Here is a 56,347-nt window from a genome sequence, read left to right on the forward strand (position 1 = left end):
TACACTTCTAGCTTCGTCGGCAGCGTCAGATGTGTATAAGAGACAGCCCTACGCCAACGGCAAACTGCACATTGGCCATGCACTCAACAAAGTGCTCAAAGACATGATTGTCAAGTCCAAGCAGCTCGCAGGATTTGACGCACAGTACATCCCCGGCTGGGACTGCCATGGCCTGCCAATTGAAAACGCGATTGAAAAACTGCACGGACGCAAGCTCAGCCGCGATGACATGCAAGCCAAAAGCCGCGCCTTTGCCAGCGAACAAATTGACCAGCAGCGCGAGGACTTCAAACGCTTGGGCGTGCTGGGCGACTGGGAGCGCCCCTACCGCACCATGGACCCGGCCAACGAAGCAGGCCAACTGCGCGCCTTCAAACGCGTGATCGAGCGTGGCTTTGTCTACCGTGGCTTGAAACCCGTGTACTGGTGCTTTGACTGCGGCTCGTCCTTGGCCGAGTTTGAAATTGAATACGCCGACAAGAAAAGCGACACCCTGGATGTGGCCTTCCAATGCGCCGAGCCGGACAAACTCGCCACAGCCTTTGACTTGCCCAAGCTCGACAAAGACGCGTTTGCCGTGATCTGGACCACCACCGCGTGGACCATTCCGGCCAACCAGGCTTTGAACCTCAACCCAGAATTGACCTACGCCTTGGTCGACACCGAACGTGGCTTGTTGATGTGCGCCGAGTCCTTGGTGGAGAAATGCCTGGAACGCTGGCAGCTCAGCGGCAGTGTCGTTGCCACCACCTTGGGCAAAACACTCGACCACATCACTTTTCACCACCCGCTGTCGCACGTGGACGCAGGCTACCAACGCACCGCCCCGGTGTACCTGGCCGACTACGCCACCGCCGACGACGGCACTGGCATCGTGCACAGTGCCCCGGCGTATGGCGTGGATGACTTCAACTCCTGCATGGCGCACGGCATGAAGTACACCGACATCTTGAACCCGGTGCAAGGCAACGGCGCGTATGCCGCTGACTTCCCCTTGTTCGGTGGCCTGCACATTTGGAAAGCGGTGCCGGTTATTTTGGAAACCTTGCACAACGCTGGGCGTTTGCTGGCCACGCAAACCATCACCCACAGCTACCCGCATTGCTGGCGCCACAAAACGCCGGTCATTTACCGCGCGGCGGCCCAGTGGTTCATCCGCATGGACGAAGGCCTGGGTGTCTTCACCACCGACAAAGCGCCCAAAACCCTGCGCCAACTCGCACTTGATGCGATCGAGCACACCCAGTTCTACCCCGAAAACGGCCAAGCGCGTTTGCGCGACATGATTGCCAACCGCCCCGACTGGTGCATCTCGCGCCAGCGCAGCTGGGGCGTGCCAGTCCCGTTTTTCTTGCACAAAGACAGTGGCGAATTGCACCCACGCACCATGGCGATCTTGGACCAAGCGGCCGACATCGTGGAGCAAGGCGGCATCGAAGCTTGGAGCCGCGTGACGGTGGAAGACATCTTGAACCAAGCCGGCGACGACGCGGCCCACTACACCAAGAGCACCGACATCTTGGAGGTGTGGTTCGACTCGGGCTCGACCTTCCAACACGTGCTGCGCGGCAGCCACAAAGACGCCTATGACCGTGCGCCTTTCCATGCGCAAGGCCCCGAAGCCGACTTGTACCTCGAAGGCCACGACCAACACCGGGGCTGGTTCCACAGCTCGCTGTTGCTGGGCTGCGCCTTGTATGACCGCGCGCCCTACAAAGGCCTGTTGACGCACGGCTTTGCCACCGACGGCCAAGGCCGCAAGATGAGCAAAAGCCTGGGCAACACGGTTGCGCCGCAAGAGGTGACCGACAAGATGGGCGCCGAGATCGTGCGTTTGTGGGTGGCCTCCACCGACTACTCGGGCGACCTCAACATCGACGACAAAATCTTGGCCCGCGTGGTCGACGCCTACCGCCGCATCCGCAACACCTTGCGCTTTTTGCTGGCCAACGTGAGCGACTTTGACCCAGCCACAGACACCGTGGCCTTTGACGATTTGTTGGAAATCGACCAGTACGCCCTGTCTCGCGCCGCGCAGTTGCAAGCCGACATCCGTGCGCACTTTGATGTGTACGAGTTCCACCCCGTAGTGTCCAAATTGCAGGTCTATTGCTCAGAAGACCTGGGGGCGTTTTACCTGGACGTGCTCAAAGACCGCCTCTACACCTCAGCGCCCAAATCGCTGGCACGCCGCAGTGCACAAACCGCCTTGCACCAGATCACCCACGCCATGCTGCGCTGGATGGCACCGTTCCTGAGCTTCACCGCCGAAGAAGCCTGGGGCTTGTTTGGCCACTCCGAGTCCATCTTTTTGGAAACCTTTGTGGATTTGGGCCAGGCCGACACAACCTTGCTGGCCAAGTGGGCGCGCATTGGCGAAATTCGCAATGCAGTCAACAAGGACATCGAGACCGTGCGTGCCGAAGGCAAATTGGGCTCGTCCCTGCAAGCCAACATTGCCTTGCAAGCCAACGCAGAGGATTACGCCCTCTTGAGCAGTCTGGGTGAAGACTTGAAATTTGTCTTCATCACCTCCGCCCTGGCCCTCACGCAAGGCGAGGCCCTGGCCACCCAAGTGAGTGTGAGCCCCGACGCCAAATGCGAGCGCTGCTGGCACTACCGCGACGACGTGGGCCACGACGCAGCCCATCCCACCTTGTGTGGCCGCTGCACCAGCAACCTCTATGGCGAGGGCGAAGTGCGCCACTGCGCCTAACGCCCCAACGGGAACACCCATGGCACGCCACACCTTCATCCGCAGCAACACCTCCCACTGGGTGTGGCTGTGCATCGCCGCCCTGTTGGTGCTGGCCGACCAGTTCACCAAGGTGTTGATCGTGGGCCGCTACGGATTGGGTGAGGGCTTTGCCGTGACCGATTTTTTCAACATCGTGCGGGTCCACAACGAAGGCGCTGCGTTTTCGTTTTTGGCCAGCGCAGGCGGTTGGCAGCGTTGGTTCTTCACGGCATTGGGCGTGGCGGCTGCGGGTGTGATGGTGTGGCTGCTCAAAAAGCACCCCGGCCAAACACTGTTTGGTCTGGCCCTGGCCTTCATCTTGGGCGGCGCGGTGGGCAATGTGATCGACCGCGTGCTCTATGGCTACGTGGTTGACTTTCTGGACTTTCACCACGCAGGCATCCACTTTCCGGCCTTCAACTTGGCCGACAGCGCCATCACCTTTGGGGCCGCCTGTTTGGTGCTGGACGAGGTGTTGCGCGTGCGGCGCGGACATTGAACCCAACCATCCAAGCCCACACGTCAAAAAGCCCTGCGGTCACCCGCAGGGCTTTTTGCTGAAGGCATCTACCGTGGATTCAAATCACAAGGTGATGATGGTGCACCCGGTGGTCTTGCGTGCTTCCAAGTCGCGGTGCGCTTGGGCAATGTCAGCGAGCTTGTAGGTTTGGTCGATGTGGATCTTGACCTTGCCGCTGGTGACGGCTTCAAACAAATCGTCGGCCATTTCTTGCGTGCTCTCGCGGGTCACGATGTGGCTGAACAGGGTTTGACGGGTCACATAAATCGAGCCCTTGCCGCCCAAGATGCCAGGGGCAAAGGGTGGCACAGGGCCCGAGGCGTTGCCAAAACTGGCCATCAGACCAAACGGTGCGATGCAATCGAGTGATTTGTCCCAGGTGTCTTTGCCCACCGAGTCGTAGACCACTTTGACACCTGTGCCGCCGGTGATTTCTTTCACGCGGGCCAAGAAGTCTTCGTTCGAATAGTTGATCACGAAGGCGGCACCGTTGTCTTTGGCCAACTGGCATTTGGCGTCGCTGCCTGCGGTGCCAATCAACTGGTAGCCCAAAGCACGTGCCCATTGGCAAGCGATCAAGCCCACGCCGCCAGCGGCTGCGTGGAACAAGATGAAGTCACCGGCTTTCAAACCGCCTTGGGGCAAGGTGCGCTTGAGCAGGTACTGGGCCGTCAAGCCCTTGAGCATCATGGCGGCACCGGTTTCAAACGAAATGGCGTCGGGCAATTTACACACGCACTTGGCAGGCATGACACGCTCTTCGCAGTAGCTGCCCGAGGGGTGGCTGGCATAGGCTGCGCGGTCACCCACTTTCAAGTGGGTCACACCCTCGCCCACGGCTTCCACAATGCCTGAGGCTTCCATGCCCAAACGCACGGGCATGGGCGCGGGGTACAGACCAATGCGCTGGTACACGTCGATGAAGTTCAAGCCAATGGCTTTGTGGCGGATGCGAATTTCGCCGGGGCCGGGTTCGCCCACGGTCACATCGACCAATTTCATTTCTTCGGGACCGCCGTTTTTTTCAATGATGACTGCTTGGGTCATGGAAAGTTCTCCTGAGGGGGTGACACATAATTTTGCGAAGTGCAACATCCTGCCATGAAACGGCGCAACGCCCGTGTCACCTCGGTTCTTGAGGCTGGGTTAGAGTGCCTGCCATGCCTGTGACTGCCCATACCCTCACGCCGCGCGCTGCGGCACTGCTTTTGGTCCCCCCGCTGATGTGGGCCAGCAATGCCATTGTGGGTCGCTTGATTCACGAAATGATTCCACCGATGACGCTCAACTTGGTGCGCTGGATCTTGGCGGGTTTGCTGTTGTTGCCCTTCACCTACCCGATGTTGCGCCGCAGCAGCCCTCTGTGGTCCCACTGGAAGCGCTATGCCCTGCTGTCTTTGTTGGGGGTGGGCTTTTACAACAGCTTGCAGTATTTGGCGCTGCAAACCTCCACCCCCATCAACGTGACCCTGGTGGCGTCCAGCAACCCCGTGTTCATGCTGGGGATTGGCGCCATCTTCTTCAAACAAAGCATCCGCAAGCGGCAAATGTTGGGTGCCTTGCTGTCCATCTGCGGCGTCTTGTTGGTGCTCTCACGGGGCGACGTGCAAGCTCTGCTGCAAGTGCAATGGGTGATCGGCGATGTGTTTGTGCTGATGGCCACGGCCTCATGGTCGGGCTACAGCTGGCTGTTGTCTCAAACCACCGAACCCGGCGAAGTGCGCAACGACTGGGCCAACTTTTTGATGGCACAAATCGCCTTGGGGATGGTGTGGTCTGGCCTGTTCACGGCCGGCGAATGGACCCTCACCGACCCTCACATCGTGTGGGGCTGGCCGCTGGCCGCGGCCTTGGTGTTTGTGGCGGTTGGGCCAGCCATTCTGGCTTACCGCTGTTGGGGGCTGGGCGTGCAACAAGCCGGCCCCAATATAGCGGGCTTCTTTGCCAACCTCACCCCCTTGTTTGCCGCCTTGCTGTCTGTGTTGGCACTGGGCGAGCTGCCCGCGTGGTACCACCTGGCCGCCTTTGGCTTGATCGTGTCAGGCATTTGGGTGTCCTCGCGCCAATAAAAAAGCGCGTCTTGTTGGCCAAGACGCGCTGTGTCAACGGCACATCGTTCTGATCAGAACGTGCCCGCGTAGGCCCCGCCATCGGTCAAGATGTTTTGGCCCGTGATGTAGCTGGCTTGCGCCGAGCACAAAAACGCACAGGTGTCGCCAAACTCGGAGGGGTGTCCAAAGCGTCCGCTGGGGATGGTTTTTTTGCGGGCATCGGCCACTTCCTCGATCGACTTGCCCGTTTTCTCAGCCGCCCCCTTCAAGGTGGTGCGGATGCGGTCGGTGTCGTAGGCGCCTGGCAACAAGTTGTTGAGGGTGACGTTGCGTGAGGCCAATTTGGATTGACGTGCCACCCCCGCCACAAACCCGGTCAGGCCCGAACGTGCGCCATTGGACAAGCCCAACACGTCGATGGGCGCCTTCACCGCGCCAGAAGTGATGTTGACAATGCGGCCAAAGCCACGCTCGGCCATGCCGTCCACCGTGGCTTTGATCAGCTCAATCGGGGTCAACATGTTGGCGTCCAGGGCTTTGAGCCAATCGTCACGTTCCCAATGGCGAAAGTCGCCTGGGGGTGGACCGCCCGCGTTGGTCACCACAATGTCAAAGTTTTTGCCAGGGCCACCAGGCACCGACCAAATGGCTTCGCGCCCTTGTGGGGTGGTGATGTCCATCGCCACGGTCAGAACGGTGGTGCCGAATTTACGCAACTCAACAGCAGCTGCATTCAGCGCCTCTGCGCCTCGCGCCACGACCACCACATTCACGCCTTCACGCGCCAGCGATTGGGCGCAGCCCAGCCCCAAGCCCTTGCTCGCGCCCCCCACCAATGCCCACTTACCTTTGAGACCTAAATCCATCACTTTGCTCCATATTTAGAAACGATAAACACACCACTCAACACCAGCAAGGTGCCTAAACCAATCCACAGGTTGAGTGGTTCATCCAACACCATCACGCCCAAGGCGACGGTGGCCATGGGGCCAATCATGCCAGTTTGTGCCGTCAGTGCGGGGCCAATGCGCTCAATGGCCATCATCACCATCAACACCGGGGCCACCGTGCACACACAGGCATTCAAGGCGGCCAACCACAACACGTCCACCGGCACATCGGCGGCAGACCACGGGCGCAACACCACAAACTGCAAGATGCAACACACACACGCCACGCTGGTGGCCCAACCCACCAAACGCATGGCACCCATGCGCTGCACCCACTGACCGCTGTAAATCAAATACATCGCATACGTGAGCGCGCTGGCAAACACCAGCGCAGCGCCCAACAAGACGTCCGGGCCGGCAAACGACACCTCGTGCACGAACACCAGCAGCACACCGCTGTAACTCACCGCCATGGCCAGCATGCGAATGGGTTGGATGGTTTTTTTGTAGAGCACCCAACTGATCAACATCACCAAGGTGGGGTTGAGGTACAAGATCAAACGCTCCAAGCTGGCCGTGACGTATTGCAGCCCCAGAAAGTCCAAGTAACTCGACAAGTAGTAGCCCACAAAGCCCAAGGCCGCGATACGCCCAGCATCGGTGAGGGTCAGGGGGTTGGCACGGGCGTGGTCTTGACGCTCAGACCACCACCCCAGCAACAAGAAAAACGGCAAGGCAAACAGCATGCGGTACATGATCAGCGTGGCTGCATCCACCCCATGGCGGTAGGACAGTTTGACGATGATGGCTTTGCCGCTGAACGCAATGGCACCGGCAGATGCCAGCAAGAGCCCCGGCAAGCTCGGTTTGAGGGAGTGTGGCATGCCATTGATTTTAAATTGTGAGGCTGGGTAGACGCTGTCACCTCTGAACTCAGAGCGGTTGCTACCATTGACCGATGTCCTCCCTCGAACTCACCCTGCTTTACCTCTGCGCCGCAGTCGTCAGCGTGGTGGGCTGCCGTTTGCTGCATTTGCCGGCCATGTTGGGGTATCTGTTGGCGGGCTTGTTGATTGGCCCCAATGCTTTGGCTTTGGCCAAAGACTCCAGCGCGGTGGCACATTTGGCCGAGTTTGGCGTGGTGTTTTTGATGTTCGTGATCGGCTTGGAGTTCAACCTGCCCAAGCTCAAGCAGATGCGCCACGTGGTGTTTGGCCTAGGTCTGGGCCAAGTGGTGCTGACCTTGCTGGGCACTTGGCTGTTGAACTTGGGCATCGCGTGGGGCATGGCCCAACTCGCCCTGCCCTGGCAAGTGGGCTGGCAAACAGCCTTGGCCGTGGGCAGTGCCTTGGCCATGTCGAGCACCGCCATCGTGGTCAAGCTCATGGCAGACCGTGTGGAGCTGGAATCGCCCCACGGCCAACGCGTGATGGGCGTGTTGCTGTTCCAAGACTTGGCGGTGGTGCCACTGCTGGTGCTGATTCCGGCCCTGGCCGACATGGGCGAGCACAACCTGTGGCAGGCGCTGTCGGTGGCCATGCTCAAAGCCAGTGTGCTGGTGGGTGTGCTGCTGTGGGGCGGACCACGGGTGATGCGCCAATGGCTGTATTTGGTGGCGCGGCGCAAAAGCGACGAGCTGTTCATGCTCAATTTGTTGTTGATCACGCTGGGCCTGGCCTGGTTGACGGAGTGGGCTGGTTTGTCGCTGGCCATGGGCGCTTTTTTGGCGGGCATGCTGATTGCCGAAACCGATTTCAAACACAAGGTGGAAGCGGACATACGCCCCTTCCACGACGTGCTCTTGGGTTTGTTTTTCATCACCATCGGCATGAAGCTCGACTGGGAGGTGGTGGTCGACAAATGGTCCTGGGTGCTGGCACTCAGCGTGCTGCCCGTTCTGTTCAAGGCCGCGCTGGTGTTTGTGCTGGCGCGCCTGCAGGGTGGGGCCGCAGGCGTGAGCCTGCGCACCGGCATTTATTTGGCCCAAGCCGGTGAGTTTGGTTTTGTGCTGCTGTCTCTGGGGCAAACCCATGGTTTGGTGCCTGTGGCCTGGGTCAGCCCCATCTTGGCCTCGATGGTGCTGTCCATGATTGCCACACCGTTGTTGATCATGAACGCCGAGCGCATCGTCACCCGCTGGGTCAGCACCGACTGGCTGGAGCAATCACTGGCCCTCACGGGCATGGCCCAGCGCACCTTGCAAACCGACCACCACGTCATCGTCTGTGGGTATGGCCGCAGCGGCCACAACCTGGTGGACTTGCTGCGGCTAGAAGGCGTTGCCTACGTGGCCTTGGACAGCGACCCCGACAAGGTTCAAAGCGGACGTGATCAAGGACACCACGTGGAGTTTGGTGACGCCACCCAACTGACCAGTTTGATGTCGGCGGGTTTGGCGCGTGCCGCTGCGGTGGTGGTGACCTACCCGGACACGGCCTCGGCCCTCAAGGTGCTGGCTTGGGTGAAAGAACACGCACCCCAAGTGCCCGTGGTGGTGCGCACCCACGACGACAAAGATTTGGAACAACTGCGCGCAGCAGGCGCTGCCGAGGTGGTGCCTGAAGTGATCGAAGGCAGCCTGATGTTGGCCAGCCAAACCTTGGCGCTGATTGGCACCCCCCTCAAACGGGTGTTCCGTTTGGTGCAAGCGCAGCGCATGAGCCGCTACGCCTTGATGCGTGACACCCCCACACCGCAGGACAATGCGGCACCTTGACTGACACCCAGGTGTCGGCCACAAGCCAACACCCTCTGACGAATTTTTTCATGATTCAATTTTTCAAACGGCGCCTGCACCTGGCCCACCGCCGCACCCACCGCGCAGCTGGCAAGCTGCCTGTGGCCTTGCAAGGCATGCTTTGGATGGTGCTGGGGGGCATGATGTTTTCCATGCTCAACGTCGTCTCGCGCAAGATGACGCTCGAGCTCGATGCGTTTGAAACGCAGTTTCTGCGCTATCTGTGTGGGCTCTTCGTTCTGTTGCCAGTCGTGTTGCGCGCGGGTGCAGCGACTTTCTGGCCCCGTGACATCAAGGGCCAGTTTTGGCGCGGCGCAGTTCACACGGCAGGTCTGATGCTGTGGTTCATTGCTTTGCCCCACATTCCCATGGCCGACATGACGGCCATCAGCTTCACCGGCCCCATCTTCATCATGATCGGTGCCGCTTGGTTCCTGGGTGAGCGCATGCACCGAGACCGCTGGCTGGCCGCCTTGTTTGGCTTTGCAGGCGTGGTGGTGGTGCTGTTGCCCCATCTCTCCAGTGACGGCGGGGTGTACCACCTCATCATGCTGTCATCGGCGCCCGTGTTTGCCGCCTCGTTCTTGATCACCAAAGCCTTGACCCGCTACGAAAGCCCTGGCGTCATCGTGCTGTGGCAAGCCATCACGGTGGCTATTTTCAGTTTGCCGATGGCGGTGCTGCATTGGCAAAACCCGAGCGCCTGGCAATGGGCCAACTTTTTAGCGGCCGGCGTCTTGGGCACCGTGGCCCACTACTGCATGACACGGGCCTTGCATGTGGCCGACATCTCAGCCACCCAATCGATGCGATTTTTAGATTTGCTCTGGTCCTCGCTCATGGGCTGGTGGGTCTTCACCGAAGTGCCCAGCGAAACCACCTGGATCGGCGCTTCGGTGATCTTGCTGTCCACCGTGTGGATTGCCCGGCGCGAAGGCCAGCGCAAGGCTGTGGCGGTGCCCGAGCCCTGACCCCTTCACGGCCCCATCACAAGGCCTTCACGGCGTGGGTCACTGGCCCCCACCCACACCGCGCGGCCGTCTCGCACCTGCCGCACCAACACGCCAGCGCCACTGGTGAGGTCGCGCGTTTGCACCTCGCCGCCGCGCGTGCGCAAAGCCTCCACACTGGCCGCACTGAAGCGTTGTGTCTCCAACACCATGGGACCGCCAAGATTGCCAAAGTTGGGCAAGTCCACCGCTTGCTGGGGCGTGAGCCCCCACTGCAAAACGCCCAGCAAGACCTTGGCGGTGAAGTGAATGATCATCTCGCCCCCCGGACTGCCCAGGCTCATCAGCAATTCACCGCTGTCAGGGTCAAACACCAGCAGCGGGGACATGGATGAGCGCGGACGTTTGCCCGGCTCCACCCGGTTGGCCACGGCCTGGCCTTGGGCGTTGCGCGGCACAAAGCTGAAGTCGGTGAGCTCGTTGTTGAGCAAAAAACCGTGCACCATTTGGCGCGCCCCAAACGCACTCTCGATGGTGGTGGTCATGGCCACCGCATGGCCTTGGCCATCGACGATGCTCAGGTGCGAGGTGCCGTACTCCGGCTGAGGCAGGCTGGGCGCAAACTGGCTCAGTTCCCCCCGCACCGGCGTGCCATGCGTCACCTGCGGCCTGCGCGTGGGGCCAATCAAGCGCGATCGCTCGCGCAAGTAATCCGGGTTGAGCAACCGCTGCCAATCGCCACCGGGCGCCGACACAAAAGCAGGATCGCCCACGTACTGGGCACGGTCGGCATAGACCAAGCGCGATGCCTCGCTGTAGACGTGCAACCAATCCGGCGTGGGCACGCCATCGCGCAAGGCATCCGGGCCCGAAGCGCTGTGCTGCAACAACCCCAACAGTTGGCCAATCGCCAAAGTGCCCGAACTCGGCGGTGGGAACCCACACACCCGGTAGCGACGCTGTGCCAGTGCCTGCACAAAGCACAAGGGCTCACGCACCACCGGCTGGTAGCGCGCCAAATCAACCAAACTCAAGTGACCCGGGTTGCTGGGGTGTTGCTGCACCTTGTCCACCATGGCTTGTGCCACCTCACCGCTGTAAAACGCCGAGACACCTTCTTGGGCAATCCGCGTGAGCAACTTGGCCAAAGGCGGGTTGCGCAGCCGATGGCCCACCGGGTGCGCTTGGCCATCGGCTTGGTAAAAATAAGCCCGTGCCGTTGGGTCGAGCCGCAAGTAGGGGTCGGCCTTGAGCTGCGCATGCAACCTGGGGCTGATGGCAAAGCCCTGGGTGGCCAATCGGATGGCCGGATCAAACAAGCGGGCCCATGGCAATTGGCCGTGTTGTTGGTGTGCCAAGGCCAGCATGCGCAGCACACCGGGTGTGCCCACCGCACGGCCACCCACCACCGCTTGGTAAAAGGGCAAAGCTTGACCTTGGGCGTTCAGAAACAAGTTCTCGCGGGCAGCAGCAGGCGCGGTCTCGCGGCCATCAAAGGCCTGCACTTGCGTGCCCTGGCTGTGCAGCAACAGCGCTCCCCCGCCCAAGCCGCTGGACTGGGGTTCAACCAAGGTCAGCACCATTTGCACGGCCACTGCAGCATCCACCGCCGAGCCACCCGCTTGCAAGATGTCGTAGCCCGCTTGGGTGGCCAAAGGATGGGCCGCTACCACGGCCCAGTGCGGGCTCACCACCTCGCTTTGGGAGCGCCAACCCGTGGCCATTTCGGGCTGCAAGGGCGCAGCGCTGGGCGGTTCAAGCGTGGTGGCGGAGCTGGTCAACGCCAGCGCTTGCCCCCAGGTGCATGCCGCCCACAGCCACCCCCCGATCCAGTGCCCAAGTTGGCGACGGATCATGGGCGGCCAGGCTTAAAAACCAGCGGCCAGCCCGTCGCGACGGGCGTCGCTGGCCACCACATAGCCTTCGACCTTGGGATCACCGGCGCGCCAAATGAACTGACCAGCACCAAAGTCTTGGTAGCTGTCGTTGATCACCTCCACGCGGTGACCGCGTGACTGCAGCCCTGACACCGTGTCGTGGTTCAGGTTGGACTCGACGTTGATCTCCAACCCCGCGTTGTAGCGCCAGCGCGGCGCATCACACGCCGCTTGCGGGTTTTGTCCGTAGTCGAGCATGCGCACCAAGGTTTGCATGTGGCCTTGCGGCTGCATGTTGGCCCCCATCACGCCATAGCTCATCACCGGTTGACCGTCTTTGCTCAAGAAGGCCGGGATGATGGTGTGGAAAGGCCGCTTGCCGGGCGCCACCACGTTGGCGGGGTTGAGGCCTTGTGCATTCAGGCTGAAGCCGTGGCCACGGTTTTGCAAGCTGATGCCAAAGTTGGGTTCCACGCAGCCGGAGCCAAAGCCCATGTAGTTGCTTTGGATGAAGCTGACCATCATGCCGTTTTCGTCGGCGGTGCTGAGGTAAATGGTGCCGCCTTTGACCGGGTTACCGGCACCAAAGTCTTGCGCTTTCTTCATGTCGATCAAGCGCGCACGGCTCTTCAAATACGCCGGATCCAGCATTTGGGCGGGCGTGACCTCCATCTGACCGGGTTCGGCCACATAGCGGTACACATCGGCAAACGCGAGCTTGATGGCTTCGATTTGCAAATGCTGTGAGTCCACCCCGTCCACCGCCAAACTGGCCACGTCAAAGTGCTCCAAGATGCCCAGCGCAATCAAAGCCGCAATGCCCTGGCCGTTGGGTGGGATCTCGTGCAAGGTGTAGCCACGGTAGTTTTGCGCAATGGGCGTGACCCATTCGGCTTTGTAGTCGGCAAAGTCACGCGCGGTGATGCTGCCGCCGTTGGCCGCGGCAAATTTTTCAATCGCCTGCGCAATCTCGCCGCCATAAAAAGCCGCACCCTTGCTTTGCGCAATGGCACGCAGGCCTTTGGCCGCTGCGGGAAACTTGAACAACTCGCCCACATGGGGCGCACGGCCCCAGGGCAAAAAGTTTTGGGCAAAGCCGGGCAAACCTTGCAGCTCGGGCGTGGCAGCGGCCCACTTTTGTTGCACCACCACGGGCAGCAAATAGCCACGTTCGGCAATCTCAATCGCAGGTTGCAGCAGGTCTTCGAAGGGAAGTTTGCCAAAGCGCTCGCTCATCGCCACCCAACTGGCCACGGCACCCGGCACCGTGACCGAGTCAAAGCCGCGTTTGGGCGGCGTTTGGGCGTCAAGGCCATATTTGCGCTGAAAGTACTCGGGCGTCCAGCTGTGTGGCGCGCGACCGGAGGCGTTCAAACCATGCAGTTCTTTGCCGTCCCACAGAATGCAAAACGCGTCCGAGCCCAAGCCGTTGCTCACGGGCTCGGTCAAGGTGATGGCCGCCGCTGCGGCAATGGCCGCGTCCACCGCATTGCCGCCTTGCCAGAGCATGCGCAAACCCGCCTGAGCGGCCAAGGGGTGCGAGGTAGACACCACGTTGCGGGCAAAGACCGGCAAGCGGGTGGAGGTGTAGGGGTTGTGGTAATTGAAGTTCATGGGTTCATTCCTATGCAAAACGGCACCCGAAGGTGCCGTTTCTAAACCAGGTGTCGAGCACCTGTGATCACTCTTCGACGAAGGCTTCTTCGCGCTTGGAGCGGATCGATGGCAGCAGCACAATGATGAGCAGCAACAGGGCTGCACCCAACAAGCCGCCCGACAGAGGACGGGTCACAAACACCGACCAGTCACCACGCGACAGCAACAGGGCACGGCGCAAGTTCTCTTCCATCATGGGGCCCAAGATGAAGCCCAGCAGCAAAGGCGCAGGCTCGCAACCCAACTTGACGAACAAGTAGCCGATGAAGCCAAAGGCCGCCACCAACCAGATGTCGAAGGTGTTGTTGTTGGTCGAGTACACACCGATGGCGCAGAACAGCACAATCGCCGGGAACAAGAAGCGGTAAGGCACCGACAACAGCTTGATCCACATGCCAATCAAGGGCAGGTTCAAGATCACCAGCATCAAGTTACCAATCCACATCGAGGCGATCAAACCCCAGAACAACTCAGGGTTGCTGGTCATCACCTGAGGACCTGGCTGGATGTTGTGGATCGTCATGGCGCCCACCATCAAAGCCATCACAGCGTTGGGTGGAATGCCCAAGGTCAGCAACGGAATGAAGGAAGTTTGTGCACCGGCGTTGTTGGCCGACTCAGGAGCGGCCACACCGCGGATGTTGCCTTGACCGAAAGGCACTTCACCCGGACGCAGCTTGGTTTTCTTTTCAATGGTGTAAGCCGCAAACGCAGCCAGCAAAGCACCGCCACCGGGCAACACGCCCAAAATAGAACCCAGCGCCGTGCCACGCAGCACCGCAGGAATCATGTTCTTGAAGTCTTCCTTGGTGGGGAACAGGCCCTCCACCTTGGCGGTGAACACCTCACGCTCGTCTTCGGGTTGCGACAGGTTCGAGATGATCTCGCCGTAACCAAACACGCCCATGGCCACAGCCACAAAGCCCACGCCGTCGGTCAATTCAGGAATGTCAAAGCTGAAACGCGCCACGCCAGAGTTCACGTCGGTGCCAATCAGGCCCATCAGCAAACCCAGCACGATCATGGCAATCGCTTTGAGCAAAGAACCCGAAGCCAACACCACAGCGCCTACCAAGCCCAAAATCATGAGCGAGTAATACTCGGCAGGACCGAACTTGAAGGCCAATTCGGTCAAAGGCGGCGCGAACGCAGCCAAGATCAAGGTGCCCACTGAACCGGCGAAGAACGAGCCCAAGCCAGCAGCAGCCAATGCAGGACCGGCACGGCCTTTGCGGGCCATTTGGTAACCGTCGATGGTGGTCACCACCGATGAGGACTCACCGGGCAAGTTGACCAAAATCGCGGTGGTGGAGCCACCGTATTGCGCACCGTAATAGATACCGGCCAACATGATCAGCGCCGACACAGGGGGCAGCGCGTAAGTGGCGGGCAACAACATGGCGATGGTCGCGACTGGGCCAATGCCAGGCAACACACCGATCAAGGTACCCAAGATACAACCGACCAAGGCGTACATCAGGTTGATGGGCGTGAAGGCCACGCCAAAACCCAAAGCAAGGTTTGAAAGCAAATCCATTGTTTATTCTCCGACTCAACCAGTGATGAAGGTAGGCCACACCGGCATCTGCAATTTCAGCAGAACGATGAACGCCAGGTAACTGCCGACCGACAGAATGGTGGCCAGCAGCAACACATCTTTGAGGACAAAGTTGTCACCCGCTTTGCTGGCAATGATGACCAAGGCGTAGATGGCCATGATCAAGCCCATGGCGGGTATGCCGATGCTGGGCAGACCGCCCAGCAAAATACCAAAGGCCAAGTTGGAACCCAAGATGTAAAAGATGGGGCGCCAAGCGAACTTGCCCACCTTGTCACCGTCTTCGGCATGCTCCACCAGCGAATAAAAGATGATGAAAGCACCCAACACTGCCAGCACGATGCCCAACAACAACGGGAAGTAACCAGGGCCCATGCGAGCACCGGTACCCACGGAGTAATTCAAAGCACCCACAGCAAAAGCACCACCGACCAATGTGAACATCAGGCCGGAGAAAAAGTCTTTTTGACTTTTGATCATTTCTTCTCCTCAAAGAACAGCGAACATGGCGCGAATTGTGAGGGTCGACTTATCCAGAACAGATGTGGGTTACACCTATGTGTTGTCGCCTTCGGAAACCGGGTAAACCCTGATTTGGCGCGGCTTGGCGCTCAGCGGCTCAAGGGCTTGAACACCCGCAACCACTTGGCGGCGGGCAGTGGCCAACGGGCCTGGATGGCTTCGGCTCGGGCCATCAGGTCCACCCTTTTGACGGCGCTGGGGGTGCGCTGGGCCAACACGATGGTGTTGCCCTCGCGGGTGGGTTTGAAAGCCCACAACGCATCCGCGCCAAAAGCTTGTGCCATTTTTTCCACGCTTTGCGCATAGCTGGAGCTGCGGCCAAACAAGTTCACCGTCATGCAGCCCTCGTCGGTGAGCAAGCGACGGCAGTCGGCGTAAAAGTCAGCGCTGTCGAGCACAGGCGACGCCGCTTCGTGGTCGTACAAATCCACCTGCAACGCATCGATTTGCCCTTGCCAATGCGCATGCTGAGCCACCTCAGCCGCATCGCCCAGCACCACGTTGAGCTTGGCCGTGTCGGCGGGCAGCTTGAACCACAAGCGGCAGGCCGCAATGACCTGTGGGTTGAGCTCAATGGCGGTGGTCTTCATGCGCAAGTGCTTGTGGCAAAACTTGGTCAACGCGGCCGACCCCAAGCCCAGTTGCATGGCATGCAGTTTGGCCACTCGGTCGGGCTCGACAAACAACAGCCAGGCCATCATGCGCTGCACATACTCCAGTTCAATGTCGAATGGCTTGTCGATCAGCATCGAGCCCTGAATCCATTCGGTGCCCAGGTGCAAATAACGCACCGGGCCGTACTCGGAAAAATTCACATCGGGAAGGCTTGTTTTTTTGCGCGTGGCCATGGGTCTGTTGGTGTTGTGGGGTTAGTCGGCCATGGCTTCAACGACAAAGCGCACGCGTTGTTTGCCTTGCCATTCGTCGGCTTCCAGACGGAAGGCCAAATGGGCCAGTGAGGGCAAGGGGTCCACCCGGCCAAACCAGATGCCGTCCACCAGTTGGCCTTGGTGGCGCAACTTCAAGGCCAAGTGCTTCTCGCCCACCAGCCGCTGACCCAAGACCTCCACTTCTTCGCTGAAGGTAGGCGCCGCAAAGCCTTGGCCCCAGACCTCGCGTGCCAAGGTGTCGGCCACGTCATGGCGGCAGTACTCGGGCAACAAGGGGCCATCGGTGTCCAGGCGGCGTTGCAGGGTGGCGGCATCGAGCCACTCTTGGGCCACTTGCTGCAAGGCTTCTTCGAAGGTGGCCAGGTGTTCCTCGTCCAGCGTGCAGCCTGCGGCCATGGCGTGGCCACCAAAACGCAGCAACACGCCGGGATGGCGCTTGGCCACAAGGTCTAGCGCATCGCGCAAATGGAAACCTGGAATGGAACGGCCCGAGCCTTTGAGCTCATGGCTTTTGCCATCGGCTTGGCTGGGGGCAAAGACAAAGGTGGGGCGATGGTGCAAGTCTTTGAGCTTGGACGCCACGATGCCCACCACGCCCTCGTGAAAGTCGGGGTCAAACACGCACAAGGCCGAGGGCGGTTCTTCCTCGGGGTCAAACATGTCTTGCGCCAAAGCCAGCGCTTGTTCACGCATGTCGCCTTCGATGTCACGGCGCTCGCGGTTGATGCGGTCGAGCTGGGTGGCGAGTTCGGTCGCGCGGGCCGCGTCGTCGGTGGCCAAGCACTCAATGCCCAAGGTCATGTCCGACAAACGGCCGGCCGCATTGATGCGCGGCCCCAGGGCAAAGCCAAAGTCTTGCGAGGTGCATTGCGCGCTCTGTCGGCCCGCGGCCACAAACAAAGCCGTCATGCCAAGGGGCATGTGGCCTTTGCGCACACGCGCCAAACCTTGCGCCACCAAACGGCGGTTGTTGGCGTCGAGCTTGACCACATCGGCCACCGTGCCCAGCGCCACCAAGGGCAGCAGGCTGTCAAGCTTGGGCTGTGCCAGTGGCGCGCCCGCAGCGTCTGCCGTGAACAGGCCACGCGCGCGCAGTTCTGCACGCAGTGCCAACAGCACATAAAACATCACGCCCACCCCGGCCAGGGATTTGCTGGCAAAGGTGCAGCCGGGTTGGTTGGGGTTGACGATGGCGTCGGCTTGCGGCAACACCGCGGCAGGCAGGTGGTGGTCGGTGACCACCACTTGCAGGCCCAGGGCTTTGGCGGTGGCCACACCCTCCACGCTGGCAATGCCGTTGTCCACGGTGATCAAGACATCCGCGCCACTGGCCTTGACGCGCTCGGCAATCGGCGGCGTCAGGCCATAGCCGTCCACCACGCGATCGGGCACGATGTACGACACATGACGTGCACCCAACATGCGCAGCCCGCGCAGGGCGACCGCACAGGCGGTGGCGCCATCGCAGTCGTAGTCGGCCACGATGCACAGACGCTGGTCGGCCGCCATGGCATCGGCCAGCAGCACCGCCGCCGCGCCAATGCCTTTGAGCCCTTCGGGTGGCAGCAAATGCGCCAGCGACACGTCCATGCTGAGCGGATCGCTCACGCCGCGCGCAGCATACAAACGCGCGAGCAGTGGATGCAGCCCCGCTTGCTCCAAGGCCCAGACACTGCGGGGCGGCATATCGCGCGGAATCAATTGCATGGGTTCATTCTTTCGGGGCGGTCACCGCCAACACGGTGTCTAAGGTGAGAGGCTTGAAGTGCCCCCGCAAGCGCTGCCACAAACCTGGCTTGGCGCTGTCGAACACATGGTGCTCATGCTCGCCGCACAGCACCACCCGCTGGGCCTGGCCCTGGGCCGCCGCAGCCAGCACAGGGGCCATGACTTCTGAGTCCACCACTTTCCAAACGTCGAGCCAGGCCATCAGGTCTTGTTGCAAGGCGCTGTCGCGCAAATGGTTCACCACGTTCACAGGCACGGGGTCATGCGCCAGCGAGACAGGCAAAGCGCCCGTGCCGTGCAACCAAAACGAGTTGATGCTGAGTGCGCGGTGCGCGTTGACCGCATGGGTGTAGAGCAGCATTTGCATCTCGTTTTGCAAACGCCGCAGCAATTTGGCGGTGCCATTGGGCGCGTCACCCCCGACCAGCCAGGGGTCAATGTTGCGACCGATCACGCGCTCAAGCGAGGCCGTTGGCACGTCCACCAACACAGGCGAGTGCACCAGCCAACGCCCGGGCACGTCGCGGTGGAGCGTGAAGCCATCCTCGGCAAAGAACGGTGCCATGGCGTTGAACAAGGCCAGGTCTGTGGCGTCGTCCACCGCCAGTTGAGCGGGGTGGCCCAAGGTGACTTGGCCGTTGCTCACCTGCCAGTTGCACACGCTGATGAAGCCCCAAGCGGCAGGTGCTCCCGGTTCAGACAAGGCCGCCTTCAGGCCGAGTTCAGCGGCGCGCTGCGCGGCCCAAGGCAAACAGCCATCGACCACGGGCCAGCCCAGGGCTTGGGCCTGAAGGCACTCGTGCGGCAGCGACAAGGCAGCGGGTGCCCACCCTGTGGGCGTCTCTTGCGCCACGACACGGCGTTGCGACTGCCCAGCCCAAGCGCACAGATTGGGCAGTGCGGCGTTGTTGAAAACTTGCGTCAAGGCAGAGGGCCTGGGTTCTTGCGCAGTCCACAAGGCATAAGGCAAGACCGTGAGGGCGGGGTTCGACGCAGGCAATACAAAAGGCATGGGCGTGATTGTCTGTGATGTGGTGACACAATCGCGCCTGTCATGACGTCCCACCTGCGAATTCCCTACGAACTGCTGATCGGTTGGCGCTACACCCGCGCGGGCCGATCCAGCGGACGCAATGGCTTCATCTCGTTCATCTCAGGCGTGTCCATGCTCGGCATTGCCTTGGGCGTGGCGGCGCTGATCATTGTGTTGAGTGTGATGAACGGCTTTCAAAAAGAAGTGCGCGACCGCATGCTGGCCGTGGTGGCCCACATTGAACTGTTGGCCCCGGGCGGCGAAGGCTTTGCCGATGTGACGGGGTTGATGGCCCAAGCGCGCCAACACCCCTCGGTGCTGGCAGCCGCGCCTTTTGTGGCACAACAAGCGCTGATGGGGCGTGGCGACGAGATGCGCGGCGCCATGGTGCGCGGCATTGCGCCCGAGCTCGAAACCCAGGTCACCGACTTCACCTTGCAATTGCCCCCCGCTGTGCGTGCTGCCCTGCAAGCCGACCGTTTCAACGTGGTGCTGGGCGGCGAGCTGGCTCGCGCGCTCGGCGTGCAAGTGGGCGACCGGGTGACGCTGGTGGCACCCGGCGGACAAGTCACCCCTGCGGGCGTGATGCCGCGCTTGAAGCAACTCACCGTGGCTGGGCTGTTTGACTCGGGCCACTACGAATACGACGCCACCTTGGTGCTGCTGCACATCGACGACGCACAGCGGATCTTTCGATTGACTTCACCCAGCGGCGTGCGCCTGAAACTCAAAGACACCCAACAAGCACGCAGCGTGGCGTCTGACCTGGCGGCCCAATTGGGGCCAGACGTGATCGTGCGCGACTGGACCCGGCAAAACCGCAACTGGTTTGCCGCTGTGCAGGTCGAGAAACGCATGATGTTCATCATCCTCACCCTGATCGTGGCGGTGGCGGCCTTCAACCTGGTCACCACCCTGGTGATGACGGTGACCGACAAGCGGGCGGACATTGCCATCTTGCGCACCCTGGGCGCCAGCCCACGCAGCATCATGGCCATCTTTGTGGTGCAAGGTGCCACCGTGGGCGTGCTCGGCACCTTGGCGGGCTTGCTGCTGGGTTTGGGCGTGGCGTTCAACATTGACGTCATCGTGCCCGCCATCGAAAACGCGCTGGGGGCGAGCTTTTTGCCACGCGACATTTACCTCATCAGCCGCATGCCCAGCGACCCCCAATCGGCCGACATTTGGCCCATTGTGTTGCTGTCTTTGGCCATGGCCTTGGTGGCCACGCTCTACCCAAGTTGCCGTGCCAGCCGCATCAACCCTGCCGAGGCACTGCGCTATGAGTGAGCACAGCCCCATCCCCCAAACGCCACCCGTGCTGAGGGCGCGCGACCTGGGCCGACGCTTTCGTGAAGGCCCCTTGGACGTCACCGTGCTGCAAGGCGTCAACTTGGACGTCCACAGCGGTGAGACGGTGGCCATCGTGGGTGCCTCAGGTTCTGGCAAAAGCACCTTGTTGCATGTGCTCGGTGGTTTGGATGCGCCCACCACCGGCCAGGTGTCTTGGCTGGGTCAGCCCTTGAAAGGGCTGAGCGTGAGCCAGTTGGGCGCGCTGCGCAACCAACACCTGGGCTTTGTGTACCAGTTCCACCACCTGCTGCCCGAATTCAGCGCCGCCGACAACGTGGCCATGCCGCTGTGGATTCGACGCATGGACCGCGTGGCAGCCAGCGCGCAGGCCCAAGCCATCTTGCACGCCGTGGGCTTGGGCCAGCGCATGCACCACCGCCCTGGCGAACTGTCGGGCGGCGAACGCCAGCGCGTGGCCATTGCCCGTGCGCTGGTGACGCGCCCGGCCTGCGTGCTGGCCGACGAACCCACCGGCAACCTCGACCGAGGCACCGCCGACCAAGTGTTTGCGCTGATGCTCCAATTGGCCCGCGAGCAAGGCACGGCCTTTGTGCTGGTGACCCACGACACCACATTGGCCGCACGGTGCGATCGCCAACTGAGCCTCCAACAAGGCCAATTACAAGGGAATGGCAGGTGAAGGGCAACGCCCGTAAGTAACCATTAAATAACTTATTTTTAATATTTTTAATACTTTTTGTTGATTTTATGTAGAATCCGCCACATGGACGGATTCAAAGACCATTACGCATTGCTCGGCGTGGCCCCCACGGCGGAGCCCGATGTCATCCGCGCCGCTTACCGCGCTTTGGCCAAGCGTTACCACCCGGACCACACCACCGCCACACGCCCTGGCGCGGGCGAGCACATGGCCCAACTCAATGCGGCTTATGCCATCTTGTCTTGCCCCGAACAGCGCTACGCCTATGACCAGTGGCTGCGCCAGCGCCTCGCGCCAGCCACCCGCCTGCGTACCGATGTGCAGGCCAACACACCGCACAGGCACACAGCCTACGTCGGCGTGCTGACCACCTACGACCGACGCGGTCGCTTGCACGCCTACCTCTGAGGCGGCCTCGGCCCGCCCTGGGTGAGCGGGATAATTCAAGCACCATGTTTTGGATCGACACCCACTGCCACCTCGACGCGGCTGAATTTGACACAGACCGCACGCCTGTGCGAGAGCAAGCGCGGGCCCAAGGGGTGGGCTGTTGTGTTGTACCTGCGGTGCAAGTGGCCAACTTTGATGCCGTGCGCCAGCTGGCGCATGCCCACCACGATGCCTATGCCTTGGGCATCCACCCGCTGTACACGCCCCAAGCTTCGCTGAAAGATCTAGAGCAACTCGACCTCGCCTTGCAGGCGCACCGCGCAGACACGCGCTTGGTCGCCGTGGGCGAAGTGGGCTTGGATGGTTTTGTGCCGGCACTCAACACGCCGTCTGCATGGGCCACACAAGAACACTTCTACCGCGCGCAGCTCCGCTTGGCGCAGCTTCACCAACTGCCGGTCATCTTGCATGTGCGTCGATCGGCGGACAAGCTGCTCAAGGGCCTGCGTGACATTCCGGTGCAAGGTGGCATTGCGCACGCCTTCAACGGCAGCCTGCAACAAGCCCATGCGTTCATCGCCCTGGGGTTCAAATTGGGCTTTGGCGGCGCGCTCACCTTTGAGCGCGCCTTGCAACTGCGCCGCTTGGCCACCGAATTGCCGTTGTCGGCCATCGTGCTCGAAACAGACGCGCCCGACATTGCGCCCGACTGGCTTTACACCACCGCCGAGCAACGAAGTGCCGGGCAGCCCCAAGGCCGCAACAGCCCGGGCGAGTTGCCTCGCATCGCGCAGGTGCTGGCCGACTTGCGTGGCATCCCTTTGGCGGAGTTGGCCCAGGCCTCGCGCGCCAATGCCTTGGCGGCCCTGCCCCGCCTACAATTGAACCTGTGAGCACCTCCATCTTGAACGCCGATTTGCACTGCCACTCCGTGGTGTCGGACGGCACACTCACACCCGAAGCCCTGGCGGCACGGGCACATGCCAACGGCGTCGAGTTGTGGGCCTTGACCGACCACGACGAGGTCGGGGGACAACAGCGTGCGGCGGCTTCCGCCAAAGCGCACGGCATGAAGTACCTCACGGGCACCGAAATTTCTGTGACCTTTGCAGGTCAAACCGTGCACATCGTGGGGCTGGGGTTTGATGCCCAAGACCCACGCATCGTCGAGGGACTGCGCCGCACCCGTGGCGGTCGCAGCGAACGTGCGCAAGAAATGTCGCAAGGCTTGGCCCGGGTGGGCATCCACGGCGCCTTCGAAGGCGCGCTCAAATACGTGGGCAACCCAGAACTGATTTCTCGCACCCACTTTGCCCGCCACTTGGTGGAGTCGGGCGTCTGCCAAGACACCTCCGAGGTGTTCCGCCATTACTTGACCGACGGCAAACCCGGTTTTGTGCCGCACCGCTGGGCCAGCCTCAAAGAAGCGGTGCAATGGATCACCGAGGGCCAAGGCGTGGCCGTGATTGCCCACCCGGGACGCTACAACTTCACGGCCAACGAAGAGTTTGCTTTGTTCAGCGAGTTCAAAGCCCACGGCGGACAAGGTGTCGAAGTCGTCACTGGCAGCCACACCCCGCCCGAGTATGTGAAATACGCCGACATGGCGCGCGAGTTCAATTTGGTGGCCTCGCGAGGCAGCGACTTTCACAGCCCCGACGAAAGCCGCATCGACCTCGGCACCTTGCCTTGGTTGCCCGGCCAACTCACCCCTGTGTGGGAGTTGTTGGCCCACCGCATTCAATGAGTTCGACCGCGCGGCAACCGCTGCCACTCGCGGGTATCGCTTATGCCGTCTTGGCCATGGCCTGCTTTGCCGTGCTGGACACCACCAACAAGTTTTTGATCGCCAGCGTGCCCTTGCTGATGGTGCTGTGGTTTCGCTATGCCTTCCAAGCCGTGGCCAGCACCGCCGTGATGTGGCCACGCCATGGCATGACCCTGTTTCAAACCCACAACATTCGGCTCCAAATGCTGCGCGGCTTGTTGCTGCTGATGTGCAGCGTGCTGGGATTTACCAGTTTGCGCTACATGCCGGTGGCCGAGTTCACCGCCTTTGTCATGCTCACGCCCTTGGTGGTGACCGCCTTGGCGCGTTTCGTGATGAAAGAACAGGTGTCATGGCTGCGTTGGTTGTTTGTGAGTGGCGGTTTGGTGGGGGCCTTGTTGATCGTGCGCCCGGGAGGCAGCCTAGACACCAGCCACGCGTGGTTGCCACTGAGCTTGGTGGTCTCGAATGCGGTCTTCCAAATTTTGACCAGCCACATGGCCAAAACCGAGAGCCCTGTCACCATGCACCTGTACACCGGGTGGGTCGGTGCCATCATCGCCTCGGTCTTGGTGCTGTGGGGCGCGTGGACCACCGATCTCACCCAGTTTGAATGGGAGCTGATGGTGCTGGTGGGCTGTGCTGGCACTTTGGGCCATTACCTTTTGATCTTGGCTTTTTCGCGTGCGCCCGCTGCCAGCGTGAGCCCCTTTCTATACAGTGGCATCGCCTTCGCCACGTTCGCAGGCTGGCTGGTGTTTGCCCATGTGCCAGACCTGTGGGCCCGCATGGGCATGCTGCTGATCGCCCTGTGTGGCATTGGCGCTGCCGTGCTCAGCCACCACGAACACCGCACCCCTTGAGATGGCACAGTTCCTCCAAGTTCACCCCGACAACCCACAACCACGCTTGCTCAAACAAGCGGTGGCCCTGCTGGCCCGCGGCGGTGTGGTGGCCGTGCCCACCGACTCGAGTTACGCCTTGGTCTGCCACCTCGACGACAAAGCCGCGGTTGAACACATGCGGCGCATGCGTCAAGTCGACGACAAACACCACCTGACCCTGATGTGCCGTGACCTGTCCGAATTGGCCAACTATGCCCGGGTCGACAACCGCCAGTACCGCTTGCTCAAAGCGGCCACGCCCGGGGCCTACACCTTCATCTTGGAAGCCACCAAAGAGGTACCGCGTCGGGTCAGCCATCCGCAACGCAAAACCATTGGCCTGCGGGTGCCGCAAAACCGCTGCCTGCTCGACTTGCTGGAGCTCCATGGCGCCCCTTTGTTGGCCACCACCTTGATTGCGCCGGGCGAGACCGATCCAATGAACGACCCGCAAGCCATCCGCGAGCGTTTTGAACACGACTTGGCCGCTGTGATCGATGCCGGCGCGTGCCCCTTGGAACCCACCACCGTGGTCGACCTCACCCCCATGGACGGCGGCGGTGACCCTGCCTTGATTCGCCAGGGCCGCGGGCCCTTGAATGCCTTGGGCATGGGTTAACACGCAAGTATTCGATGCGACAATGGTTGTGTGAATTTTCCTGACCTGATTCAAACCGTCCTGATCTACGCCTTGCCGGTGATTTTTGCCATCACCTTGCATGAAGCAGCCCATGGCTATGTGGCCCACCGCTTGGGTGACAACACCGCCTGGATGATGGGCCGGGTCACCTTGAACCCCATGCCGCACATCGACCCGATGGGCACGATCGTGATTCCGGCCGTGCTCTACGTCGTCACTGGCGGCACTTTTTTGTTTGGCTACGCGCGTCCCGTGCCGGTGAATTTTGGCCGCCTTTACCACCCCAAGCGCGACATGATCTGGGTCTCGCTGGCTGGCCCCGCCATCAACTTCATCCAGGCCTTCGTCTGGCTGCTGGCGTTTTACCTGCTCAACATCTTGGGCGTGACCGAAGCCTATTTCGTCAAAATGGCCTTGGCAGGCGTGGTGGTCAATGTCTCGATGTTTGTCTTCAACCTGTTCCCCCTGCCCCCGCTCGACGGCGGTCGGGTGCTGGTGGGCTTGCTGCCATGGCGGCAGGCCGTGTGGCTCTCCAAGGTAGAGCCTTACGGCATGTACATCGTGCTGGCCTTGGTGGCCTTTCACGCACTCAACGATTACTGGATGGGGCCCTTGATGAAGTGGACCCTGTTTGCCTTGTCGCTCCTGTTGAGTCCTCTTGAATTTTTACTGAAGCCTTGATCTCATGAAAGAACGCGTTCTCTCCGGCATGCGCCCCACGGGTGCTTTGCATTTGGGCCACTACCACGGCGCCTTGAAAAACTGGGTCCGTCTGCAGTCGCAGATGGATTGTTATTTTTTCGTCGCCGATTGGCACGCCTTGACCACGCACTACGCCAGCCGTGAGGTGATCGAGAAAAACGTCTACGAGATGGTGATCGATTGGTTGGCCACCGGCCTCGACCCGAACCAGTGCACCTTGTTTTTGCAAAGCCGTATTCCCGAACATGCCGAGTTGTTCACGCTCTTGGCCATGGGCACACCGCTGGGCTGGTTGGAACGTGTGCCCACCTACAAAGACCAACAAGAAAAGCTCAAAGACAAAGACCTGACCACCTACGGCTTCTTGGGTTACCCCTTGCTGCAAGCGGCGGACATCTTGATCTACAAAGCCAAGTACGTGCCGGTCGGAGAAGACCAAGCCAGCCACGTGGAGTTGACCCGCGAAGCAGCACGCCGTTTCAACCATTTGTACGGACGCGAAATCAACGCCGAGGACAAAATCCAAACCAGCCTGGCCAAACTGCCCAAAGACAGCGTCAAACGCTTGGAAAAGTCCCGCAAGGCCTACCAAGAAAGCGGCGATGCCAAAGCCATGGAAGGCGCCTTGGGCTACCTCGCCAGCGCGCCTGAGTTGTTGGCCGAGGACCGCGAGCGCCTAGAGGGCTACTTCAAGGGCACCGGCAAGATCGTGCTGCCTGAGCCGCAAATCTTGCTCACCGAAGCCAGCAAACTGCCGGGCCTGGATGGCGCCAAGATGAGCAAGAGCTACAACAACGCCATTGCCATTCGCGAAGACCGAGCCAGCATTGAGCACAAAGTCAAACGCATGCCCACCGACCCGGCGCGCATGAAACGCACCGACGTGGGTAACCCTGAGAAATGTCCGGTGTGGCAATTTCACTTGGTTTACAGCAACGAAGGGCAACGCCAATGGGTGTCCCAGGGCTGCACCAGCGCGGGCATTGGCTGCTTGGAATGCAAGCAACCCATCATCGACGCCATCTTGCTAGAACAGCAACCCATGCTCGAACGCGCAGAGCCTTACGTGACTCACCCTAAAATAGTTCGTGATATCGTGGACGCAGGTACTGAAAAAGCACGTATCACCGCGAGAGAAACCATGCGCGACGTGCGCGAAGCCATCGGGCTGAACTACTGAAAGCAGGAGAGAAAAAAATGAGTTTGTACATCATCGATGACCACCCCCTGGTGCGCCAAGCCATCGCCATGCTGCTGCGGCGCATGAAGCCAGCCGCCAAAGTGGTGGAGCTGGAAAAGTTCAGCGAGCTGCAAGCCGCCATCATCAAAAACGGAGCTCCCGAGTTGTTTGTGCTGGACTTGTTGCTGCCCGGCGTCAAGGGCACCACCGCCGTGAGCGAAGTCAAAGGCATGTATGGCGATGTGCCCTTGGTGGTGATCTCGTCCATGCCCGCCGGTGAAGCCGAAGAAACCTGCATCGAAGCGGGTGCCGATCTGTACATCGAGAAATCCACACCTGCCAATGACATCTCTGCGGCCATCCAAGGTCTGTTTGCTGCAGCGGACGGCACCCCCGACGAAGACATCGTGGTCGCAGGCGACACCAAGCTGTCCAAGCGTCAAAAACAATTGATCATCATGCTCGACCGGGGCTTGAGCAACCGCGACATTGCCACCGAACTCGACATCAGCGAGCACACGGTCAAAGTTCACCTCTGGCGTTTGTTCCGTCGCTTGAATGTCAAGAGTCGCACCCAGACGCTGCACTTTGCACGCATGAACGGTTTGCTGTAAGCCACAACCCTCACCCCAACACAAAGCCGCTCCATGGAGCGGCTTTTGTTTTGACGGTTTCAAGCAACGATCAACGCAAGGCGTCGCGCACCATCAAATTCAGCCCTGTGCTGCCCGGCTTGACAGGGCTCACACTCACGCCCAAATCTCCGGCCTGCTGGGTGGCTTGGCCGCTCTTGGAAATGCGCACCCGCACCGTCACCTCCTGCGCATCTGACAGCTTGGCGGCTGGATTCATCGCCGTGCTGTCGTCGAGCACAAAGTCAAAAGGCAACTTGGCCGCGGTGGTGCGCACAATGGCCAGCGGCATGCGCGACCCCGTCACGGGTGTGGCGTACACAAACACGGTGTCGGTGGGGGCCACCTTGCCCGCCAACTCGCTCACCAAACTCACCCGGCCACTGATGCTCGAGGCCTGAATGGCCGCATCGCGCTCGCTCACGCTGTCGGCACGTGGCAGCGCCGGCGGCAAGCCCAACTTGCTGCGGGCCTCGGCAATGGCGCGGTCGAGTTCAGGCGCATCGGGTGAATCGGGCGACACTTCTTCACGGGCACGCTCCCAAAAACGCAGCGCAGATCGGAAGTTGTCTTCGGCATACGAGGCACTGCCAGCCAGCAAAAGGGCGTTGAGTTGGTGCGGGTCAGCGGTCAAAACGCGTTGGATGATGGCCCAGGGCTCACCGGCAAAGTTGCCGCCATTTTTTTGCGCCAAGACTTCGGCACGCTCGATCCACACGTTGTCGTCTTGGCTGAGCGCCAGTGCACGGCGCAAGGCTTCATCGGCCTCACCATAGCGGCCCAGAGCGCGCTGGACCCGCCCCAGCATGACCCAGCCATCGACTTGGTTGGGCTCATCTTGCAAACGCCGGGTCAAGGCGGTGGCCATGGCCACCAGCTTCTCTGGGGTGACGTCACCCTCGTTGCCCATGCCTTGCTGAGCCGCCAATGGGTCGAGGGCTTGGGGCTCACCCAAGACGCTGTACATGCCCATCGACAAAACCGGCACGCAGAAGATCACGCTCAACATCAGCCACCACGGCTTGCGCAGGCGGGTCTCGTGTGAGGAGGCCATGCCATCCACGCCTGTGTTGTCGGCCGGCATCACCGGCACGGGGCCCACGTCTTCCAGCAAACGTTGGGTCAGCTCATCTCGGCCAACTTGCAGCTCTTCATCGCTCAGGCGACCCAAGGCATGTTCGCGTTCCAAATCCAACAACTGGTCACGGTAGACCGCGGCATTGGCCTGGGTCGGCAGGTCTTGCTGGTCCGCAGGTGTGCCCCCCCTGTTTGCGCGAGCGCCAGCCAAAGCACCGCGCCACAGCGCCACGCACAACACCGCCACAACCAGCAAGGTCAAGCCGGTGGCAGCCAAGATGAAAACAAGAGCGGGCGTCACATCAGCCTTTCAACAGTTGTTCAGCACGGGCGCGTTCTTCGTCGCTGAGGGTCTGGGGTTTGATCTGCAGTCGGCGTTCTTGCACATAGCGACCGAGCAGGACCAGCGCCACCAGCAACAACACAAATGGGCCAAACCACAGCACCCAGGTCAAGGGTTTGACCTCGGGGCGGTAGAGCACAAAGTCGCCATAGCGGGACACCAAAAAATCTTTCACCTCTGGGTCGGACTTGCCTTGTCGAATCAGATCGCGCACTTCGCGACGCAAGTCATCGGCCAACTCGGCCTGTGACGACGCCAAGGATTCGTTTTGACACACCAAGCAGCGCAGTTCTTGCGACAAAACCACCAACCGGGCCTCGACCACCGGGTCTTGGGCCAGCGGCGCGGCCTCAGGCCCGGTTTGGGCATGCGCACTCAAGGCGGCCACACCACAGGCCAAGCCAAGCCAACAACGTTGCAGCAAGTTCATGATTTGTTCAGGGTCTCGATCAGCGGCATGATTTTTTCAGCCAGCAAAGCAGGGGTCACCGCGCCCACATGCTTGAAGCGAATCACACCTTCTTTGTCGATGATGTAGGTCTCGGGCACGCCATACACGCCGTAGTGAATGCCCACACGGCCATCCAAGTCCATCACCGAGTTGACGTAGGGGTTGCCATGACGTTTGAGCCACACCTGGCTGCGCTCGCGCGCGACTTGCAGTTTGATGTCGAGGCTCTGTTTGGCGGCCTCGTCTTGCGGCTGGATTTCTTTGTAGCTCAAACCCACGATGGGCACGCTGTACTTTTGGGCAAAGGCCACCAGCACCGGATGCTCTTCGCGACACGCCACACACCATGTGGCCCAGACGTTGAACATCCACACCTTGCCGCGCATGTCGGCAGGAGAAAACGGCGTGTCACCGTTCAAGGTGGGCAAGCTGAATTCTGGCGCGGGCTTGTTGATCAAAGGCGATGGGATTTCGCGCGGGTCACGGTTCAAACCGATGGCTAAAAAAATCACCAGGCCAAGAAACAACCCCAAAGGAATCAGGAATTTTTTCATGCTTGGACCTTGCGGTATCTGCGGTCCAAGGCGGCCAACACGCCGCCCAACACCATCAACAACACCCCGCCCCACAGCCACGGCACAAAGGGTTTGTAGTACACGCGCATGCTCCACTCGGTGCGTGCATCGTCCAGCGCGTCACCCAAGGACACATACAAATCACGCATGAAACCCGAGTCAATGGCTGCTTCGGTCATCGGCATGGCCGAGGAGAAATAGCGGCGCTTCTCGGGCTGCATCACCTCCACCACCTGGCCATCGCGCAGCACTTGCACATCGGCGCGCACAGCCTTGTAGTTGGGCCCCAGCACTTCGTTGAGTTGGGCCAAACGGAAGGTGTAGGGCGCAATCGTCACCACATCGCCCACGTGCATGCGCACATCGCGCTCCACCTCGTACGACTTGACGCCGGTGACGCCCATCACCAACACCGCCATGCCAAAGTGGGCCACTTGCTGCCCCCAAAAAGACAGCCCGATGCGCCCCGGTTTGCGCACGCGTTCGATCACTTGTTGCGCGGTCCCTAAGGCCACCCACGCGCCCAAGAAAAACCCCAACACGGTGCCCGCCGACCAGTCGCCCAAAAAGTAAGGCCAGACCAAGGCCACCGCCAAGGCACCGGCAGCGGTGAAGCGCAGCTGATGCGCCAGCTCGGCCACATGCGCCTCACGCCAACGTGAGATCGAACCCGGAATCATCAAGAACACCACCGGCACCAACAGCGGCGCAAACACGGCATTGAAATACGGCGGGCCCACCGACAACTTGCCCAAGTTCAAGGCGTCAATGATCAAGGGGTACAGCGTGCCCAACAGCACGGCTGCTGTGGCCACCACCAACAACACACTGTTGGCCAGCAAGAACGACTCGCGCGAGACCAAGTTCATGCGGCCACCCAAGGTCACACGCGGTGCGCGCCAGGCAAACAAGGTCAGCGAAGAACCCACCACCACCGCCAAGAAGATCAGCACAAAAACACCGCGCTTGGGGTCTGACGCAAAGGCGTGCACCGAAGTCAGCACCCCAGAGCGAACCAAGAACGTGCCCAGCAGCGAGAGCGAAAACGCGGCAATCGCCAGCAACACCGTCCAGGCTTTGAAGCTGCCGCGCTTCTCCGTCACCATGAGGGAATGGATCAAAGCAGTGGCCACCAACCAAGGCATCAGCGAGGCGTTTTCGACCGGGTCCCAAAACCACCACCCGCCCCAGCCCAGTTCGTAATACGCCCACCACGAACCCAGGCCAATGCCAAAGGTCAGAAAAGTCCAGGCAATCACGGTCCAGGGACGCGACCAGCGCGCCCATGCGGCGTCGAGTCGCCCACTGAGCAAGGCCGCCACGGCAAAGGCAAATGCCACCGACATGCCCACATAGCCCATGTAGAGCATGGGCGGGTGGATCACCAAACCGGGGTCTTGCAGCAAGGGGTTGAGGTCACGGCCATCCAAGGCGGCAGGCAACAAGCGCTCAAACGGGTTGGAGGTGGTCAAGATGAACAGCAAAAAGCCTACCGAAATCAACCCCAACACGCTCAGCACCCGGGCCACCATGTCCAGCGGCAAACTGCGCGAGAACATCGCCACGGCCACCGACCACAACGCCAGCAGCAACACCCACAACAACAGCGAGCCTTCATGGCCGCCCCAGACCGCAGCCAACTGGTAGGGCTTGGGCAACAACGAGTTGGAGTGTTGTGCCACGTACTGCACCGAAAAATCGTTGTTCAAAAAACACGCCGCCAAGGCACCAAAAGCCAGCGCCACCAACACGAACTGCAAGGTCGCCGTGGGGCGCGCCAAGCTTTGCAAGGTGATTTGCATCTGCGTGCCGCGCACATACGTGCCCAGCAAAGGCAGCACACCTTGCAGCAGGGCCACCACCGCCGCCAGAATCAAGGCGAAATGTCCAAACTCAGCGTTCATGGGGTCACTTTCACCGATTGCGCAGCCTTCGCCGCAGCCGCTTGGTCCAAGGCGTGCTTGGCTTCGGGCGGCATGTAGTTTTCGTCGTGCTTGGCCAACACCTCGCTGGCCACAAACACACCGTCCTCACCCAGCTTGCCTTGCGCCACCACGCCGCGGCCCTCTTTGAACAGGTCGGGCAACAGACCGACATAGGTCACGGTCATGTCTTGCGCGGTGTCGGTGATGACAAACTGCACCGTGTTGCCATCGCGTTGCAAACTGCCGTCTTTCACCATGCCACCGGCACGGAACATACGGCCCTTGGGGGCTTCACCTTGGCTGACTTGGGTCGGCGTGAAAAAGAACACCAAGTTGCTTTGAAAAGCATTCAACACAAAAGCAGCAGCCGCGGCGAGCACCACGATGCCTGCGGCAATCAGGGCAAAGCGTTGGGTTCTGGGTTTCATCAAAGCACATCCTCTGCGGGTAATTCGGCCAAGACACGTTCGGCGCGCAACTGCGCCAGAACTTGGGCCCGCGCCCAACGCGCTTGCAACACTTCCAGGGCCAACAAGCCAAAGGTCATGCCCATGCTGCCCCAGACATACACCGCATAGCCACCCATGGCCCAAAAATCAGCCCAACTGTTCCAGGTCATGGCTGCACCTCCGCCAAGTCTTGCACCCACGCGGCGTGGCGTTCACGCTGCAAGATCAAGGTGCGCACGCGGTACAGCACCAGCGCCAAGGTGTACAACCAAAAAGCCAAAGCCATCAGCAACATGGCCCACAGCATGACCGCGGCCATGGTGGGCGATTTGGTCAAGGACACCGACGCGCCTTGGTGCAAGGTGTTCCACCATTTCACCGAGAAATAAATGATCGGCACATTGATCGCCCCCACGATGGCCACCAGCGCGCCAGCGCGGTCGCCCCGACGGGTGTCGTCGATGGCCGAGGTCAAGGCGATGTAGCCGAGGTACAAAAAGAAAAGAATCAGCTCTGAGGTCAAGCGCGCATCCCACACCCACCAAGCGCCCCACATCGGCTTGCCCCACAGCGCACCGGTCCACAAGGACAGAAACGCGAACAAGGCCCCAGTGGGCGCCAAGGCGCGGGTCATCATGCCCGACAAGCGGGTGTTGAAGGTCAGCCCCAGCACGCTCCAAAACGCCATGGCCAGGTAAATCACCATCGACATCCACGATGCGGGGACATGGACAAAGATGATGCGGTAGCCCTCGCCTTGCTGGAAATCGGTGGGCGCCACCATGAAGCCCAGCCAGAGGCCTGCCGCCAACAAGGCGCTGGCCAAGACGGCGCACCCAGGCCACAGGCGAGCTGCCAAGCCATAAAAAGTCTGCGGAGCAGCGTAATAAAACCAGTGGATGCCGGTTCGCGTGGGATGTATCACCGATGTGTCTTTGCGCGCTGTGAACGCTGTGTCAGTGAACCGATTTTACGCACTTGCCACCTGTCCATCACGAGACAAAGGGATGACCCTGCCAAGACATCTGTTGACTTGGATCAACTCGGAATGCTTGGGTCCGTGCGATTCTGAAATCACCGCCCAAAAGACACCAGGAGACACCCCCATGAACCACCCCAGTATTCGAATCATCCGCGAAGAACACGCCGCCTTGTCTGCCATGCTGCAGTCTTTGCGCATGATGCTCAAGCGAGGCCCCAAAGACCAGCCTGAAATGTTTTTCGATGTGCTGCGCGCCATGCTGTTCTACATCGACGAGTTTCCAGAGCGCTTGCACCACACCAAAGAGTCTGCGCTCTTGTTTCCTCCAGTCGCCAAACGTTCACCCCACTGCCAAGTGGTGATCCAGCAACTGGAAAAAGACCATGCCAAGGGTGAGTCCCATGTGCGAGAACTCCAGCACCTGTTGCTGGCTTGGGAATTGCTGGGGGAATCCAGACGCCCAGCCCTCGAACACGCCACAAACACATTTTTAGACTTCTATGTGCAGCACATGCAAGTGGAAGAAACCGTGGTGATCCCGGAAGCCCTCAAGGTCTTGACCGACGAAGACTGGGCGGCCTTGGATGCTGCGTTTGAAACCAACGCCGACCCGCTCACCGGCAAATACCCCCATGAGCCCTTGTACGACCGATTGTTCACACGCATCACCATGAATGCACCCGAACCCATCGGACTGGGGCGCCATTGACATCCACCACACCACGCCCGTTTTGAAGAGCGAGCGTTTTTACCCTTGGCGCATCGCATCCTGAGTCGCCACCCGAACCACATGGAGGCCCGGGATTTGTCCTTGCACATGATGCACCGTCTCAGGTAACTGGCCGCCCACATCTGACCAGGTCCACTCAGCGCGACGGGCGCTGACACGTCAAGGACGAACCGCGTCCAGGCGCAAGTTCAACTTGGACTTGGCCGACGTGACCGTCGGTGTGGTGGCTGAATACAAGTCCCCCGATTGGGGTTTGGCTTGGCCTGACTTGGAGACACGCGCCTCCAATTCGATCTTCGGATGGGCCGACAAGCTCGCGCCTTCACCCATGCGCAGGCTGTCATCGATCACAAAGGCTTGCGGAAAGTCCGCCACCTTGGAGCGAAACACCGCCAGCGGCATGCGCTCACCAGGTCGACGGGCAATGACCATCAACACATCCGTGGGCAGCACCTTGCCCTGCAGCCCTCGGCCCAACTCCACCACACCCTCGATCTTGACGGCGGATTTGAGCGCCAGCGCCGCGACGGGCGCTGTCCAGGTGCCGCCGCTGTCGCGCGCCTCTTGGATCGCGTCGACCAAGGTTTGCGCGTCGTCCGAATCTGGCGGCAACAGCGCCTGCAAGCGGGTCCAGGTTTGAATCGCCTCGGTGTAACGCTCGGCACGAAAGGCCGCCGTGCCAGCCAGCCACAGCGCCATTGGATGGTTGGGGTCAGCCGCCAATGCCTGCTGAATCAAGGCCGCGGGCTTGCCTGCGAAATTGCCATTGGCATTGGTGGCCGCCACATCGGCATAGTCCGCCAACATCTGGGCATCCAAGGGCATCACCTGCGCTGCACGTGCATAGGCTTTTTCAGCATCCAGCGGGCGACCCATCACTTTGTAGGAGCGCGCCAACATGGCCCATCCTTTGGGGTTGTTGGGGTCAAGCTTGAGCTTTTGAACCAAGCCAGCCACCATCTGCTCGACCTCTTGGGCCGCTGCAGAATTGGCTGCGGCAGGCCCCTCGATGGCCTCGGGCGTTCCCAGCCACAGGTACAAACACAGGGCCGTCACAGGCAACCACAAGCCAACAGCCACCAGCGTGCGTGTGGGCGTGGGGCAAGAGGCCTGGGCAGCCGAGGGGTCACCGTGCGATTCGTCGAGCACGCGCTGGGCCAACTCGCGCTGGGCCTGCGCATGGTCGTGTGGCGACAACGAACCCTCTGCCAAATCCATGTCCAGGCGACGCCTGTGTTCTTGGTATGCCAGCGCATTGACGTGTGCATGGCTCACGCCCAACGATGTGCGCTTGCCCATGAAAGGGCGGCACAACAGCAGCAGCACCACAGCGAACAAGGCCAACGCGGCAACAACAAAAACAATCATGGCGCATCTTTCTGCATCAATTCCTGCACCCGCTGCTGCTCTTGGGCAGACAACTCGCGGGGCGTTTCAAGGGGCTTGAGCGTGCGCAGGTGGCGCAACAGCATCACCAAGGCCCACAGCAGCAATGCAAAGGGTCCCAGCCAAAGCAGCCAAGTTCGTTGGCTCACAGGCGGGCGGTACAAAACAAAGTCGCCATACCGCGCCACCATGAATGCTTTGATGTCCGCATCACTTTTGCCTTGCTGGATCAACACGCGCAGCTCACGCCTGAGGTCTTGCGCCAACTCGGCGCGCGAGCCAGCCAAAGACTCGTTTTGACACACCAAACAGCGCATCTCTTCAGAGATCACGATCAAACGCAGCTCCACCAACGGGTCTTCGGCCAATGGCACGGCCTCTTTGGCCCAAGCCGAGGCCATGGTGCAAAGACACCACACCACCACCACCAGGGTCTTCATGTGCATCTCAGACCTCATGCGTCACGCGGGCTGTGTGGCGACGGTAGCGGCGGTCCAGGGTCGCCAACAAGCCCCCCAAGGCCATCAGCAAGCAGCCGCCCCAAATCCAATCGACAAAGGGTTTGACAAACACGCGCACCGACCAGGCCGAACCATCCAGCAACTCGCCCAGCGACACATACAGGTCGCGCGTCACACCGGTATCAATCGCGGCCTCGGTCATGGGCATGGCCGATGAAAAGTAACGCCGTTTTTCAGGGAACAAAGTCAAGCGCGCTGCCCCGTTGTGGCTGACCTCAAAGGTCGCACGCGAGGCCTGGTAATTGGGGCCGTCGACTGGCGCAACGCCCAGCAGTTTGAATTGGTAAGCCCCCAAGGTGGCGGTGTCGCCCGGCTCCATCCGCACATCTTTTTCTTGCTGGTAGCCCCCCACCAAAGTGACGCCGACCACAAACACGGCCATGCCCGCATGCGCCAACTGCATGCCCCAATACGCCACGGGCGGCAGGCCCACACGCACACGCTGCACCACTTGCATGAGCACCGAGCTGGCCACCCAAGCAGCCACCGTGATGCCCACATAGGTCATCACCGTGGCCTCACCGAGGGACAACCTCACCCACAGGGGGGCGATCACAGCCGCCACAGCCGCCACGCGCAGGTGCTTGAGTAACACAAGCGCCGAGGCATTCTTCCAGGGGGCCAACGGGCCGACCGCCATCAAGACCAGAACCGGCAACATGATGGGCACAAAGACGGTGTTGAAGTAAGGCGGGCCGACCGACAACTTGCCCAGGTTGAGCGCGTCCATCACCAAGGGGTACACCGTGCCCAGCAACACGGCGCAAGCGGCCACCACAAAAAACACATTGCCCACCAGCAACAGCGCTTCGCGCGACAACAGTGCAAACGATCCCCCACGGCTGTGCTGGTGCGCCCGCGCGGCAAACAAGGTGAGCGATGCACCGACCACCAAGGCCAGCAAAATCAAAATGAACACCCCACGGCGCGGGTCAGAGGCGAAGGCATGCACCGAGGTCAGCACACCCGAGCGCACCAAGAATGTCCCCAACAGCGACAAAGAAAAAGCGCTGATGGCCAACAACACCGTCCAGTTTTTGAAACTGCCGCGCTTGTCTGTCACAGCCAACGAATGCAGCAAGGCCGTTCCCACCAACCATGGCATGAAGGAGGCGTTTTCGACCGGATCCCAAAACCACCAGCCACCCCAGCCCAACTCGTCATACGCCCACCACGAACCCAGGGCAATGCCCGCAGTCAAAAAAGACCAGGCCACGGTGGTCCAAGGGCGTGACCACCGAGCCCAGGCCGCGTCCAACTGTCCCGACAACAAGGCGGCGATGGCAAAAGCAAAGGCCACCGAAAAACCCACATAGCCCATGTAGAGCATGGGCGGGTGAAACACCAAGCCAGGGTCTTGCAACAGCGGGTTGAGATCGCGCCCGTTGCCAGGTGCGGGCCACAAACGCTCAAACGGGTTCGAGGTGAACAGCACAAACAACAGCAAGCCGGTGGTCACCAAGCCAAGCACGCCCAACACGCGCGCCACCGTCACATCGTCCAAGTGACGCGACAACTGCGCCACCGCCAAGGTCCAACACGCCAGCATGTAGACCCACAGCAGCAGAGAGCCTTCGTGGCCACCCCAGACAGCACCGATGCGATAGATCACGGGCAACTGGGCATTGGAATGCTCGGCCACATACTGGACCGAAAAATCGTTGCTGTAAAAGGACCAGACCAACACACCAAATGCCACCGACATGGCGACAAACAGGGCTTGGGCGGCTGGGCGAGCCAACGCCACCCAGCCAGGTCGAGCCTGCTGCGCACCGACCAAGGGCAGCGTGCCTTGAATGAAAGCCACACACAGCGCCACCACCAGGGCCAATTGCCCCATTTCAGGCACCATCATTCGTCAGGGTCTTCGTATTCTTTGGGCAATTGATGGGCAATGCCTTTGTGACAGTCGATGCATGTTTTGCCTTCTTCTTTGGCTTTCATGTGCTTTCTGTAAGGCGTTTGTTTTTGCAATTCAGCGCTCATCGCATCAAAGTTGTGGCAATTGCGGCATTCACGTGAATTGCTTTCTTTCATGCGCTCCCATTCGTGACCCGCCAACTCCATGCGCTTGGCTTCGAATTTTTCTTTGGTGTCGATGCTGCCGGTGATCTTGCCCCAGACCTCAAAACTGGCCTTGGACTTGCGGATCATTTTGTGCACCCAATCTTTGGGCACATGGCAATCAGAACAGATGGCACGCACACCGGTGCGGTTGCTGTAGTGGATGGTCTCTTTGTACTCTTGGTACACCGTGTCACGCATTTCGTGACAGGTGGTGCAAAACTCCAAGGTGTTGGTCATCTCCATGGCGGTGTTGAACCCACCCCAAAAAATAATGCCCGCCACAAACGATGTGCTGGCGATCGCGATCAGCGAATATTTGGCACTTGGTTTCTTCAAGATGACCCACACGCGTTTGAAAAACCCGGGTTGTTCGTTGTCCATGAGGTTGTACTCCGCTCAGTTCAATTAAAAAGTGAGGGTCTCGAAGGACCCTCCAAACGCATCACACGCAAATGCTTGGACTGTGTCGGTCAAAAACTGTGAATGAAACTGGCCCCAAACGCATTGACAGAGTAACTGCCGGAGGTCTGGTACGTGGGCAACAAGGTGTTGGGGTTGTTACCTTGGGTCGTGGCATTGGCCGGGCCTTGGTAGCCGTTGTAGTAGTAGTCGCTGCTGGTCAAGCGTTGCTGCAAATACATCAGCACCACTTTGGAAGATTTGTCGACTTGGTAGGTGCCCGTGAGCTTGAAGCGCGTGGTGGTCGAACGGATGTCTGGCAACTGACCACATGACAAAATTTGCGCACTTCTGCAGGTCAAGATATTGCTGCCCGTGGGCACGCCCAAGGTGGCACCAGCGTAGCTCAACTGTGTGTTGTAGCCTGCGTTGCCCAAGGAATAACTCATGTCCCCGGCCAACTCAAACTTGCCGGCCATCAAGCCGCCTTGTTTGAAGCCCAAGCCCAAGGTCAAGTCTTCGTCGGTCAACTTGTTGGTCCAACTGGCCACGGCAGGAACATTGAGGGCAGTGGCAGTGGCCGCCTTGTTACCGACCGTTGAGCTCTGCAAATTGGTCATGTCCCGTTGACGCGACTGCTGCGTGACAAAGGCATTCAACGAACCGTTGTCAGCGTAGTTGTAGGTGGCATCCAGGTTCAAGCTCCAGCTCTTGCCATTTTGCACGCCGTAGGTGCTGTCTGGGTATTTGTCATCGCTGTAGCGGCCACTGACGCTCAACTCCAACAACTCGTTGGCCTGCCAGTTGACACTGGCCTTGACATACTGCTGCTGACGAGAAGCCGAGAAAACAGGGTAGAAGCCGTAGTAGTCACCCGCGTTTTGTCCTTTGGGCGTGGTGTTTCCTGTTGCAGGCACTGGGCCAGGTACAGCACCGTTTTGTCCCAAAAAGTCTTGCAAGGCGTAGGGATCAGAAATGGTTTTTCGGTCGCTGTAGCCCATGCCCACGCGCACATGCGTGTCCTCGTTGGTTTTGATGCGGTAGGTAGCGTCCAATTTGTCATCGGCGCTGGATTTGGCCACCACGCAATTGGTGGTGGCCGTGTAAGCCGTCCCACCGCCAGAGGCATAGCTGTTGCACCACCGCTCGTAGTTTTCATGGCTGACCGACATGCGCAGGTACTGGTCCTGTGTCAACCGATAGTCACCAGCCACTTCCAACTGCTCTTTGCGTGTACTCAACGGCGTGTTGGGATAATTGACAGCGTGAGAAGCACTGTTGCTGATGGCTGTGAAGTTGTACAAATTCGACGTCGTCTGGTTGTTGCGCTGGTCGTATTTGTAGGCCACCGACATCAGCAACTCACGGCTGGCTTGGTGGGTCAACTTCGCATCGGCATGCGTGTTGATGATCGAACCGTTCAATGAGCTGGGAATGTTGTTGTTCAATAACAAGCCATTGGTCGACACAAAGGGCACGTTTTGCGAGCCGCCGCCATAAGAAAAATTGGCTGCCAGCTTGGTCTGCGGTGCGAGCTTGTAGCCGCCCGACAGATTGACCTGGTTGAACGCGTTGTTCGGCGCTGTGGGCATCAACTGCATGCCACTGGCGCCTGCCCAACTTTGAAACTGCACGCTGTCAAAGCCGTCTCTGAACACTGAGCCCACGATCGACAGGGTGGCGTAGGCGTCGTCTTGACGCCAATTCATGGCCACGTTGTAGTTGTCCGTTCTGTAGTTGGTAGGCATGGGCAAGATGGACACGGCCTCGCCGGTAGCTCCATTGACGCCAGCGATACCAAAGCCCATCAACTTGGCACCCGACTGGTCGAGGTGGTTGTAGTCAAAGGTGTAGTTGAGGTGGGAATCGATCACCACGCCGCCACTCAGGGTGGTGTTTTTACGCGTGGTGCCAATGTCCATCGTTCTGAACGCGGCCAGCTGAGCGGCCGAGATACCGCCGGTGAGCGTGGGATTGTTGGCGTTGGTCACCAACCCAAACCCGGGCAGTGTGAAGGCATTGCCGCCCATCGCCCCAGAGTAAGGGGTTTGGTAACTGTCGGTGAGGTTGTGCCGAAGCTCATCGTATTGAAGCCCCAGATTCCAAGAGCCTTGGTCGCTGATCGTGGCCTGCGCATCACGCGAACTCAGCCCCAAGTTGCTGCCCCGGATGGACCAGCGCTGGGTGCCACCGGTTTCGTTCTCATCGTACGCACTGCCTCCGCGCACATCGAGGTTGCCGATGCCGTAAGCGCCACTCTTGTTGAGCCCAGAGTATTCGCCGAACTTGGCCGAACTCTGGGATACGCCGAGCACACCCAATTCAATCGTGTTCTCGGGTTTCTTCAAGGCTGCAGCTTCGTCGTCGTCGGCGCGGGCCGACAGGGCGGTCAGGGCCGTGAGCACAGCCAAGGCCATGACACTGCGGTTCAGATTGGTTTTATGCGAGCTCATCATGATCTCCAATTTCATCCATCAGCGCTGAAGGTAGCCACCAGCAGGACTGTTCGATCCGTGCACTTGGCTGTGGCAATTCATACAGGCGCGTCCCACGATGTTTTTGCTGGGGTACTGCGCCACACCGCTGGCGTTGTTTTTGGTCAAGCCACCTTGGTAGCCTGCCGCATTGGGGCCAACGGGGGTGCCACTGGCGTGTGTTCCGTCATGGCACTCTTGGCACATGAACGGTGGGCGCGATTTCAGCAAGGGCGCAATGTTCGAACCGTGGGGGCTGTGGCAATTGGCACAGTCTTCAGACACAGGTTGGTGTTCGAACAAAAACGGACCGCGTTTTTCAGCATGGCACTGGTAGCAGGTTTCGGTCACCGTGTTTTTCTTCAACAGCTTGGGGCCTGTTGAACCATGTGGGTTGTGGCAGTCTGAGCACACCACTTTGCCCTCTTCAATGGGGTGGTGCGAGATTTTTTTGCTGTCAGCGCGTTGCTCTTTGTGGCAGGTGAAGCACACCTCGGTTTGTGTTTTTTTGTTCAGCACCTTGTCGGTGGGCTTGTGCACTTGGTGGCAGCTGTTGCAAGCCACGCCATTGTTTTGGTGTTGGGCACCGTCCCAGTTGCTGCGCTTGGCGCCTTTGTGGCAGGTCAAGCACTGCTCGGAACGTTCTTTGTCACCCGACTGAGCAAACGCGCCTTTTTTGAACACCACATCAGGCGCAGCACGTCCCTTGACGTTGGGGTCGCCTTTGACGTGCTTGTCGCTGGCACCGTGGCAAGACTGGCAAGTGGGTGTGCGTATGTCGCCGCGCACGCCGTGCTTGGTTTGGTAGAGCGACAACACCGGCGCTGTTTCACTTTCGTCATGGCATCCGGTACACACCGCATCTTTTGTCAACGCCGCTTTGGCTATGGCCGCTTTGTTGTTTTCTTGCCCTAAGTTGGGCAAGTTGCTGTCTGCGGCCCAGGACAAGACCCCAGCCCCCATGCCTGCGACCAGCAGGCAAGACGTCAAGAGTTTTCTAAGTGTTGTCATCTCTGTTCCCTATGTCTTTACTGAGCCAAGATCCACTGCACCAAGTTCTTGATCTGCTCCATGTCTTTGGGGGGCGAGGTCTTGACAATCTTGTGTTCTTCTTCGTGGCCATCAGCGAACTTGGCTTTTTCACCGGAGGTGATGTGCTCGATCAAACGGGCCTCTGCATTGGCCTTGCCTTTGTATTTCTCGGCCACCTTGTGGTAGGCCGGACCGTCTTTTTCTTTGTCAATCGCGTGGCATTTCAAGCAGTTGTTTTGCTTGGCCAAGGCCTTGGCGGCCTCGACATCCAAGGCCTGAGCAGCGGGAGCGAGAAACAAGCAAGCAGCGCCAATCAAGCTGGCTGCGATCGCTGAACGTGTTTTGTGTGCCATCTGGTCACCTCATCAAAAGGTTGAAAAACCCACACAGGCTTTGGATTGCAAAGTCTGTGTGCTTGGATGAAATTTTGGTTTTTCAGCCCTCTGGCGGCTATAGGCGGGGGATGAAGTTGGGCATCAGACAACTCCTAGGCCAAGGCGTTGTTTGGTATTACTCGCGCACAGGATCGAACAGTTTGTGGTCGATGGCGTAGCGCACCAACTCGACTTGGTGGCCCATGTTCATCTTGAGCAAGATGTGTGACTTGTGGGTGCTGACGGTCTTCACACTCAAAGACAGTTCGTGGGCCATCTCGGTCAAACTCACACCGCGCACCAAGCGGCTGAACACCTCAAACTCGCGGTCGGTCAACAAGGTGTGCGATGGGTTGCTGGTGTGCAGCAAAGTGTCTTCGGCCAGCAACTCGGCCACTTTGGGACTGATGAACCGCCCGCCCTGGGCCACCTTGCGAATGGCGGGCACGATCAGGTCGCTGTCGCCTTCTTTGGACAAATAACCTGAGGCGCCAGCGCGGATTGCCCGCACTGCGTATTGCTCCTCTTGGTGCATGCTGAAGATCAACACGGGCAGTTTGGGCTTGTCCGTCTTGATGAGTTTGAGCAACTCCAAGCCGTGGCGCCCAGGCATGGACAGATCCAACACCACCGCATCCCAATCTCGGCTGCGCACCATCTCCAAGGCCATGTGGCCGTTGGACGCCTCACCCGCCACGCACAGGTCGGGGGTGTCGGCCAAGATTTTTTTCAAGCCATCTCGGATGATGGCGTGGTCATCGGCCACCAAAATTTCCAGAGTCATGCCGTGTCTCCCAATGCATCAAGCACCTGCCAAGGCACCACCACCTTCACCATCAAGCCGTGCTCGTTGTTGTTGGCAATCGAAAAAACGCCGCCAAGCGCCACCACGCGTTCACGCATGCTGACCAAGCCAATGCCGCCGCCTTTGAGGGGCGTGGGCAAGCCTACGCCGTTGTCCGTGACCGTCAGCACCAAGTCCGCCTCGGCATGGACCAATCGAACCAGCACACGGCTGGCATGGGCATGGCGGATCACATTGGTCAAGGACTCTTGAACTATCCGAAACAAGGCGGTCGCCAGGGCATCATCTTTCACCCAAGGGGCGGCAGGCAGGTCGAGCTGCACCTTCAAGCCGCTGCGTTTTTCAATTTCTGCGACTTGCCAGGTCACGGCTTCGCCAAAGCCCAAATCATCCAAGATCAAGGGGCGCAGTTCCGTCGAGATGCGGCGTACCGCCGTGATGGCTGCGTCCAAGGACTGGCGCATCTCCAGCACCTTGTCTGGGCTGGCTTCTCGGCCGTCTTTGAGGCGATTGGCCAGCCACGACAGGTCCAATTTCAGACCGGTCAACTGCTGACCCAATTCGTCATGCAGTTCTCGGGCAATGCGTGCGCGCTCTTGTTCACGCACATCTTCCAGTTTGGCCGACAGCTCGCGCAATTGCTGGTTGGTTTGGTGCAAATCGGCCTCGGTGCGTCGCCGCTGTGTCACGTCGCGCAGCACCGCCGTGAGTTGCTTGTGGTGACCGATCCAGGTTTGTGAAATCGTCGACTCGATCGGAAACTCGCTGCCATCGCGGCGCAGCCCGGTGATCTCCAACTGGGGCGCCAAACTCATGGTGCGCGAGGACACCTGTGACTGCATGAAGCGGGACACATGCACATCGTGCTGAGCGCGCGAACGCTTGGGGATCAGCACCGAGAGCTGCTGCCCCAGAATGTCTGGGGCCGCATACCCAAACATCAACTCAGCGGCTGGATTGAACAAGCGGATGGAGAGTGTCTCGTCTACCGCGACCACCGCGTCCATGACCGAGTCAATCGTGTGGTGGTAGCGGTCCGTGGCATCGCGCAGCTTGTCGCTCAACACCGCTTCTCGTTTCAATTCATGCACCAAAACCGCAGCGACGATGCCAATGAAGACACACACGAACAAGGCCCCCAAACCGATGGGCACGGCGGTTTCACGCCACGACGCCAACGATTGCTCCTCGTCGTTGCTGACACTCACCAGCAAGGGGAATTTCTGCACCCGTCCCAAGGCAAAGTCATACACCGCGCCGTCGCCGCTGCGGTGCTGAACCATGGTCACGTCGGCACCCACACTCTGAATGTCAGCCTCACTGAGCTCGGGTGTTTTTTCGCCCATCATGTTCTCTCGATGGGGCAAACTCGCCACCAAGGTGCCGTCGCTCAAATAGATCGCGATGGGGCGCAAATAATCAAGCTTCATGAAGTTGTAGAGCTGCTCAAAACGCGGGATATCCACCGCCGCCACCAACACGCCTTTGAACACACCGTTTGAACCCGAAATGCTTCGGGCCATGTACAACGTCCAGCTGTTGTCGATTCGGTTGCGCAGCGGATTGCCAATGAAAAGGCCTTGCTGGTGGTTTTCAGCAAACGCTTTGAAATACGCACGGTCACGGACCGACATGGCAGGTGCAGCAATTTCTCGCGACGAGTTGATGACCTGACCCTGCGCATCCACCACAAACAAAGACTTGACCTGCCGCACCCCAGAAGCTCGGGTGTTGAGCAACAAATGAATCGGCAAACTGTCCAGCGAGAATTGGCTGCCGTAGTTGTTTTGCATGCGTTCTTGCACGCCCACCAGCAAGGTGTCTAGGCCACTGAAACTTTGTTCGGTTTGCTCCATGAACATGCGCGCAATGCTGATGGTTTCGACCCGCGAATGTTCCAACTCACGTTTGCGCAAATCCCACAGCAAAGCAGCGGCCGACATCGCAATTGCCAGCAAGGTGATGAGCACAAAAAACCCTATCGCCTGCGAGGGCTGGGCTTGAAGCTTGAACCGACGTAGATCGACCTTCATGACTCAACCACATGCCCCCACATGGCCGCACTGGGTGCAAAACTCGCAACCGTCTTTGCGGATCACGGCATGGGCGCCGCATTCGGTGCATTTTTTGCCGGCCATCACCATGGGGCTGGGCACATTCAAACTGGCCTGCTCCTCTGTATCAGCCCCAGGCGATGACAACTTGCCCCGTGTCTCAATGATGTTTTGCACCGCATAGGCCACCGCAGCCACTTCGGAGTCGTGCCACAAAGGCACTTGGGTGCCGTCGGATTTGGCATAGGTCCCCAAGCGCACGGGGCCCCGGTCCCAGGCCACTTTGCGCATGTCACTCAGGGCACGCTCCAAAAATCCGCCGCGCGCCGCCAAGGACAACAGGCGCATGCTTGAGGTCACCCATTGCTGCGACTCACCGCTTTGGCCAACCGGCATGAAGAATTCAATGGCACGCTCCAAGCTGGCGCTGCCATCCTTGCTTGGAATTTGCAAGAACGAGACCAACAGGTACAAGGTTTTTTGGCCTTCGTAGGTCCAGTAGTCCACCTTTTCAGCCACTGCGGGCAAGGCCCCCTTGGGGCGGCTTTCAATCACGGTGCGCATTGGATCGGTGGTCGCTTGTACCGGAACCGATGTGCCCCCCTCTGCCAAGGCCGGCACATCCAACACCGACCCCAGGATGCTGTTGGGCCGGTAGGTGGCCAAGCCTTTGAGCTTGGCTTGCCAGGCTTGTTGGTACAAGTCTTTGAAGTCTGCGTAGGGGTAGTCCGCTGGCACGTTGACGGTTTTTGAAATCGCCGTATCCACAAAAGGCTGGACCGCTTGCATCATGGCAAGGTGGTCAGACGCCGCCATCTCCAAGGCCGACACAAAGTAGCTGGGCAAGTGATCGACGTCACCACCGAGTTCTCGGTACACCCGCCATGCGTGGTCTTCCACCGCGTACGCGCTGGTGCTGCCATCGGATTCGCGTTTCTTGCGTCGGTAAACCCAAGAAAAAGCAGGCTCAATGCCGTTCGATGCGTTGTCGGCAAAGGCCAGGCTCACCGTGCCTGTGGGCGCGATCGACAGCAAGTGGCTGTTGCGCAAGCCGTGCTGGCGAATTTGCGCTTTCAAGGCCTCTGGCAAGCGGCTGGCAAAAGTGCCCGGCGTCAAATAGGCCTGCGCATCGAACTTCGCAAAAGCGCCTTTTTCTTGCGCCAACGCCACCGAGGCACTGTAGGCCGCGTCGCGCATCGAGCGCGCAATTTGCGTGGCCATGTCGCGGCCTTCGGCTTGGTTGTAATGCAGTCCCAGCATGACCAAGGTGTCGCCCAAGCCGGTGAAGCCCACGCCGATGCGGCGTTTGTCCATGGCCTCTTGCCGTTGCTGGGGCAGCGGCCAAAACGTCAGGTCGAGCACGTTGTCCAAGGCACGCACCTGCACAGCCACGACACGCTTAAAAGCCTCAAAGTCAAAGCTTGCGGCCCCCTGCAGGCCAAACGGATGGCGCACAAAACGCGGCAAGATCACGGGCCCCAAGTCACAGCACCCATAAGGCGGCAAAGGCTGCTCACCACACGGGTTGGTGGCATCGATCGACTCGCAAGCGCGCAAATTGTTGTCTTGGTTGATGTGGTCCAAAAACAAAATGCCTGGCTCGGCAAAGTCATAGGCCGACTGCATCAGCTGGTCCCACACCGCTTGGGCGGGCAAGGTTTGGTACACCCACCAACCATCGTCGCGCTGGCGTGCCCCCGCCGCCAAACTGACGGTTGCGGGCTTGGCGCGGTGCACCAAGTCCCAGTCTCGGTGCTCGGCCAAGGCCTGCATGAAGGCATCCGGTACGCCGACCGAGACATTGAAGTTGTTCCATCGTCCCGGCGTTCGTTTGGCATGGATGAACTCCAGCACATCGGGATGGTCGATGCGCAACACCCCCATTTGCGCGCCGCGGCGCGCCCCGGCGCTCTCGACCGTGGCGCACGATTGGTCAAATACATTGATGTAACTGCACGGCCCCGACGCCACCGAAGCGGTGCCTTGCACATAGGCGCCACGCGGGCGGATGCGTGAAAAATCGTAACCCACACCCCCACCTCGGCGCATGGTCTCGGCCGCTTCACGCAAGGCCTCGTAAATGCCGGGATAGCCTTGCTCGTCCACGCCCTGAATGCAGTCACCTACAGGCTGCACAAAGCAGTTGATGAGGGTGGCTTGGATCGAGGTGCCCGCCGCACTCATGATGCGGCCCGCGCCAATGGCGCCCGCCTCTAAGTTGGCCAAAAACAAAGCTTCGTAGTGGCTGCGCTGGTTCTCTGGCTCCACCGATGCCAAGGCCTTGGCCACGCGCAAAAAGACCGCTTGCGCATCGACCTCGTCCGCTTTGAGGTATTTTTCTTTCAGCACATCAAGGCTGATGGCCTGCACCGAGGCCATGTTCGAGGGGTCGCGCTTCATCTGTGGGGGTCCTTGCCAACGGTCTGGCCACAGGCTACCCAAGCTGCCCTGCACAAAGTTTGTGATGCATCAAACCCAGGCGGGTTAAAGACAAAAATCTCAACCCCAAGCGTGAGGCTGGCGTCTCACTCGAGTGCGATGCGCAAAGCAGCAGCGCAGGCCCAAGGACTGAAGAAAATAGCCGGCCACAACATGGCCATCAAAATCGAGAAATGGGCTTGGCTGCCCAAACCGCTGGCCTGGGCTTCCACCGCACCGGCACCAAACACCAACACCGGAATGAACAAGGGCAGCACCAGCAAAGACAGCAACACGCCGCCCCCACGCACCCCCAGCGTCAAGGCCGCGCCGATACCGCCCACCAAGGACAAGATGGGTGTGCCCACCAACAAAGCCAAGGTGAGCGTGAGCAAGGCGTCGCTGGACAAATCAAATTGCAAGCCCAGCACCGGCGCCAACAGCACCAAGGGCAAGCCCGAGACCAACCAATGCGCCAACATCTTGGCACCGACCAGCACCGGCAAGGGCGCAGGCGACAAGGCCATTTGCTCCAGTGAGCCATCGCGGTAGTCGGCTTCGAACAAACGCTGCAAGGCCAGCATGCTGGACAACAAAGCACCCACCCACAGCACACCCGGCGCCACCAAACGCAAGGTATTGAGCTCGGGGCCAATGCCCAGCGGAAACAACGCAGCCACCACGACGAAAAAGAACACCGCCGTCAGCACCTCGCTTTTGCGCCGCATGGCCAACAGCAGATCACGCCTCAGCACCGCCCCAAAAGCCGCCATCGTGTGGGAACTCATGGGGCGACCTCCAGCCGATGACGCTGCACCGCCACGGGCGTGCCGTCGGCGCGGGCCAAACTCACAGCTTGGTGGCTGGTGAACAGCACCATGCCACCTTGCGCCACGTGATCGGCCATCAACACGCGCAAGGCGTCAACGGCTTTGACGTCCAAGGCCACAAAAGGTTCATCCAGCACCCACAGGGGCGATTGGCTGGCCCACAGTCGCGCCAAGGCGGTGCGCCGCTTTTGCCCCTGCGACATGACGCGCAAGGGCAAGTGCTCGCGTCCGCGCAAGCCCATGCGGGCCAAAGCGGCCAGCGCTTGGGGCTGGGTCAGGGCACGCCCAGCCACCGCCGCATCCGACCACAGGTTTTCCAAGGCGGTGAGTTCTTCTTTGAGCGAGAGCGCATGGCCCAAATAAAACAAGGCTGCGCGAAAGGCAGCGGGGTCGTCTCGCGTCGGGTGGCCCATCCAGCGCACCTCGCCGGTATCGGCTGGCGACAAACCGCAGACGATGCGCAGCAAACTGGTTTTGCCCACCCCGTTGTCCCCCTCCAAGTGCAGGGCTTGGCCGGCGTGCAGGTCCAAGTTCACCTCGGCAAACAAAGGCTTGTGGCCACGGGTGCAAGAAATGTGGGACAGCGTCAACATGTGCGTGCGCTCAGATGAAGGTGCCAGCATAGGTGACCACGCGCCCACCGGTGCTCATCTTGAAACGCGCAATGCCCGCGCTGCGGATGGTGTTGACGCCACCCAGGTCCAGCACCCGCACGCCGCGCTCACGCAAGGCTTCGATGCCGCGCCACAAAATCAGGTTGTGGGCGTGCAAGTCACGCCCCGCGTCGCTGTTCCAACCCACGTGGTAAGTCGCGGCTTCCCCATGGATCAAAAACATCATGCCTGCCACCCGGTCGCGTCCCACATCGGCGCGCAAGGTCAACATGTTTTGGCCGGGTTGCTGACGCGACGGCACATACACATCAAAAAACTGCAATGGCAAACCATGCAAGCCCCGCTGCTCGCGCTGCTGCATTTCTGCGTCCAACAACCAGCGGTACTGGCCGGGGTTGGTGCCCACGCGGTGCACCGTCAAGGCCGAGGCCTCAGCCCCACCCAAGCGGTGGCGCCAGCGTTTGTCGAGTTGCGCACGCAAGGTGTCCAGCGACGCGGTCAAGTCCAGCAGCACCGTGCTGTGCCCGGTCATCACGCGCCGCCATTTGGACAGACCCAACTCAGCGCCAGCGGGCTCTTCTGGGGTGGTGGCCACCCAGCGCAAACGACCCAGAGGCAAGGTGCGGCGCAAGGCTTGATAAGCCCTTGCTTTGTCATCACCCGACAGCACCTGCAACCACACCGGACCGCGCGAGCACAAGACAAAGTTCAGGCTGTCACCCACAAAACGACGCACCATGAATTGCGCCAGGGCCACCGGTGTGCCGTCTTGGCTGACACAAGCGCGCAGCACATGCACGCCCAAGGCTTTCATGGTCGAGCCATAGGCCCAGTCTTGTTGCAAAGGTGCCGCAGCCGCCGCGTGCTGCGCATCCCAAAAGGCCAGGTCGACCTGATCCCAGTCCACTTTCATGCGCCTAGAATCCCTGAAAAATTGACATCCCTACCCCTATGCTGAAGTTTCTGAGCGAGCGACGCAAACAACAAACCGTGATGGGCCATCGCTTGGAAGAACCGCGCCCCACCTTGCTGGTGGTCTGGTGGGTACTGGTGTATGTGGGTCTGCCGCTGTTGGTCTTGGGTGCGGTGATCGATCTGCTGATACAAGCCACCACCGGCCACTGCACGGGCTTTTGGTGTGGTCTGTGAGTGGGGCTGGGCCCACGTTCGGGCAATGAATGGCACGGTGTGTTGACGGAGTCTTAAAAACAGCGGGAATGATCGCACACCGGGCCCCTTCACTGGGCAGGCAGGGTGCACGGACCTTCAAATTGCAGCCGCACGTTTTTGCCACGGTAAACAATGTCGTGGTAGGCATACAGCGTGACGGTTTCGCGCTCGATGCGAACCTCCGACACAAAGCCCGTCAGTTGGTGTTTGCGCACCGCCCCCAACTGCTTGGACGAGGTTAAGTTCTTGCCCGCAAAGTCATCGGTGGTCAGGCTGCTGGCCTGCACTTGGTACAGCTTAGAGCCGTTGACTTTGAGAAAAATGTTTTTCCCCATGGACTGAATTTCCACCTCGATTTTTTCGGGTGGAATCTTGCGGTCGTCCAGCGCTGGAATCACGCCTTCGACCTGGCAAGGCATTTTGAAGGTCTGTGCGCCAGCACCTTGCCAAGCCACGAGGCCAAAACTCAGCCCCATCAACCAACGCACGCCATGGGTAGAAAGAGAGGTTCGGTTCATAAATGCTTCTTGTGGTCCATGCGCTGCGCGCGGTAAATGCCTGGGTGGCCAGAAAACAGATAGCTGCTCACACAGGCGATGGCTGCAAAAACACCGACCTCTGCACCAAACAACTCCATCGCCATGAGGGTGGAGGCAATCGGTGTGTTGGCAGCGCCCGCAAAGACAGCCACAAAGCCCACGGCGGCCAGCAACCCAAATGGCACTTGGAGCAAGGGCGCCAAGGCATTGCCCAAGGTGGCGCCGATGTAAAACAAGGGCGTGACTTCGCCGCCTTTGAAACCCGTGCCCAACGACGCGATGGTCAAGACCACCTTGCCCAACCAGTCCCAAGGCGCCAGGGGTTGTTCAAAAGCCTGCACGATCACAGGAATGCCCAAACCGATGTAGCGGTCCAAGTCACCCAGCAACACCGCCGCCGCCACCACCGCCCCTCCGAGCATGGCGCGCAGCGGCGCGTAGGCCACCCGCTGTTTCATGAAGTGCCCCAGCGCATGGGTGCTGCGGGCAAAACCTTGGCCAGTCCACCCAAACACAGCCCCCGCCAACACCATGGCCAGCAAACCCCAGGCCGTGACCGCGGGCACCGAGGTCAAGGGATAGACGGTGTGGTGCACGCCCCACCACAAGCCCACTTGGTCGGCCACCACCGCCGCCACCACACACGGCAGCAAGGCGTCGTAACGCAAACGTCCAATGGCCAACACTTCCAAACCGAACACCGCTGCAGCCAGTGGCGTGCCAAAGACCGACGCAAAACCAGCGCTGATGCCCGCCATCAACAGCAAGCGACGGTCGGCATGCGTGAGTCGCCACACGCGCGCCCATTGATCGGCCAAGGCACCGCCCATTTGCACGGCCGTGCCTTCGCGCCCCACCGAGGCGCCAAACAAATGAGACACCAAGGTGCCGCCCAACACCAAGGGCACCATGCGCAAGGGCACTGTTTTATTCGGGTCGTGAATTTCGTCAATCAACAAGTTGTTGCCGGCATCCACCGACTGGCCCCACGTGAGGTAACACCAAGCCACCACAAAACCTGCCAAGGGCAGAGCTGCCATCAGCCAGCGGTGGGCCTCACGGGTGGCAGTGGCCCAGTCCAGTGCCCACAAAAAGAAGGCCGAGGCGCTGCCCGCCAAGACGGCCACGCCGCTTGAGAGCAACAACCATTTCGCAACACCCGCCCCCACCTGCCATGCCAGGGGACGTTTGACCTCCTCCATCCTCACTCCTTCAACGCCAACGCGCAGCCAGAAACTCAACCACGCCGCTGAGCATACCTTGCTGTGCCTGCCAAGGACTTGGTGCGCCAGGGGACAGACGCAAAGCCCACAGCAGCTGAGACTCCAGGACATGCCAAGGCCTTGCAACGCCATTCTTTGCAAACCCCGCCTCAACACCGCTGTTGATCGGATCAGGCATCATTCGTCACCGGTGCTTTTTTTATCAGGTGGATGGTGTGTATTTGGCTCGTTGAGCCTAAAACCTTGAGCCACCAATTTCTGAAATGCGAAACCTCTATGACTTTACGAACATGCTCAGCCTTGCTTTTTGTATGCGCACTTTCATGGATGCAACCCACGATGGCCACTGAAGAACCCAAGTACGACGTCATCTCCTCAGACAACGGCTTTGAGGTGCGACGCTACGCCCCGGTCTTGATCGCAGAGACCGTGGTTGAAGGCGATATGGATGAAGCGTCTAGCCAAGGTTTTCGACGAATTGCCGACTTCATTTTTGGCAACAACCAAAGGCCAGACATGGCGCAGTCGTCAAAAATTGCCATGACCGCCCCGGTGACGGTCGAGCCACTGTCTTCCAAAATTGCAATGACCGCACCCGTGAGCATCGAGCCTGCGTCCACCGACACGCACATAGAGACCGCCCGCACCTGGCGTGTTCAGTTTGTAATGCCCAGCCACTACACGATGGCCACCATTCCAAAACCGAATAACTCAGCGGTCACCTTGCGTGAACTGCCCAGCAAGCAATTTGTGGTGCTGCGTTACTCGGGCTTGAACACCTTGGCCAAAGTGCAAGACAAGACGCGTGAGACCTTGGCGTGGGCCCATCACAAGTCGTGGAAGGTCATTGGCACACCCCAACTGTCCCGGTACGACCCACCCTGGACGCTGCCGATGTTCAGACGCAATGAAATCATGGTCGAGATTGCGGCGCCATGAAGAGTGGTGTGAACGCCCTGCTCAGGGTCCGCCACAAGCTCTTCATCTGTGGCCCTCAGAGGCTCCCCAGCGCATTCACCATGCAAAGACATCGCGACCGTCATCTTGCGTACGATGACTCATGCTTTATTGGAAGATTGGGCAGGACCAGGTGGCAATGCACTCAGATCGTCGACAGCCGCGTGTGATTGGGTCACGCGTTTTCAGGCAGCATTGACTTGTTCATGTCGAAGTCCATCGGTTGCGACTTCATCGAGCGTCAGGCGAACGCCCAGCGATCCACTGCCCGATCGCACGGGTGACTTTTTCAGGCAAATCTCCATCCGCTGGATGGCCGAGTGTGCTGCGCAAGCACTTGCGATTCGCGTGATGAGCCGCTCTTGCGTTTCATAGTGACCGTCCGCGGCGAGACGCTCAATTTCCATGATCAGTGGGTCGTAGTCGAATACCTGCGCCATGCCATCGTGGGAAATGACGACTTGATTGACCAAAATCCCAAGCGTTAAATCAAGCAGATGAACGTCTGGCTGGGTGTCGCCAGGACCATAAGTTCCGATGTCTGTTTTGAGCTGTAGATCCCGCAACTCAATGACTGCTGAGCTGGCTTGCTTCATGTCTGTCCCTTCCAAGAATGCGCGTTTGTCCCAATCCACCGTCAAAAGCTAATCAACGTGTTCAAAGTCACTGTCAACCACTGGCCTGGCCCTCCCATGGGACATCTCACAGCCTCATCAGATGTTGAACCTGCTCTTTTTAGACGCGGCGTGCCAACACCACTGCCGCGGCAGAACCGCAGCCAACAGTCCAACACCAAGCTCGCAATAGCAAGTTGGATTTCTCCCCGGCTAGCGCTGCTGACTCATCTCGATGGTGCTGCTCATCGGCTTGGCATCGCAACAAAAGCGGCAGCAAACCGTCTGGCCCGCCAAACTCTTTGAGGTGATCTATTTGCTGCTGATAGTGCTGGTCGACAAAGGTTTCTACTGCAGCAATCGTTCTATAAACGGCATGCCTGCCAAACAGCGCAGGCAAAGCGCCAGTCAACCATCCCGCCAAGCGCCACGGCCCCAATAGCCAGCTTCTTTGTTTGGGTGGCAACCAATGCTCGATTTGCTTCAAGTGATCGGCTTCGGTGACGCCATGCGTCTTGGCAAATGAAAGCATCTCCTCGTCCCTGCGCCAAGTGGCCACAGCCACAATGCCTTTGTAAATGTAAACAGCGCCCGTCTCACCTGCATGATCTGAGCGCAACTCTCTTTGAAGGTGAATGGACAAGCTTGGCGTCATGAGGTGTTGAACAAACGGCGCAAAGAGGCGCCAAAGGGCAAAAAAGCCAACCGGTTAAGGTTGGCTTTTAAGGTATTGGCGGCCCAGAACATACCTCATCACAAACCGCCTAAGTTTTTGATGGACAAGCAAATCAAGCACTTGGGGTCCGGTTCATCTTTCTAAATGTTGGGGCAGTGCTACTACCCATGACTCAAAACCGAGAGATTCGCTGAAGCCCCTACTAACGGTTAAACAGCCTTAGCAAGCACTCGGCCAGGATGCCAATCGCGAGAAAGGCGATGAATTCGTCCTTGATGAATTGGTGCGATGTCGTACAATATAGTCCCTTATCGAACCAAATGGATTGTCTATGTCAATTTCGCGCCGAAAAATTCTTGCGCTAGTGGGTGGCGGGGTCATTGTGGCCGCTGGCGGTGGTCTGGGGTACGCCGTGACGCGCCTGCCGAGAACGGCAAGCCTTCCGTGGCAAATGGCAGGCAAATACCAAGACCCGCGGAAGCATGCGCTGTCATGGGCCCTGCTTGCGCCCAACCCGCATAACCGGCAACCCTGGATGGCCAATCTGGCGGAGCCGGGTGTCGTGACGCTTTATGCCGACCCTGACCGACTGTTGCCCAAAACTGATCCGTTCAACCGGCAGATCACCATCGGCCTTGGCTGCTTTCTGGAACTGTTGCGAATGGCGGCGGCTGAAAATGGACACAGGCTAGAAACGACCATCTTTCCTCAAGGCAGCAGTCCGGCCGGTCTGGACCGGCGGCCCATTGCGAGGGTGGTCTTTACACCGGACGAAACCGTAGCGCGCGATCCGCTTTTCGCGCACGTGCAACTACGGCGCTCAAACAAAGAGCCTTTCGACATGTCCCGCACCGTCGATCCGGCAGCCCTCGCACGCATCGGTGCAGTGGTCGCGAATGGCTCGCGTTTTGGCGGTACGGTCGATGCCACCGAGGTTGCGTCATGGCGAGAACTGACCCATAGCGCACTGCAAATAGAGATTGAGACCCCGCACACTTTTCAGGAGAGCATCGACCTGTTCCGGATCGGTCACCGCGAGGTTGACGCGAACCCGGACGGCATTGCTTTCACCGGGCCACTTTTCGAAGCCCTCCACGTCACGGGCCAATTCACCCGCGCCGCAGCGGCAGACCCCACCTCCAGCGCCTATAAGGCAGGGCTGGATGCGGTTTTTGCCAACACCGACACAGCGATGGGACACGTCTGGCTGGTCACCGCCGGTAACAGCCGCGCCGACCAGATCGCGACAGGGGCAGACTGGCTGCGCGTGAACCTTGCAGTAACATCAGAGGGCCTTGGATTTCAACCACTGAGCCAAGCGCTGCAGGAGTTCCCAGAAATGGCCGATCACTACGCAACAGTGCACAAACGGCTCGCGCAGACAGGCGGAACCGTTCAGATGTTGTCGCGTATCGGCTTTGGCCCCACAACCACAGCCAGCCCGCGCTGGCCGCTTGAGACAAGAATTGCCTGATCCAGCACTCGCTCTCTATTTCCGGCTGCTCAACGAGATAGGGATCATCGCGCAGTTGTCGCGCACCCTGCTCGAAGCCCGCCTTCCGTCGGGCTTTGTTTTGGCGCAGTTTTCGGTGCTCAACCATCTGGTTCGGGTCAGTGATGGACAGACACCGCTGACGCTGGCCCGAGCGTTTCAGGTGCCCAAGACCTCGATGACACACTCGCTCGCGGTGCTGGAACGGGCTGGGCTGATCGCTCTTCAGGCAAATCCCGAAGATGGGCGCTCCAAGCTGGTTCATATCACTGACGCCGGTCGCGCCTTCCGGCAGTCGACAATTGAAGCGCTTGCCCCTGATCTTGGCCGCATCGCCACATACATGCCACCGGATCAGGCTGCAAAAATGCTGCCCGACTTGGAAAGCTTGCGCCAATTTCTTGATGCTGAACGCCCCCCTCTTGACAAGTCTTAAGGCACAGGTTGTCTGATGCTTCAAATGACAGACCGCGTTTGTTGACTGACTGAAATCAGCCTATCTTGGGCTCAGGTCAAGATTCGCTGTTGACCGCTCCTGGCAGTGAGCAGCACTCCCCTAGCGTCCGCCAAAACACTGATTCCATGACCCAGGGAGGTTCCCCGGCACATGAACCATGGATTGGAAATCCGAAACTTCGCCACAAGTAAATGCTTGCCCGTGTCATGCACTAACCCGAGATGTCAGATCGACTTGATAGGTCTTCGGGATCGAAGCAACCATGCGACTCCATGAAACCACCGGAGTCCGCAGCATGCAATCCCAGCCACAAGCACAAATCGATTCAAGACCCGAACCAAGCCCCATGGCCAT

General features: G+C 59.8%; 54 protein-coding genes. 20 read left to right on the top strand and 34 right to left on the bottom strand.

Annotation, left to right across the window (positions count from 1 at the left end; translation table 11 throughout):
* Positions 1 to 2,716 (top strand): isoleucine--tRNA ligase (ileS, locus tag ACKWJN_RS05810; RefSeq protein WP_408595380.1); only part of this gene is annotated, 2,716 nt, incomplete at its 5' end.
* A 19-nt stretch (positions 2,717 to 2,735) separates the two neighbouring features.
* A complete protein-coding gene (gene lspA / locus ACKWJN_RS05815; protein ID WP_408595382.1) occupies positions 2,736 to 3,236 on the top strand; it encodes a signal peptidase II in 501 nt (166 codons plus the stop codon).
* 84 nt (positions 3,237 to 3,320) lie between these two features.
* Here the strand turns inward: lspA and ACKWJN_RS05820 are convergent, their stop codons facing one another.
* Positions 3,321 to 4,304 carry a quinone oxidoreductase family protein gene (locus ACKWJN_RS05820; RefSeq protein ID WP_408595384.1) on the bottom strand — a complete coding sequence of 328 codons (984 nt, stop codon included), beginning with the start codon at positions 4,302 to 4,304 and terminating at the stop codon, positions 3,321 to 3,323.
* 113 nt (positions 4,305 to 4,417) lie between these two features.
* Between ACKWJN_RS05820 and ACKWJN_RS05825 the strand changes: the two genes are divergently transcribed.
* On the top strand, positions 4,418 to 5,326 hold the full coding sequence (locus ACKWJN_RS05825; protein WP_408595386.1) for a DMT family transporter: 909 nt from the start codon (positions 4,418 to 4,420) through the stop codon (positions 5,324 to 5,326).
* Between the two features lie 53 nt (positions 5,327 to 5,379).
* On the opposite strand, the gene ACKWJN_RS05830 is transcribed toward ACKWJN_RS05825, so the two are convergent.
* Complete coding sequence (locus tag ACKWJN_RS05830) at positions 5,380 to 6,174, bottom strand: SDR family oxidoreductase (RefSeq protein WP_408595388.1); 795 nt, start codon at positions 6,172 to 6,174, stop codon at positions 5,380 to 5,382.
* Complete coding sequence (locus ACKWJN_RS05835) at positions 6,174 to 7,082, bottom strand: DMT family transporter (RefSeq protein ID WP_408595390.1); 909 nt, start codon at positions 7,080 to 7,082, stop codon at positions 6,174 to 6,176. The genes ACKWJN_RS05830 and ACKWJN_RS05835 overlap by 1 nt, the downstream gene beginning before the upstream one ends.
* A gap of 74 nt (positions 7,083 to 7,156) precedes the next feature.
* On the opposite strand from ACKWJN_RS05835, the gene ACKWJN_RS05840 reads away from it, so the two are divergent.
* Both ACKWJN_RS05840 and ACKWJN_RS05845 read left to right on the top strand, forming a co-directional pair.
* On the top strand, positions 7,157 to 8,914 hold the full coding sequence (locus tag ACKWJN_RS05840; RefSeq protein ID WP_408595392.1) for a cation:proton antiporter: 1,758 nt from the start codon (positions 7,157 to 7,159) through the stop codon (positions 8,912 to 8,914).
* Between the two features lie 50 nt (positions 8,915 to 8,964).
* Positions 8,965 to 9,906 carry a DMT family transporter gene (locus ACKWJN_RS05845; RefSeq protein WP_408595394.1) on the top strand — a complete coding sequence of 314 codons (942 nt, stop codon included), beginning with the start codon at positions 8,965 to 8,967 and terminating at the stop codon, positions 9,904 to 9,906.
* Positions 9,907 to 9,911: 5 nt separating this feature from the next.
* Here ACKWJN_RS05845 and ACKWJN_RS05850 read toward each other — a convergent pair whose 3' ends face one another.
* From ACKWJN_RS05850 to ACKWJN_RS05880, 7 genes are all read right to left on the bottom strand, one after another.
* Positions 9,912 to 11,741 (bottom strand): gamma-glutamyltransferase family protein, encoded by a 1,830-nt coding sequence (locus ACKWJN_RS05850; RefSeq protein ID WP_408595396.1) that lies wholly within the window; start codon positions 11,739 to 11,741, stop codon positions 9,912 to 9,914.
* 12 nt (positions 11,742 to 11,753) lie between these two features.
* Complete coding sequence (locus tag ACKWJN_RS05855) at positions 11,754 to 13,376, bottom strand: gamma-glutamyltransferase family protein (RefSeq protein ID WP_408595398.1); 1,623 nt, start codon at positions 13,374 to 13,376, stop codon at positions 11,754 to 11,756.
* 67 nt (positions 13,377 to 13,443) lie between these two features.
* The gene (locus ACKWJN_RS05860) at positions 13,444 to 14,955 is read right to left on the bottom strand and encodes a tripartite tricarboxylate transporter permease (protein ID WP_408595400.1); all 1,512 of its coding nucleotides are present in this window, start codon (positions 14,953 to 14,955) and stop codon (positions 13,444 to 13,446) included.
* Positions 14,956 to 14,970: 15 nt separating this feature from the next.
* Positions 14,971 to 15,456: a tripartite tricarboxylate transporter TctB family protein gene (locus ACKWJN_RS05865; protein WP_408595402.1), complete on the bottom strand. Its 486-nt coding sequence runs from the start codon at positions 15,454 to 15,456 to the stop codon at positions 14,971 to 14,973.
* A 131-nt stretch (positions 15,457 to 15,587) separates the two neighbouring features.
* On the bottom strand, positions 15,588 to 16,346 hold the full coding sequence (locus ACKWJN_RS05870) for a spermidine synthase (protein ID WP_408595404.1): 759 nt from the start codon (positions 16,344 to 16,346) through the stop codon (positions 15,588 to 15,590).
* Positions 16,347 to 16,367: 21 nt separating this feature from the next.
* Positions 16,368 to 18,095, bottom strand: a complete 1,728-nt coding sequence (recJ, locus tag ACKWJN_RS05875) for a single-stranded-DNA-specific exonuclease RecJ (RefSeq protein WP_408595406.1) — start codon at positions 18,093 to 18,095, stop codon at positions 16,368 to 16,370.
* 4 nt (positions 18,096 to 18,099) lie between these two features.
* A complete protein-coding gene (locus tag ACKWJN_RS05880) occupies positions 18,100 to 19,128 on the bottom strand; it encodes a phosphoglycerate mutase (RefSeq protein WP_408595407.1) in 1,029 nt (342 codons plus the stop codon).
* A 54-nt stretch (positions 19,129 to 19,182) separates the two neighbouring features.
* On the opposite strand from ACKWJN_RS05880, the gene ACKWJN_RS05885 reads away from it, so the two are divergent.
* The 10 genes from ACKWJN_RS05885 to ACKWJN_RS05930 all read left to right on the top strand — a co-directional run bounded on the left by ACKWJN_RS05885 (position 19,183) and on the right by ACKWJN_RS05930 (position 27,341).
* Positions 19,183 to 20,439, top strand: a complete 1,257-nt coding sequence (locus ACKWJN_RS05885; RefSeq protein ID WP_408595510.1) for a lipoprotein-releasing ABC transporter permease subunit — start codon at positions 19,183 to 19,185, stop codon at positions 20,437 to 20,439.
* Positions 20,432 to 21,142, top strand: coding sequence for a lipoprotein-releasing ABC transporter ATP-binding protein LolD (gene lolD, locus ACKWJN_RS05890; RefSeq protein ID WP_408595409.1), 711 nt, complete (start codon positions 20,432 to 20,434; stop codon positions 21,140 to 21,142). Before ACKWJN_RS05885 ends, lolD begins: the two co-directional genes overlap by 8 nt.
* 84 nt (positions 21,143 to 21,226) lie before the next feature.
* Positions 21,227 to 21,571 carry a J domain-containing protein gene (locus tag ACKWJN_RS05895; protein ID WP_408595410.1) on the top strand — a complete coding sequence of 115 codons (345 nt, stop codon included), beginning with the start codon at positions 21,227 to 21,229 and terminating at the stop codon, positions 21,569 to 21,571.
* Between the two features lie 44 nt (positions 21,572 to 21,615).
* Positions 21,616 to 22,446, top strand: coding sequence for a TatD family hydrolase (locus ACKWJN_RS05900; RefSeq protein WP_408595411.1), 831 nt, complete (start codon positions 21,616 to 21,618; stop codon positions 22,444 to 22,446).
* A complete protein-coding gene (locus ACKWJN_RS05905) occupies positions 22,443 to 23,300 on the top strand; it encodes a 3',5'-nucleoside bisphosphate phosphatase (protein ID WP_408595412.1) in 858 nt (285 codons plus the stop codon). The genes ACKWJN_RS05900 and ACKWJN_RS05905 overlap by 4 nt, the downstream gene beginning before the upstream one ends.
* Positions 23,297 to 24,184, top strand: a complete 888-nt coding sequence (locus ACKWJN_RS05910) for a DMT family transporter (RefSeq protein ID WP_408595414.1) — start codon at positions 23,297 to 23,299, stop codon at positions 24,182 to 24,184. The genes ACKWJN_RS05905 and ACKWJN_RS05910 overlap by 4 nt, the downstream gene beginning before the upstream one ends.
* Position 24,185: 1 nt before the next feature.
* Complete coding sequence (locus ACKWJN_RS05915) at positions 24,186 to 24,824, top strand: L-threonylcarbamoyladenylate synthase (protein WP_408595416.1); 639 nt, start codon at positions 24,186 to 24,188, stop codon at positions 24,822 to 24,824.
* Positions 24,825 to 24,854: 30 nt separating this feature from the next.
* On the top strand, positions 24,855 to 25,526 hold the full coding sequence (locus tag ACKWJN_RS05920; RefSeq protein ID WP_408595418.1) for a site-2 protease family protein: 672 nt from the start codon (positions 24,855 to 24,857) through the stop codon (positions 25,524 to 25,526).
* Between the two features lie 4 nt (positions 25,527 to 25,530).
* On the top strand, positions 25,531 to 26,727 hold the full coding sequence (locus tag ACKWJN_RS05925) for a tryptophan--tRNA ligase (protein WP_408595420.1): 1,197 nt from the start codon (positions 25,531 to 25,533) through the stop codon (positions 26,725 to 26,727).
* Between the two features lie 17 nt (positions 26,728 to 26,744).
* The gene (locus ACKWJN_RS05930) at positions 26,745 to 27,341 is read left to right on the top strand and encodes a LuxR C-terminal-related transcriptional regulator (RefSeq protein WP_408595425.1); all 597 of its coding nucleotides are present in this window, start codon (positions 26,745 to 26,747) and stop codon (positions 27,339 to 27,341) included.
* Between the two features lie 70 nt (positions 27,342 to 27,411).
* Here ACKWJN_RS05930 and ccmI (ACKWJN_RS05935) read toward each other — a convergent pair whose 3' ends face one another.
* Genes ccmI (ACKWJN_RS05935) through ccmC form a run of 7 tightly spaced genes read right to left on the bottom strand, consistent with a single transcriptional unit; the run spans position 27,412 to position 33,104 of the window.
* Complete coding sequence (gene ccmI / locus ACKWJN_RS05935) at positions 27,412 to 28,737, bottom strand: c-type cytochrome biogenesis protein CcmI (RefSeq protein ID WP_408595427.1); 1,326 nt, start codon at positions 28,735 to 28,737, stop codon at positions 27,412 to 27,414.
* A gap of 1 nt (position 28,738) precedes the next feature.
* Positions 28,739 to 29,209, bottom strand: a complete 471-nt coding sequence (locus ACKWJN_RS05940) for a cytochrome c-type biogenesis protein CcmH (protein ID WP_408595429.1) — start codon at positions 29,207 to 29,209, stop codon at positions 28,739 to 28,741.
* The gene (locus tag ACKWJN_RS05945; RefSeq protein ID WP_408595431.1) at positions 29,206 to 29,784 is read right to left on the bottom strand and encodes a DsbE family thiol:disulfide interchange protein; all 579 of its coding nucleotides are present in this window, start codon (positions 29,782 to 29,784) and stop codon (positions 29,206 to 29,208) included. Before ACKWJN_RS05945 ends, ACKWJN_RS05940 begins: the two co-directional genes overlap by 4 nt.
* On the bottom strand, positions 29,781 to 31,709 hold the full coding sequence (locus ACKWJN_RS05950; protein WP_408595433.1) for a heme lyase CcmF/NrfE family subunit: 1,929 nt from the start codon (positions 31,707 to 31,709) through the stop codon (positions 29,781 to 29,783). Before ACKWJN_RS05950 ends, ACKWJN_RS05945 begins: the two co-directional genes overlap by 4 nt.
* Positions 31,706 to 32,158, bottom strand: coding sequence for a cytochrome c maturation protein CcmE (ccmE, locus tag ACKWJN_RS05955; protein WP_408595434.1), 453 nt, complete (start codon positions 32,156 to 32,158; stop codon positions 31,706 to 31,708). The genes ACKWJN_RS05950 and ccmE overlap by 4 nt, the downstream gene beginning before the upstream one ends.
* A complete protein-coding gene (ccmD, locus tag ACKWJN_RS05960; protein WP_408595435.1) occupies positions 32,158 to 32,349 on the bottom strand; it encodes a heme exporter protein CcmD in 192 nt (63 codons plus the stop codon). Before ccmD ends, ccmE begins: the two co-directional genes overlap by 1 nt.
* A complete protein-coding gene (ccmC, locus tag ACKWJN_RS05965; protein ID WP_408595436.1) occupies positions 32,346 to 33,104 on the bottom strand; it encodes a heme ABC transporter permease CcmC in 759 nt (252 codons plus the stop codon). The genes ccmD and ccmC overlap by 4 nt, the downstream gene beginning before the upstream one ends.
* Positions 33,105 to 33,285: 181 nt before the next feature.
* Between ccmC and ACKWJN_RS05970 the strand changes: the two genes are divergently transcribed.
* Positions 33,286 to 33,870, top strand: coding sequence for a hemerythrin domain-containing protein (locus ACKWJN_RS05970; protein WP_408595437.1), 585 nt, complete (start codon positions 33,286 to 33,288; stop codon positions 33,868 to 33,870).
* Positions 33,871 to 34,050: 180 nt separating this feature from the next.
* Here ACKWJN_RS05970 and ccmI (ACKWJN_RS05975) read toward each other — a convergent pair whose 3' ends face one another.
* From ccmI (ACKWJN_RS05975) to ACKWJN_RS06035, 13 genes are all read right to left on the bottom strand, one after another.
* Positions 34,051 to 35,259: a c-type cytochrome biogenesis protein CcmI gene (gene ccmI / locus ACKWJN_RS05975; RefSeq protein ID WP_408595438.1), complete on the bottom strand. Its 1,209-nt coding sequence runs from the start codon at positions 35,257 to 35,259 to the stop codon at positions 34,051 to 34,053.
* Entirely contained in the window at positions 35,256 to 35,723 is a 468-nt protein-coding gene (locus ACKWJN_RS05980) for a cytochrome c-type biogenesis protein CcmH (protein ID WP_408595439.1), read from the bottom strand. The genes ccmI (ACKWJN_RS05975) and ACKWJN_RS05980 overlap by 4 nt, the downstream gene beginning before the upstream one ends.
* A gap of 1 nt (position 35,724) precedes the next feature.
* The gene (locus ACKWJN_RS05985) at positions 35,725 to 37,650 is read right to left on the bottom strand and encodes a heme lyase CcmF/NrfE family subunit (protein ID WP_408595511.1); all 1,926 of its coding nucleotides are present in this window, start codon (positions 37,648 to 37,650) and stop codon (positions 35,725 to 35,727) included.
* The gene (locus ACKWJN_RS05990) at positions 37,650 to 38,246 is read right to left on the bottom strand and encodes a NapC/NirT family cytochrome c (protein ID WP_408595440.1); all 597 of its coding nucleotides are present in this window, start codon (positions 38,244 to 38,246) and stop codon (positions 37,650 to 37,652) included. The genes ACKWJN_RS05985 and ACKWJN_RS05990 overlap by 1 nt, the downstream gene beginning before the upstream one ends.
* An 89-nt stretch (positions 38,247 to 38,335) precedes the next feature.
* Positions 38,336 to 40,717 carry an MtrB/PioB family decaheme-associated outer membrane protein gene (locus ACKWJN_RS05995; protein WP_408595441.1) on the bottom strand — a complete coding sequence of 794 codons (2,382 nt, stop codon included), beginning with the start codon at positions 40,715 to 40,717 and terminating at the stop codon, positions 38,336 to 38,338.
* Positions 40,718 to 40,738: 21 nt separating this feature from the next.
* A complete protein-coding gene (locus ACKWJN_RS06000) occupies positions 40,739 to 41,749 on the bottom strand; it encodes a DmsE family decaheme c-type cytochrome (RefSeq protein WP_408595442.1) in 1,011 nt (336 codons plus the stop codon).
* 17 nt (positions 41,750 to 41,766) lie between these two features.
* Positions 41,767 to 42,123: a c-type cytochrome gene (locus tag ACKWJN_RS06005; RefSeq protein ID WP_408595443.1), complete on the bottom strand. Its 357-nt coding sequence runs from the start codon at positions 42,121 to 42,123 to the stop codon at positions 41,767 to 41,769.
* A gap of 157 nt (positions 42,124 to 42,280) precedes the next feature.
* On the bottom strand, positions 42,281 to 42,928 hold the full coding sequence (locus ACKWJN_RS06010; protein ID WP_408595444.1) for a response regulator: 648 nt from the start codon (positions 42,926 to 42,928) through the stop codon (positions 42,281 to 42,283).
* Positions 42,925 to 44,982, bottom strand: a complete 2,058-nt coding sequence (locus ACKWJN_RS06015; protein ID WP_408595445.1) for a histidine kinase — start codon at positions 44,980 to 44,982, stop codon at positions 42,925 to 42,927. Before ACKWJN_RS06015 ends, ACKWJN_RS06010 begins: the two co-directional genes overlap by 4 nt.
* Positions 44,983 to 44,985: 3 nt before the next feature.
* Positions 44,986 to 47,403, bottom strand: a complete 2,418-nt coding sequence (locus ACKWJN_RS06020) for an adenosylcobalamin-dependent ribonucleoside-diphosphate reductase (protein ID WP_408595446.1) — start codon at positions 47,401 to 47,403, stop codon at positions 44,986 to 44,988.
* A gap of 125 nt (positions 47,404 to 47,528) precedes the next feature.
* The gene (gene ccmB / locus ACKWJN_RS06025) at positions 47,529 to 48,209 is read right to left on the bottom strand and encodes a heme exporter protein CcmB (protein ID WP_408595447.1); all 681 of its coding nucleotides are present in this window, start codon (positions 48,207 to 48,209) and stop codon (positions 47,529 to 47,531) included.
* Positions 48,206 to 48,844 carry a cytochrome c biogenesis heme-transporting ATPase CcmA gene (gene ccmA / locus ACKWJN_RS06030; protein WP_408595448.1) on the bottom strand — a complete coding sequence of 213 codons (639 nt, stop codon included), beginning with the start codon at positions 48,842 to 48,844 and terminating at the stop codon, positions 48,206 to 48,208. Before ccmA ends, ccmB begins: the two co-directional genes overlap by 4 nt.
* Positions 48,845 to 48,854: 10 nt before the next feature.
* A complete protein-coding gene (locus ACKWJN_RS06035; protein ID WP_408595449.1) occupies positions 48,855 to 49,778 on the bottom strand; it encodes a GNAT family N-acetyltransferase in 924 nt (307 codons plus the stop codon).
* A 38-nt stretch (positions 49,779 to 49,816) separates the two neighbouring features.
* Here ACKWJN_RS06035 and ACKWJN_RS06040 point away from each other — a divergent pair, with 38 nt between their 5' ends.
* Positions 49,817 to 50,014, top strand: coding sequence for a hypothetical protein (locus ACKWJN_RS06040; RefSeq protein ID WP_408595450.1), 198 nt, complete (start codon positions 49,817 to 49,819; stop codon positions 50,012 to 50,014).
* Between the two features lie 89 nt (positions 50,015 to 50,103).
* Here ACKWJN_RS06040 and ACKWJN_RS06045 read toward each other — a convergent pair whose 3' ends face one another.
* Complete coding sequence (locus ACKWJN_RS06045; RefSeq protein WP_408595451.1) at positions 50,104 to 50,553, bottom strand: hypothetical protein; 450 nt, start codon at positions 50,551 to 50,553, stop codon at positions 50,104 to 50,106.
* Complete coding sequence (locus ACKWJN_RS06050; protein WP_408595452.1) at positions 50,550 to 51,776, bottom strand: voltage-gated chloride channel family protein; 1,227 nt, start codon at positions 51,774 to 51,776, stop codon at positions 50,550 to 50,552. The genes ACKWJN_RS06045 and ACKWJN_RS06050 overlap by 4 nt, the downstream gene beginning before the upstream one ends.
* Positions 51,777 to 52,136: 360 nt before the next feature.
* Here ACKWJN_RS06050 and ACKWJN_RS06055 point away from each other — a divergent pair, with 360 nt between their 5' ends.
* The gene (locus ACKWJN_RS06055) at positions 52,137 to 52,736 is read left to right on the top strand and encodes an SOUL family heme-binding protein (protein ID WP_408595453.1); all 600 of its coding nucleotides are present in this window, start codon (positions 52,137 to 52,139) and stop codon (positions 52,734 to 52,736) included.
* A 203-nt stretch (positions 52,737 to 52,939) separates the two neighbouring features.
* Here ACKWJN_RS06055 and ACKWJN_RS06060 read toward each other — a convergent pair whose 3' ends face one another.
* On the bottom strand, positions 52,940 to 53,350 hold the full coding sequence (locus ACKWJN_RS06060; protein WP_408595454.1) for a dihydroneopterin aldolase: 411 nt from the start codon (positions 53,348 to 53,350) through the stop codon (positions 52,940 to 52,942).
* A 139-nt stretch (positions 53,351 to 53,489) separates the two neighbouring features.
* Entirely contained in the window at positions 53,490 to 54,011 is a 522-nt protein-coding gene (locus ACKWJN_RS06065; RefSeq protein ID WP_408595455.1) for a demethoxyubiquinone hydroxylase family protein, read from the bottom strand.
* A gap of 364 nt (positions 54,012 to 54,375) precedes the next feature.
* Between ACKWJN_RS06065 and ACKWJN_RS06070 the strand changes: the two genes are divergently transcribed.
* Together ACKWJN_RS06070 and ACKWJN_RS06075 are read left to right on the top strand one after the other, a co-directional pair.
* Positions 54,376 to 55,518: an Acg family FMN-binding oxidoreductase gene (locus ACKWJN_RS06070; RefSeq protein WP_408595456.1), complete on the top strand. Its 1,143-nt coding sequence runs from the start codon at positions 54,376 to 54,378 to the stop codon at positions 55,516 to 55,518.
* Complete coding sequence (locus tag ACKWJN_RS06075; protein WP_408595457.1) at positions 55,511 to 55,972, top strand: MarR family winged helix-turn-helix transcriptional regulator; 462 nt, start codon at positions 55,511 to 55,513, stop codon at positions 55,970 to 55,972. Before ACKWJN_RS06070 ends, ACKWJN_RS06075 begins: the two co-directional genes overlap by 8 nt.
* Positions 55,973 to 56,347 lie beyond the last annotated feature (375 nt).

The organism is Limnohabitans sp., from assembly GCF_046052825.1.
GTDB lineage: Bacteria > Pseudomonadota > Gammaproteobacteria > Burkholderiales > Burkholderiaceae_C > Limnohabitans.

What these genes read in the sequence shown, in the direction of transcription:
- ccmI (WP_408595438.1), bottom strand. Translation starts at nt 35,259, where the DNA reads ATGATTGTTTTTGTTGTTGCCGCGTTGGCCTTGTTCGCTGTGGTGCTG.
- ACKWJN_RS05830 (WP_408595388.1), bottom strand. Translation starts at nt 6,174, where the DNA reads ATGGATTTAGGTCTCAAAGGTAAGTGGGCATTGGTGGGGGGCGCGAGC.
- ACKWJN_RS06020 (WP_408595446.1), bottom strand. Translation starts at nt 47,403, where the DNA reads ATGAAGCGCGACCCCTCGAACATGGCCTCGGTGCAGGCCATCAGCCTT.
- ACKWJN_RS06015 (WP_408595445.1), bottom strand. Translation starts at nt 44,982, where the DNA reads ATGAAGGTCGATCTACGTCGGTTCAAGCTTCAAGCCCAGCCCTCGCAG.
- ACKWJN_RS05855 (WP_408595398.1), bottom strand. Translation starts at nt 13,376, where the DNA reads ATGAACTTCAATTACCACAACCCCTACACCTCCACCCGCTTGCCGGTC.
- ACKWJN_RS05840 (WP_408595392.1), top strand. Translation starts at nt 7,157, where the DNA reads ATGTCCTCCCTCGAACTCACCCTGCTTTACCTCTGCGCCGCAGTCGTC.
- ACKWJN_RS05940 (WP_408595429.1), bottom strand. Translation starts at nt 29,209, where the DNA reads ATGAACTTGCTGCAACGTTGTTGGCTTGGCTTGGCCTGTGGTGTGGCC.
- ACKWJN_RS06055 (WP_408595453.1), top strand. Translation starts at nt 52,137, where the DNA reads ATGGCCACTGAAGAACCCAAGTACGACGTCATCTCCTCAGACAACGGC.
- ACKWJN_RS05880 (WP_408595407.1), bottom strand. Translation starts at nt 19,128, where the DNA reads ATGCCTTTTGTATTGCCTGCGTCGAACCCCGCCCTCACGGTCTTGCCT.
- ACKWJN_RS06045 (WP_408595451.1), bottom strand. Translation starts at nt 50,553, where the DNA reads ATGAACCGAACCTCTCTTTCTACCCATGGCGTGCGTTGGTTGATGGGG.
- ACKWJN_RS06050 (WP_408595452.1), bottom strand. Translation starts at nt 51,776, where the DNA reads ATGGAGGAGGTCAAACGTCCCCTGGCATGGCAGGTGGGGGCGGGTGTT.
- ACKWJN_RS05845 (WP_408595394.1), top strand. Translation starts at nt 8,965, where the DNA reads ATGATTCAATTTTTCAAACGGCGCCTGCACCTGGCCCACCGCCGCACC.
- lolD (WP_408595409.1), top strand. Translation starts at nt 20,432, where the DNA reads ATGAGTGAGCACAGCCCCATCCCCCAAACGCCACCCGTGCTGAGGGCG.
- ACKWJN_RS05910 (WP_408595414.1), top strand. Translation starts at nt 23,297, where the DNA reads ATGAGTTCGACCGCGCGGCAACCGCTGCCACTCGCGGGTATCGCTTAT.
- ACKWJN_RS05950 (WP_408595433.1), bottom strand. Translation starts at nt 31,709, where the DNA reads ATGAACGCTGAGTTTGGACATTTCGCCTTGATTCTGGCGGCGGTGGTG.
- ACKWJN_RS05995 (WP_408595441.1), bottom strand. Translation starts at nt 40,717, where the DNA reads ATGAGCTCGCATAAAACCAATCTGAACCGCAGTGTCATGGCCTTGGCT.
- ACKWJN_RS06035 (WP_408595449.1), bottom strand. Translation starts at nt 49,778, where the DNA reads ATGAAAGTGGACTGGGATCAGGTCGACCTGGCCTTTTGGGATGCGCAG.
- lspA (WP_408595382.1), top strand. Translation starts at nt 2,736, where the DNA reads ATGGCACGCCACACCTTCATCCGCAGCAACACCTCCCACTGGGTGTGG.
- ACKWJN_RS05825 (WP_408595386.1), top strand. Translation starts at nt 4,418, where the DNA reads ATGCCTGTGACTGCCCATACCCTCACGCCGCGCGCTGCGGCACTGCTT.
- ACKWJN_RS05850 (WP_408595396.1), bottom strand. Translation starts at nt 11,741, where the DNA reads ATGATCCGTCGCCAACTTGGGCACTGGATCGGGGGGTGGCTGTGGGCG.
- ACKWJN_RS06060 (WP_408595454.1), bottom strand. Translation starts at nt 53,350, where the DNA reads ATGAAGCAAGCCAGCTCAGCAGTCATTGAGTTGCGGGATCTACAGCTC.
- ACKWJN_RS05970 (WP_408595437.1), top strand. Translation starts at nt 33,286, where the DNA reads ATGAACCACCCCAGTATTCGAATCATCCGCGAAGAACACGCCGCCTTG.
- ACKWJN_RS06070 (WP_408595456.1), top strand. Translation starts at nt 54,376, where the DNA reads ATGTCAATTTCGCGCCGAAAAATTCTTGCGCTAGTGGGTGGCGGGGTC.
- ACKWJN_RS05865 (WP_408595402.1), bottom strand. Translation starts at nt 15,456, where the DNA reads ATGATCAAAAGTCAAAAAGACTTTTTCTCCGGCCTGATGTTCACATTG.
- recJ (WP_408595406.1), bottom strand. Translation starts at nt 18,095, where the DNA reads ATGCAATTGATTCCGCGCGATATGCCGCCCCGCAGTGTCTGGGCCTTG.
- ccmA (WP_408595448.1), bottom strand. Translation starts at nt 48,844, where the DNA reads ATGTTGACGCTGTCCCACATTTCTTGCACCCGTGGCCACAAGCCTTTG.
- ACKWJN_RS05895 (WP_408595410.1), top strand. Translation starts at nt 21,227, where the DNA reads ATGGACGGATTCAAAGACCATTACGCATTGCTCGGCGTGGCCCCCACG.
- ACKWJN_RS06005 (WP_408595443.1), bottom strand. Translation starts at nt 42,123, where the DNA reads ATGGCACACAAAACACGTTCAGCGATCGCAGCCAGCTTGATTGGCGCT.
- ccmE (WP_408595434.1), bottom strand. Translation starts at nt 32,158, where the DNA reads ATGAAACCCAGAACCCAACGCTTTGCCCTGATTGCCGCAGGCATCGTG.
- ACKWJN_RS05860 (WP_408595400.1), bottom strand. Translation starts at nt 14,955, where the DNA reads ATGGATTTGCTTTCAAACCTTGCTTTGGGTTTTGGCGTGGCCTTCACG.
- ACKWJN_RS06000 (WP_408595442.1), bottom strand. Translation starts at nt 41,749, where the DNA reads ATGACAACACTTAGAAAACTCTTGACGTCTTGCCTGCTGGTCGCAGGC.
- ACKWJN_RS05835 (WP_408595390.1), bottom strand. Translation starts at nt 7,082, where the DNA reads ATGCCACACTCCCTCAAACCGAGCTTGCCGGGGCTCTTGCTGGCATCT.
- ACKWJN_RS05980 (WP_408595439.1), bottom strand. Translation starts at nt 35,723, where the DNA reads ATGCACATGAAGACCCTGGTGGTGGTGGTGTGGTGTCTTTGCACCATG.
- ccmB (WP_408595447.1), bottom strand. Translation starts at nt 48,209, where the DNA reads ATGAGTTCCCACACGATGGCGGCTTTTGGGGCGGTGCTGAGGCGTGAT.
- ACKWJN_RS05900 (WP_408595411.1), top strand. Translation starts at nt 21,616, where the DNA reads ATGTTTTGGATCGACACCCACTGCCACCTCGACGCGGCTGAATTTGAC.
- ACKWJN_RS06040 (WP_408595450.1), top strand. Translation starts at nt 49,817, where the DNA reads ATGCTGAAGTTTCTGAGCGAGCGACGCAAACAACAAACCGTGATGGGC.
- ACKWJN_RS05930 (WP_408595425.1), top strand. Translation starts at nt 26,745, where the DNA reads ATGAGTTTGTACATCATCGATGACCACCCCCTGGTGCGCCAAGCCATC.
- ACKWJN_RS05820 (WP_408595384.1), bottom strand. Translation starts at nt 4,304, where the DNA reads ATGACCCAAGCAGTCATCATTGAAAAAAACGGCGGTCCCGAAGAAATG.
- ccmD (WP_408595435.1), bottom strand. Translation starts at nt 32,349, where the DNA reads ATGACCTGGAACAGTTGGGCTGATTTTTGGGCCATGGGTGGCTATGCG.
- ACKWJN_RS05870 (WP_408595404.1), bottom strand. Translation starts at nt 16,346, where the DNA reads ATGGCCACGCGCAAAAAAACAAGCCTTCCCGATGTGAATTTTTCCGAG.
- ACKWJN_RS05985 (WP_408595511.1), bottom strand. Translation starts at nt 37,650, where the DNA reads ATGGTGCCTGAAATGGGGCAATTGGCCCTGGTGGTGGCGCTGTGTGTG.
- ACKWJN_RS06010 (WP_408595444.1), bottom strand. Translation starts at nt 42,928, where the DNA reads ATGACTCTGGAAATTTTGGTGGCCGATGACCACGCCATCATCCGAGAT.
- ACKWJN_RS05945 (WP_408595431.1), bottom strand. Translation starts at nt 29,784, where the DNA reads ATGAAAAAATTCCTGATTCCTTTGGGGTTGTTTCTTGGCCTGGTGATT.
- ACKWJN_RS05925 (WP_408595420.1), top strand. Translation starts at nt 25,531, where the DNA reads ATGAAAGAACGCGTTCTCTCCGGCATGCGCCCCACGGGTGCTTTGCAT.
- ACKWJN_RS05990 (WP_408595440.1), bottom strand. Translation starts at nt 38,246, where the DNA reads ATGGACAACGAACAACCCGGGTTTTTCAAACGCGTGTGGGTCATCTTG.
- ACKWJN_RS05915 (WP_408595416.1), top strand. Translation starts at nt 24,186, where the DNA reads ATGGCACAGTTCCTCCAAGTTCACCCCGACAACCCACAACCACGCTTG.